The sequence below is a fragment of the Mesorhizobium sp. M1403 genome, assembly GCF_040317695.1.
Taxonomy (GTDB): Bacteria; Pseudomonadota; Alphaproteobacteria; order Rhizobiales; family Rhizobiaceae; genus Mesorhizobium.
In genome coordinates this window covers 110,247-158,645 of the sequence record NZ_JAMYKY010000015.1, presented here as the reverse complement: position 1 = coordinate 158,645, position 48,399 = coordinate 110,247, and the positions used below count along the sequence as shown (strand labels likewise).

Genomic DNA, 48,399 nt, shown 5'->3' with positions numbered 1-48,399 from the left:
GCTCCTTCGCTCAACTGCCTCTCCAAAGAATCCTTTCTCAGCCTAAACTCAACCCCAAAATCGCCATATGCGATTCCCCTGCCCTTGTGGGGGAGATGTCCGGCAGGACAGAGGGGCGCGAAGGATCGCAAGCCTGCGTTTTTTATGTTTTTCCGACCGGATTCGCCCAACCGGAATTCGCCTAACGTCGCGTTACAAATGATCCACAAGCCGGCGGGACAGCGCCCCCCTCTGCCCTGCCGGGCATCTCCCCCACGAGGGGGGAGATCGGCAGTTTCAGCTGATCATGCGCTGCCCTCGAGCGCCGGGCTCCGCCCAAAACGCTGCACCACGAAACGTCCCATCTTCTGGCCGGGCACTTCGATCAGCGTGTAGGTGATCCAGGACAGCAGGCACACCACCGGCAGAACGACGACAGTGACGACCGCAAAGCGCAGCGGCGCCGACAATTCGTGGCCGAACTGGGTGATGACCAGGGCCGCGACCGGCTGGAGAACCAGCAGATGGATCAAATAGATGCTGAAGGAAAGCTCACCCATCAGATGAAAGAACCTGTTGGCGAGCGTCATGGCGATCTTTCTGGCCACGATGCCCATCATTCCCGGCAGCATCCGGTAGAGAACCAGGGCAAAGAAACCCAATACGAGCGCTTCCCGCATCAAAAGCTTGCCAAGCCCATAGCCGCCGCCGAAGGGCAGCGCGGCCAGAGCCATGGCCAACGCCAGATATGCGAAGGGCCGCTTTTGCCTTTGATGGACGACGCCCGCCAGCAGCATCCCGCACAGGAAAATCTGCATCTTCAGCGGCAGGAACGACGGCATCGGAAAATGCACCGACAATTGCCCCATCAACAACACGATCGCGCTGCCGGTGGCCGCGACCAGAATGGCGCTCCATACCCAGCCAAGCCTGCGCACCAGCAGCATGATCGCCGGAAACACCGCATAGAACTGCATCTCCAGCCCGAGGCTCCAGTCCGGCAGCGGCGTGCGATAGGCGAAATTCGGCACCAGGCCGAACAGGAACAGCAGATGGGCGCCAATATTCTTCAGGCCGCTGTCGAGATAACGCTCGGGCGCCTGCGGCGACCTCAGCAGGAACTCGTCGATGACCATCCTCGACTGGTAGAGATAGGGGCCAAGCGCCAGGGCAGCGAACAGCATGATGTAGAACAGCGGCGCTATCCTGAAGTAGCGGCGGGTCCAGAATTTCAGCCAGGTTTCCGGCCTTTGCCAGGGCTCCTTGTCCTGGCGCAGCTGGTAATGGAACACCATCAGGAAGCCGGACAGCATGATGAACAGATCGACGCCGAGGTCCGGTTCGCCGAGGATAGGAACCTGCCAGCCGGTCAACAGCAGGCAGTGCCCGATAAGCACCCAGATCGCGGCGAGCGCCCGAAGCCCGTCCAGGCACTCGATGCGCGATGCTTCCGTCATGCCGAACTTCTCGATAGCCATGTTGCAATGCAGCATGGCGGCTGAGGGAAGAATGTCAACCGTGCGGAAGGAACACGATTTGCGCTCGGTTGTTACGGAAAACGCGGAAGCTGCGATCTCCCCCCTCGTGGGGGAGATGGCCGGCAGGCCAGAGGGGGGCGCGAAGGAACGCCAGCCTCTGTTTTCGTTTCCCGCCGGAATGAGCCGATGGCGGCAACTTACAAATTGATCACCAAGGCCGGCGGGACAGTGCCCCCCTCTGCCCTGCCGGGCATCTCCCCCACGAGGGGGGAGATCGGCAGCATCACCGCCTCTCTTCTTCACCAACCTTGCGTGCCGGCGCCAGTACCACCACGCCAGCACGCGGTTGCGGAACACTCTTCTCATCGCGCCCATGTCAAACCCCCAGCAGCACGCGGCGCTGGCCGGTGAGCTCACTGGGCGACAAATCGGTCTTCACCGTTCCCGCGGTCCCATCATTGGCCGCCAGCTGGGCCCGCAACGCGGCCTCGCGCGCCTGCACGTCCTTGTCGGCAATGGTCGGTGTCGGCGGCAACGGCTTCAGCGCCGGCGGCTTTTGAAAAAGGCACATGGTTTTCTCCAAAGTGAGAGATTCTCGTCCAGTCGTAGAGCAGAAAATCCTCGCCGTTCCGGCCGTAGCCCGGCAGGCGGCAGCGTTGCGTGGCACCAAGCCGGGCCAGCCAGCGCAGCGCCAATTCATTGGCGGCCAGCGCTCGCGCCTCGACCCGCCAGGCGCCGTGCGCCGCAACCTGCGGCCCGAGCACGGCGTGAAAGAATTCCGTAATCCCAGGCACGCAGCGCTTCATGCGGCGCGTGCCCCAGCTCCAGGCGATCCACAGCCCGCTGCGCTGTTCGGCGGCGCCGAAGCCGGCCTCCGGATTGCCGTCGAGCTCGGCAACATAGGCAAACCCCTGCAGCGCCGTCAGCGCCAGCAAAGCCGGCGACCACTCGTCGAACTGGCAGTCGATCTCGGCTCGGTCCTCCGGCCGCAGGTTGGCGGCGATATAGGAGAGATCGCGCAGTGTGGCGGGGATGATGCGGATGGTCACCGAAACGCCCCCAGCGGATCGGCCTGCCCCGCCTTCCGCCGCGCGGCTTTGAACACCGCCGGGTCGACCACCGCTTCCCTCAGCATCATCACGCCATAGCGGGTCGCCGCCATCAAATCGTCGCGCAACTTCACCACCTGGCCATCCCGGCGGTGATAGAGCCGGAACTCCTCGAACCACGGCAAAAGCGTCGAAAACACCTTGAAGCGGCCTGATTGCATGCGATCGAGCATGTCCATCAGCCCGGCCTCGACCGATACCGAACCGTCGGCGAACTGCGCATGGCTGGCGAGCATGTTCAGCCCATGTGCCGAATATTGCTTGGCAAGCGCGGTGCCGGCACCCTCCAGTGTCTCGCGGCGGCCGTCGCGCGGCCATGCCCATGGCAGCCATTCGCCCCACGGTTTCAGAGTCAGCGCCTGCATGGCGGGAGTCTGCTGCGAAGCGCGGCAGGCCTTTGTGACATAGACGACGTCGGCCTCCGTATCCCAGGCGAGCTCGACCGCCGCCGAGGGATGGTCCCAGCCGAAATCGAGTGCGCCGAGCCGCGGCCAATAGCGCGGCAGCAGGAACGGCTCACAGGCGATCAGCTCCTCGGCCACCGGAAATATGCGGCCGGAGCCGAGCACCGGAATGCCTTTGGCCCGCGCCTCACGCTCATGCGCCGGATAGGCGGCAATGATCTCGGCGCGCTGCTGCGGCGTATAATGCTCGGCATCGTCGATGGTCATGAAGGTGACGTGACGGGTCATTGTTTTCACCCTCGCGGCATTGAATCATGGTGGCAGGTGTTGGACGTATGCTGCTGTTCGGTAAGATGTTTTCATGATGGCGGGACAGCGCCCCCCTCTGTCCTGCCGGACATCTCCCCCTCAAAGGGGGAGATGGCAGCTTCAGCGTCTCGCTTATCCGCAAGCATTGGAGATTGGCGAAAGCCAATGCGACATCCAATCTCCCCACTAGAGGGGGAGATGTCCGGCAGGACAGAGGGGGGCGCGAAGGAACGCGAGTTGCGCGATTTCGCAGCCCTGTCATCCCCTCCCCATCCCTCCCACCTGCTCCGCGGACAAAAACAGCAGCACCACGTCCGACATGCCGAGCAGCGGCGTGAAGGTGACGATGGTGATGCCGCCGGTGGCGTTGGTGCGGGTCAGTCCCTCGGAATAGATGTCGAGCGGCGGCTCCTCGTCGAACCAGACGCCGTGCAGCGTTTCGCCCTGCCATTTCTCGCGGCCTTTCTCGTAGCTCTTGAACGACAGCACCGATTCGTCGGCCTGGACATCGCCACCGCCGCCCCAGCGCACCACGATGCCGTCGAGCGCGCCCGGCGCCCGTCCCGCCATCGTGCTGACGATCGCGTCGGCCGGGATCATCCCGGTGCCCCAGGCCGCCTGCTGCTGCGGCGGGCCGATCAGGATGCGCTGCGGGTTGTCGCGCGTGCTTTCACCGGTGACGCCGGCCGCCCACATCCGTACCGCACAATCGAAAACCTTGCCTTGCCACCAATCGGGATAGCGGCCGGTGAGGTGCATCGCCCACTCGGCGCCGCCCGCCCTGGTCTTGCCGAGCTGGTTGCCGGCCATGAACAGGCGCTCCCGATTGGTCGCGCCGGCTGCGTGAAATTCGGCCTGTCGGGGATAGGGCCGATAGGCGGCAAGCTGGTTAGTGCGGCGCCTCCGGTCCAGCTCCGCCAGCAGGCTGAGATATTCCTTCCTTGCCGCCCGGCTGGGCGAAGCCTTTTGCGAAGTCCGGCTTCTCGAGGAACGGCCTAAGGACGGCTTCGAGGCCGCGGATGCGCTGCCTGATTTCGTCATCGCTCAATGCATCCAGATTGTTGATGTTGACACTAAGATCCTTGGGCAGCACCGAGAGCACGAGCTTCAGATACTGATCGGGCTTTTCGGCGCGCACCTCGGCGATGACGCCGGCGCCATGGGCGCGGAAATCGGCGCGGATCGCTTCGAGGAAGCCGTCGGCCAGCGTCTTCTTCGCCCGCTTGGTTCGCTTGCCGGGTGCTTGATCGTGCGGCTGGGGATCGCCGGTGGAAGGAGTCTTGGCCATGCCCTACTCTGCCGTCCCGGCGGAGATCGCCGGCTTCTTGTTGGCTGGCCGCACAATGCGCTTGCGCGGCTTGGCCTTCTTGCCGGCGCGTGCCGACTTCGGCTTGTGCGGCTGGCTCGCCGGCTTCGCATCAGTCGGCGTGCCGGGCTTCATCGCACCGGCGTCAGGCAAGGCATTCAGCCGTGCCCTGAGAATTGCCACCGCCTTGCCGTCGAGTGCTTCCGACGGGAAGCCGAAGCCGCCGACCGCATCGACGGTACCGCCACGCAGCATACCGATCCGCACGCCGGCGGCGACCAGTTCGAAGCGGCCGATGCGTGCATAGGGTGCGGCGCCGGCGAACTCGCCAATGGCGCTGACGACCTCGTGGCCGTCATCGTCGGTGATGATGGTGGCGTAACGGTTGGACATGGTGCGTTTCCTAGGATGGGCGCACGCGGGCGCGTTAATCTGAGGATCGTCGAGGTCGCGTTCCTTCGCGCCCCCCTCTGTCCTGCCGGACATCTCCCCCACAAGGAGGGAGATTGGCTGTCATCACCGCTTTCGCCAATTTTGTAGGATGCAAAAAAGGTGCTGTCGCCAAAGCTGCCGATCTCCCCCTCGTGGGGGAGATGCCAAGTGGTGGGAAGAGGGCAGGACAGAGGGGGGCGCTGTCCCGCCGACTTACAGCCGGCAGCACGCACACCATTCGATCGAAAAGGAAGCCTGAAACAAAAAACCCGCCTCGGCGGGCGGGTCGTTGGAGCCAATTGGCACCATACCCAAATTAGTAGCATAGCTGCCGGCACAAAGCAAGAACAAAATGTGGCACCAGCGGAAAAAAATGCACTGACGACCTCGCACCCTTCATCGGTGGACGGCTGGAAAGAGGGGTTCTTTGGCGAGAAAGGCGGGGCATTGCGTGAGACTTGCGTTGATGGGATGGTGTTTGCGCTTGAGGGGAACGCGTCATGGGCAATGTCACCGGTCACTACGGCAGCGACGGCATCGTCGATCGCATATTGGCCGCGATCCCGGACGCCGACCCGGCCGGCAAACTCGCCGCCGCGCAACTCTATCCATTCGATCAGCTCCATGGCCGCGAACTGATCGCCACGCGGGAGCATGCTGCCCGTCTTGCGCCTTCGCCGACAGATCGGATCTTGGATATCGGCAGCGGCATTGGCGGGCCGGCAAAGATTTCTGGCCTCGACCTATGGCTGCCAGGTCGACGGCATCGACCTGACGCCGGCCTTTGTCGCCGCGTCGAGCCGACTGACCGCACTCAGCGGATTGTCCGACAAGGTTCGCTTCCATCAGGCCGACGCGACGAAATTGCCTTTTGGCGACAGCACGTTCAATGCGGCGATCTGCTTCTATGTCGGCATGAACATCGAGAATAAGGCCGCGGTCATCGACGAGGCCTGGCGCGTGCTGAAACCGCGAGGCAGGCTGATCTGGACCGAGGCCGTGCTCGCCGGCGGCGAGCCGTACTACCCCATGCCCTGGGCGGTTTCGCCGGCGACCAGTCACCTCGCCGATCGGGAAAAATTGAAAACCCTGTTTGCAGATGCCGGGTTTCGCATCGACGAGATCGTCGACGAAACCGGCGAACATGTTGAGCTGGCGCTGCAGAGAGCCAATTCCGGCATCGTGCCCTCGCCGGCGCAGCAGCAGGCAAATGAAATCGTCATGGGCGCGGAATTCCTGCAGCGCCGCCGCAACTACATCCGAAGCCTGAGCGACGGAAAGCTCGCCTCGCTCGCCGTGATCGTCTCCAAACCGGCCTGAAACAAAAAACCCGCCTCGGCGGGCGGGTCGTTGGAGCCAATTAGCACCATACCCAGATTAGTAGCATAGCTGCCGGCACAAAGCAAGAACAAAATACGTTGCGGCGGCAAAAAATGCGAGGTGGTGGACGAAGCACACCGGCCGGCGAGACGCCACCGTCCGGATCAGAACAGGCATTCGCGCGTTTGAAGCTTAGCCAATGGGAGCAAAAGCCATGAACGTCGCCAATCTGCAACTCGAAGGCCTGCTTATGGCCATCGCATCGATCAATCAGGTCCTGGTCCGCAAGGGCGTGCTCTCTGTCGAGGAGATAGACATCGCCTTGCGCAAGGCCGAAGCCAGCGAGACCAACGAGGAAAGGTCCGAAGGCATGTCGGCGTCGAGCCGCGACGCCGTCAACTTCCCGATCCGACTGCTGGAGTTGGCCAATCAGTGTCAGCCGGAGACGGACATGCCGTCCTTCTCGAAACTGGCGCGCATGGTCGGTCAGATCAAGGAACCTTACAACGACCAGATGTGACGCGGCGATCATAACTGGCGCCGCGATCGGAGTTGACACAGCGATAACGGCTGCCGTGCCGGGCTGGCGGCGACTGCTAGCGGCCCTGCATGATCCTGATGACCTTGCTGTTGTCGGCGGTTGGCGAATGCAGCTTCACATAGTCGGCGTAGGTCAGTCTGCCACTGGCAATGGCATTGCTGATACGGCTGCACAGGGCCGTCTCGTACTTCGCCACGCTCACATTCATGAACGCAGCGTAAGTCTTCTTTTCGCCGAGCGACGTGGATTTCTCTCTTGCAATGCAGTCCTTGATGACCAGGCGCTTCACGGCAGGGCTGCCTTCAAGCGTGGCATGCATCGTGTTGAATTCGCCTTCGGTCAACGTGGTGCAGCCGGCAAGCAGTGACGTGCCGATCATGGCGGCAGCAAAACGCGTGGCGATGTTCATGAATTCCCCCTCAAGACCCGTGTCTTGCTTAGCCCGTCGAAAGTTGGAAGTACAGAGGGAATGTAGGCGCCTCTACAAAAAGCATAAATCTAGAACGCCCGTTACTTTAGCTGTCGCTTTTATTGCACTCGACCTGCGATGGCCTGAATGACGGGACCCGGCCGTGCTCGATGTCACGACGATGCTGGTGCGGATCGAGACGCCGGATCCGAAATTCCGGCATCACCCCCTGCCAAGCTTCAGCGCCAGGACGCGGCCTGGCCCGTGCACGGCGGCAAACAGCAGCCCGGCCAGGAAGGTGAAATGGTCGACGAAGAAGCCGAACTCCGCCTGGTTGCCGGCCCAGTGCGATGGCCCGTGGAAGGCGAAGCCCAGGAACAGCACATAGGCGCCGGCGACGAGTGCTGCCCAGGAGAAGAAGGCGCCGGTCAGGAAGCATAGGACGAGGACGACCTCGAGCAGGGCTGCGCACCAGGCCAGGAACAGCGGGAACGGAAATCCGGCCGCCGCGATATAGCCGGCGGTGGCGCCGATATCGATGAATTTGAAGGTCACGGCCATCAGGAAGACGGCGGCAAAGATCAGGCGGGCGACAAGGATTGCCGCGGTCTGCCACGGCGACTGAACGGATGATTGAGTGGTTTCCAAGGTCATGATGTCCTCCCAAGAGTTGCGACGGTTTCGCCCCAAGGACGCACCACCAGCCGCAAGCCCGACATCATCCCCCGAAAAACCTGCAGGATACAAGCGCGTAGCGGGCCAGACATTGCAGAACCTGGTTCCTCGCCCAATGGAGGCAGGGCGCATATGGGCAAGTGCCCCCTCACCCGGATTGCCAACCGAATTGCGAAGGGCAATTCGGGGCAATCCGACCTCTTCCCGAGGGGAGAGGAGGTCGCCTGCGTTGATGCCAGCCTCTTCTCCCCAGCGGGGAGAAGGTGGCCGCCCACGGGTCTTGCCTCCGGCAAGCCCGAGGACAGGCTCCGCGGCCGGATGAGGGGGACTCCCTATCGATTGCCTGCCTTTACTAGGGCGAGGAACCAGGTTCAGGACTACCCCACCTTGGCCCCCGGCTTGCTGATCGGCTCCCGTATCGTTCCATACTGGCTGCCCCAGCGGTCGGTCATCGCCCAGCGTATGTCCCAGAGCTCCGGGAAGAAGCGGTGGCGGGCGCCGGCCTCCAGCAATTCGACCGGCCGGCCCTTCAGCGATTTCGCGCCGAGGCCGATCGTGCGGTGGATGAGGTAGAGGTGGTTGGCGCGGAATTTCTGGAACAGCTCGTCGAACTCGACCAGCGCTTCGGCAACGACATAGCTGTCGCCGTGATCGTAGCCGGCATCGTAGACGTCCTCGACCGAGAGCCCGCGGCCATCGAGGTAGGACGCCTTGAAGGCCCGCCACAGATCGGGCGGCAGCCGCAGCAGCTGCTTGAAGCCCGGCGATTCCTGGCCGCTGCCATTGCCGAGCTGCAACCGGATCTGCTGGTATTCCTTGGGCGACATGGTTTCGAGCAGGTCGAGCTGCGCCGTCATCATGCGCATCAGCCGGTGCACGCGCCCCATCAGCGTGACGATGCGATGCGTGTCCTGCTTTTCCAGGAAATCGACGACGTCGACCAGCGTATAGGCGATGAGCTTCATCCACAGTTCCTCGACCTGATGCACGATCTGGAACTGCAGCTCGTCGGCATTGACCATCTCGGCCAGCGGCTTCTGGCAGGCGAGCAGCCTGTCGCATTTGAGGTAGACGCCATAGTCGCGCATCTCAGGCGTTTCGATGCGGGCATAATAGTCCTGCTTGTCCATGGCCATGCTCCTTGCCCCGGCCGTCGGGCCGCAGGCGCTTGTTGGGTCCCGGTCCCCGAGTCTAATCGCTTTCTTGCCGAACATTGTCCCTTTCTGTTATTCGGCTGGCGGGAAACAAAGGACAAAAACTGCATCTGAAGCGGAAGGAAAGAACGAATGCTGCTGGATGCGGTCGACCGGAAGATCGTCGCGGCGCTCGAACGCGATGCCCGCATCTCCTTTGCCGCGCTCGCCGACGAGGTTGGCCTGAGCAAGACGCCGTGCTGGAAGCGGGTCAAGGCGCTGGAGGACGCCGGCGTCATCCGCGGCTACTCGACCCGCATCGACCCGGCCAAGCTCGGCTTCGGCATCGAAGCCTTTATCCAGGTGTCGATCGATTTCGAGCTGTCGGACGCCTTCGAGGCGGCGGTGCAGAAGCATCCGCTGATCCGCCGCTGCCACGCCACGACAGGCGAGGCCGACTATCTCCTGCAGATCGTCACCGTCGACATGATGGCGCTCGACAGGATGCTGCGCGAGGAGCTCAGCCGGTTACCCGGCGTGCGGCGCACGATCACCTCGATGGCGATGCGCGAGATCAAGGGCGGCATCTCGTTCGCCAATGCCGTCGGGCATACGCAGACAAAGCGATAGACGGGCGGCGGGGCGGCGCCCCGGTCAGGCCCTCGTCACCAATTCGCGCCCCAGCCGCTTCGGTGGCTCGGCGCGCAGAACCACATTTGTCGTCACCGTGCCGTAGTGGCCGATGCTGTCGACGATGCTTTCAAGGTCGGGCGGTGACGGGACCACGACCTTGACCAGAAAACAGTCCTCGCCGGTCACCCGCAGTACCTCGATCACCTCCGGCAACTGGGCGAACTTCTTCAGGCAGGCCTGGATATGCTCATGCGTGGTGCGCAAGCGGATGACCGCCATGGTGCCGAGCCCGAGCGCTGCCGAATTGATCACCGCCTTGTAACCGGTGATGACGCCGCGCTCCTCCAGCCGCTTCACCCGTTCCGAAGCGGCGGGCTGGGACAGGCCGACGCGGCGGCCAAGCTCGGAGATGCCGATGCGGCCATCCTCCTGCATGATCTCGATGATCGCCAGATCGGTGGGATCGAGCCTTGGCCGATAATCGCCGTTCCGCATGATCACCTTTAATCCATCGGATTTCTTCGCTGCTTTCCGATGATCTCTCATTCCGCCGCCTGGGAGAAGACCTAGAATTGCGCGCGTTGCATCAGGAGAGAAGGGCTTCGCATGACCGAATTCATCATTGTGCCGGGCATCGGCGGATCGGGCAAAGCCCACTGGCAGACACGTTGGCAACAGGCGGACCTGGCGATGCGGCGGTTCAGCCCGGCGAGTTGGGACGCGCCGGACTTCGACGACTGGGTGGCTGCGCTGGAAGCCGCTGTAGGCCTGGCAAGGACACCACCGGTGCTCGTCGCCCATAGCCTCGGCTGCCTGCTGGTCGCGCACTGGCAGCGGATCTCGCCCCGCGAGGTCGGCGGCGCGTTGCTGGTTGCGGTTCCGGACCCTGCGTCGCCGGCCTTCCCCTCCTCCGCCCGCGCCTTCGCCGAGACACCGCAACAACGGCTTCGCTTTCCCTCGCTGATTGTCGCCAGCACCAACGATCCCTACGGCTCGCTGGACTATGTCAGGGCAAAATCCGAGCGCTGGGGCAGCGATCTCCATATCGCCGGACCGCTTGGCCACATCAATGGCGACAGCGGGCTCGGCGACTGGCCGGCGGGAATGGAGCTGCTGACGGCTTTTCTCGGGCAAACGCAAGCAAGCGCCCGAGGCGCCGTGCTTCAGCCGTGACCGCATCAGGACGGCTACCGCGCCGCCGCCCTGACCTGGTTGCGCCGCGATGCCGCGCCTCAGTTCGATGCTGCGGCCGGCGAGCTGAGTTCGAGGAACGGTACGGTTGAGCCCGGGATCATCGACTTCGGCAATTCCCCGTTCCATCTCTCCGCCTTGGTCAGTTCGACCAGCAGCGGATTGTTGGCGATTGCGGCGGCGCGGGCCTTGATGGCTTCCGCGGTCGCCTCGCCTTCGATCCTGGTCTTGTAGGCGCTGGCTTCGGCTTCGGCCTTGACGCTGTCGGCGCGGCCCTTGGCCTGGGTGACGGCGATGTCGGCCTTGATCTTTTCCTGCTGCAGGTTTTGTTCCTGCTTCTGCACCTCGACCTGCGCCGTCATCCTGGCTTCGACCGCCTGCTCGTAGGCGTCGGAGAAGTCGATGTTCTCGACCTGCACGCTGTCGATCATCACCGGGCCATCGGTTACCGCCGCAATGGCCTCGGCGACGTCCTTGTTGAACTTCGCCCGGTTCTGGATCACCGACACCGCGTCGTACTGGCCGAACACCGTCTTGATTTCCTGCGGTGCTTTCCTGGCGATGACACGGTCGGCCAGTGCCTCGATCGACCCGTAATTGGTGTAGACGTTGCTGACTTCGGCGGCCGGCACGTGGAAATTGACGGTGACGCGCATGTCCGCCGGCTGCTGGTCGCGCGAATAGGCCTGCATGGCCGGCAGGCCGCTGCAATCGTTCTGGTTCTCGCAGCCCCATTTGAGCACCTGCTGGCGCAAGCTGATCTTCTCGACGCGCTGCAGCCATGGCAGCTTGAAATGCAGCCCGGGATCGACGACCGAGCTCAGCGCCCCGTTGGTCAAGAGCACGCCGCGGTCGCCCTGGTCGATCGTGTACCAGGATCCCAGGAGCGCAAAGACGCCGAGCGCCACGATGACGAGGGCGATCAGGCCGGAACCGATCGACGCCGTCCCCGGCTTGCCCTGCGGACGGCCCGAATTGCCTTGCGTATCGGTCATTGCCCCACCCCAACTTGATTGCCCGTGCTGGTTTTGCCCACAATAGTGGCGGCATTGCAATCCTCTGGACATGGAAGGATGTTCGCGCCGGCCGGTCGGACCGGCCGGGTGGTTCGGGCCGGCCAGGGCAATTCCCTACGCCGAAATTGCTTTACGGCACCTGCGTAATGCTGCCGCTGCCTCTGACCTCCGAACGCCGCATGGTCGGGTGCCCATAGACGTCGACGTCACCGCTGCCGGAAATCGTGACGTCCGCATACGCTTGTGCGGTAATCTCCGCATCGCCGCTGCCGCGGATCTCGATCCGCGCGGATTGGGCGATAAGGTTCCTGAGCCGGCCGGTGCCCGAACCGCGGATATCCAGATCGACCGTCTGGGCGGTTCCGGTTGCGGTAACGCTGCCGCTGCCGCGGATGTTCAGCTGCAGCCCGGGCTGATTGATCTGCGACAGGGCAAGGTCGCCGCTGCCGACCACTTTCCAGTCTGAAATTGCCGGCCCCGACACGCTGACATCGAACCGGGACGCGAACCAGCCCGGTTCGCAATCCAAGGTGAGCCTGCTGCCTTCCATCCGCACATGGTCGATCAGGGTCGACTCGCCGCTGACGACGGCCTCGGCCTTGTCACCCGGCTGATAACGGACTGAAGCCGGCAAAGCGATCGTGAAACTGCCGTCGTTGCGGAACGGCAGCGTGACCTCTTTTCTGGTCGATGTGGTTGCTCCGCAGGTGGATTGTCCGCCAATCCATGAACCCCCGGCGTTGATCCAGTCCGGCCCGGCCAGCCCGATGCCGACGGCCAGGAAGAGCGCGGCGCCGGCCAGTCCCGCCGCTGCGACGAATGCCAGTTTTCCAGTCATGGTCCGTTTCCTTCAACGTGATGACAAATTGCGATCTTGGCACCGCTCAAGCCTGGTTGCGGTCCGGGTGGGTCAGACGGGAATGCATCCGGGCATAGCGCCCGAAGACCTGTATGCCGGCGCTCGACCCCAGCAACAGCAGGGCGCCGCCGCCGAGGAACCCGCACACCAGTCCGGCGCCGATGAAGACGCGGCCAAGCATCGCCGTGAGCGTGCCGCCGGGCTCGAACAGCAGCGTGGTCAGAATGATCTTGATGCCCAGCGCACCGATGGCGACAAGCGTGATGCCAAGGCCGAGCGCAAGCACGACCGCGGTGATGAGCAGCGGCAGCAGGAAGACGATGTCGACGAAGGCAAGGCCGGCAAGCGCGAACGTCGCCGCCAACATGTTCGACACGCTCCAATGAGTTTCAAAACGGCGCAGCCCAGCTTCGGCGCGGAGTTCGCGGGCAAGCCTGGCCGGGTCACCCAGGGCCGCCGCGACCTCCGCTTCGCTGCGGCCCGAGGCATCGGCGAAATGGGCGGCGTAGTCGCCAATAATATCCTCGATCTCCTGAGTTGGCAGGCCGGCGAGCCCCAGTCTCAATTTTCGCAGGAAGGCATCCCTGGTCATGGCAAATCCTCAAGAAGTTTGTCGACTGCGCCCGCGAGCGAGCGCCAGTCGCGGCGATGAGCTTCGAAAGCCTGCTGGCCGAGCGGCGTGAGCCGGTAATATTTGCGCGGCGGCCCGCTGCTCGACTCGACGATGCGGGTGGCGACGAGGCCGTCATTCTGCATCCGCCGCATCAGCGGATAGATCGTGCCTTCTCCCATGTTCACAGCGGCGACCAGCGTGCTGGCGATCTCGTAGCCATAGCTTTCGCCCCGCGACAGCACGGCCAGGACGCACAACTCGAGAGCGCCTTTTCGCAACTGCACCTGGATCGAGTCGGTCATTGCGTAACTTCCAATTCAATGGCTGTATATAACACGCTACCTGTTTATGCAAGGTAGCGATTGGTAGCTCGCCATCAGGCTAGGCGGACAATGGAGATTGGCTTTGAAAACCGCTTGTCTGTTTGACGCAGTTCCGGACGGAAAACCGCCGACACTTTTCTGGAACCGCTTTAGCGGACTTCCACTCCAGCCGCAGCGCCGCGCTGGTAGGCGTTGCCTGACGCGTCCTTCTGCCGTTCGGCATCGCTTTTGCGCTTCGGGCAATCCTCGTAATTGTGGTCGCGCCCACCGCAGTAGGAGCAGCATTTTGCTGGCGCGTCGGAGCGAAGCATCGTTGGCATGCACAAGAATGCACGAAAACCCGACAGATTGCTAAGGCTGCGGCACCGGCAAGGTCGATTTCGCCACGGAACCGCTGCCGTCGCATGAAAGTTATCTGCTCATTGCAACCGGAGCACAGGACATGGCCGACGACCAGAACCGCTACGAGACCGGAGCGAGGAAATATCCGGCAAAGACGAGCCCCGACGCGGCCGACGAATTCTCGCAGGATGCGGCCGGCAACAAGCCACCTCCCGGCGGCATGGGATTGACCAGGCCGGCTGACGATTTGGACGACAAGACCCGGCATTCGGAGGGCCAGAACCCGCCGCGCGCAGCGATCCGTCCAGACGGCAAGGCTACCGTCAAGAAGCCCGGCAAGGACGCAAGACGATGAACGTCGCCAATCTCCAGCTCGAAGGACTGATGATGGCAATCGCGGCCGTCAACAACGCGCTGGTCCACAAGGGCCTGTTATCGGTCGACGAAGTCGACATGGCGTTGCGCCGGGCCGAGGCGGCGATGACCAGCGACGAGCGTCTCTATGAAGACATGTCGCCGTCCAACCGCGACGCCGTCTGCTTTCCGCTCAGGCTGCTGCAGGCGGCCAACAATGCCCAGGGCGAAACCGGCGTGCCGTCCTTTGCCGAACTGGCCAGGATGGTCGGCCGGACCAAGGAGCCCTATAACGACCAGATGTGATGGAGGACGCCATGGCCGACGACAAATCCAAGACCAAGCAGGATCGCAAACTGGTCTCCGGCGAAGAGCCATACGAGGTCGCTGCGTTTGCCCGCAAATACGGCATACCGCAAAGCGAGGCCGCGACCATTATCAAGCGCTACGGCCCCTCGAGGAGGAAGCTCGACGCGCATATGGCGAGCCGCAACGCCTGATCCACGTTGGCGGCCGGCGCCGCTCACGCCAGAAGCGTCCCTGCCCTGCCGCCTTGTCGAGATCCGCCCCGCCGGGCGGCCTGCTGTGTGTCAGGCTCGCCGCTGCGGGATTCAACGCCTGGTTTTGATAGCCGTGGAATACTCTCGCGGCGCAACAACTCATTTACCTCGACACTGTACCAGTCCGGTGAGCAAAGCCGGGGGGTCGGATGCAGGAACAACTATTGCGCTACGAATGTGTCTTGGAGCCGAACGGACGATGGATGGTGTGGGACATCGTTCACGATCTGCCGGCGCAATTTTCGCAGATCGCGCTGATCGGCCTGAGCCGTCGTGAAGCGGTTTCGCTCTGCCGGCTGCTCAACGAGACGAGCCGTTCCGAGACGCGGCAGAGCCGGGCCTCCTGAGAAGCGCGTGCGTCTCAGGCCTGCCCAAGCTCGGGGGATTTACATGCGATCGACAATATTCGGTCTGGTCCTGTTGCTGCCGGCCGCCGCCCTGGCGGAGCCGATCGAGACCCAGAAGATCATCACGGCGGCGATCGGCGACTGGAACGGCGATGGCGCCGCCGATCTGGCGATGATCGTCGAGACCGAGCCCGGCTATTCCATGGACCTGCATTTGTTCCTCAGGGACCGCGACGGCAATTTTCTCAGGCCTGCCGGGGTCGTGCATGAACAGATTTACGCGGAATGGAAGGACTACGACCGGCCAGGCCCCGCCACATCCGACGCCGAGCCCGAACTCACCGCGCTCCCCAACGGCTCGATCAAGCTCTATATTCCGGCGATGGAGATCGGCAGCGAGCGGACCAACAAGACGCTGACGCTCGCCTGGCGCAACGGCACGTTCGTCGTCGCCGGTTTCGCCTACGAATATTGGGATTACATGGACGACAATGTTGCCGGCGACTGCGACTACAATGTGCTGACCGGCAAGGGCAAAAGCAGCAAGAAGCTGGCGGACGGCACCACCAGGCACGCGACCGTATCGGTCGAAGGCAAGGTCATCCCGTTCGCGGAGTGGACCCCAGGCACTGGCTTCAGCGCTTGCGGAGCGTGAGAGGTTTCGGTTGCCTCACTGCAGCGGCGGCTTCCACAGCAGGCTGTTGCGATCGGCGGATTTGACGCGCAGCCAGGTTTCGCGGCCGTCGCGCAGCACGCGGATCGGGATCTCGGCGCCCGCCGGGCCGCTCTTCCACAGCTTGCGATAAAAATCGGCGAGCCCGTCGACCGCCGCGTCGCGGACATCCGAGATGACGTCGCCCTGGCGTAGGCCCGCCTGGGCGGCCGGGCCGCCCTCGGCGACGCTCATCACCACGACCTTGCCGTCGCTCTCGGCCGAGAAGGCGCCGAGCCACGGCCGCGGCGGCCTGGCGACCTGGCCGCGCGTCAGGAGATCGTCGAGGATAGGCGGCAGCAGATCGATCGGCACCACCATGTTGATGTCGGCGACCTCACCGTTGCGGCTCATCTGCAGGCGCAGCGAACCGATGCCGAGCAGCCTGCCATCAGCGCCGATGAGGCCGGCGCCGCCCCATGAGGGGTGGGCCGGCGCCGTGAAGATCGCTTCGTCGAGCAGATATTCCCAATAGCCGGCGAATTCCTGCTTGGTGACGATCTGCGCCCGCACCGAGCGGCCGACGCCGTCGGCGAGCACGACGGGATCGCCGATCTTCGCCCTGGACGCATCACCGAGCGCAATGGCGGGCAGTCCGAGCGGCGCCAGCGCCTGCACCAGGCCGAAGCCCGATTCCTGATCGTAGGCGAGCGCATGGGCGGGCACCACGCGGCCGTCCTGGTCGGCCAGCCAGACCTCCTCGGCCTCGGTGATGAGATAGCCGATGGTGAGCACCAACCCGTCGCCGCGGATGACGACGCCGCTGCCTTCGCGGCGGGTGCCCAGCGCGTCTGCCGTGAAGGCGTCTTCGGGGACGGTGGCGCGGACGGCCACGATGGATCGCAAAAGGGGCTCGATATTCATGCTTTGGTTCCTGGCAATGTTCGCAGGCTGATATGAGGTTCGCAGGCCGATATGGGCTATAGGTATGGCGCAGGTGACCAGGCGCAAGAGGCGGCGCCGGCTTTGGTGTGGACCGGCGCCTCGCCGTTGGCGCCGGGGTTTTGCAACAGCGCCGGCCGCCCTATCTGTACCTACGGCTATCCGAAGCTGTCCTATGCAAAGTTCCTCCTCCATCACCCAAGTTGATACCCTGAGATCCTCCCCAATCCTTCCAATCCCCAATCCTTCCAATCCAAAGGCCTCCCGACATGAACGACTACACAACGGACCAATATACGCCGCCAAAAGTCTGGACCTGGAACAAGCCAAATGGCGGCGCTTTCGCCAGCATCAACCGGCCGATCGCCGGCCCGACGCATGACAAGGAACTGCCGGTCGGCAAGCATCCGCTGCAGCTTTATTCGCTGGCGACGCCGAACGGCGTCAAGGTGACGATCATGCTGGAGGAGCTTCTGGCGCTCGGCCACAGCGGCGCCGAATACGACGCCTGGCCGATCAGGATCAATGACGGCGACCAGTTCGGCAGCGGCTTCGTCAAGGTCAACCCCAACTCCAAGATCCCGGCCATGATGGACCGCAGCGGCGAAAAGCCGATCCGCATCTTCGAATCCGGTTCGATCCTGCTCTATCTCGCCGAAAAATTCGGCGAATTCCTGCCGACAGAGCAGCCGGCTCGTGCCGAAACCCTGTCATGGCTGTTCTGGCAGATGGGGTCGGCGCCCTATCTCGGCGGCGGCTTCGGCCATTTCTATGCCTATGCGCCGATGAAGATCGAATATGCCATCGACCGCTTCGCCATGGAGACCAAGCGGCAGATGGACGTGCTTGACCGGCGCCTGGCCGAAAGCGAGTATTTAGGCGGCAGCGACTACACGATTGCCGACATCGCGGTGTGGCCCTGGTATGGCGGCCTGGCCAAGGGCCGCATGTATGATGATTCCGGCGAGTTCCTGCAGGTGGAAGAGTACAAGAACGTGCAGCGCTGGGCCGACGCCATCGACGCCCGGCCGGCGGTCAAGCGCGGCCGCATGGTCAATCGCACCTTCGGCGAGCCTTCGATGCAGCTGCACGAGCGCCATGACGCCAGCGACTTCGAGACGAAGACGCAAGACAAGCTCGAGGCGGCCAAAAGCTAAGCGGACGACGCGCCGATCTCCCCCCTCGTGGGGGAGATTGGCAGCTTCGGCTGGCTCGCCTCCACCGCCGCCATCCACAGCCGGTCGATATCGGCCAGGAATTTCTCGTCGAGCTTGTCGAGGTGCTTCCAGTACATGCCGTCCTCGAAGAAATAGCCGAGTTCCTTCTCGATCCTGTCGGCCTCCTCCGCCTGATCGAGTTGCAGGCCGGCAAGCATCTCCGCCTTCATTTCCGAAAGCTGCGAGGAAGACAGCGCGCCGAGCTCGTCGAGCGTCAGCCGCGGGAAGATCAGCCGGCTGCGCGGCAGGTCGGATAGGTTGACGCACAGGCACCCGCGCCGGAGCGCATGGATGAGCAGGCGGGCCGACTTCGCCTCGAGGTTGCGCAGCGTGACGTCGTTGCGCAAAGGGTCGGCGCGGCCGACGCCGTAAAAATGCGTGTTGCCGGGCTGGTCGTAGATCATGTCGCAGCCAAGGAATGCCAGCACGTCGGGCTTCTGGCTGTGGATCGTCCAGTAGGCCGCCGTCATCGACATGGTGCCGCCGGCATAGACGAAGCCGCCAAAGCTGTTTTGCGCCGGAACGTAATGCGAGGCGCTGAAGATCTGCGCCTGCTGCAGGGGATCGCCTTGCGGCATCCGCTCCGCCGGGAAATCGCCGGCATGGACGAGGAAATCCCAGTCGGGGCGCACGCGCCAGGCATTGTTGATGGCGACGATCTTGCCGAAGGCCTGCTTGGGCCAGGCCGCGCAGCGCACCACATCGGGGGCGCTGCCGATCAGCAGAATCACGTTTGGCGTTCCGTCGATCACCATACCCCCTCTCGACCGACCGAAATGCATCTCAAGGCCGCCCGGTTGAACGGCTTTATAGCCTCAACGCCGCATCGAAACACCAGCCGGATTTAGGCTGACATCAACAAAAGGGAGCTTTGCCAGCCGGTTATAAAGTGTGGCCTCAGGCACCGTCGTACAAGCAGGAGGCAGGTTTTCCCGCTAGCCCAAAACCGACGATATGAGTTGGGCGATATATATTAGTTGACTAAACTAGCGGAACGTCCAATGCACATTCCCAGAACCGAACATGTCCTGTCTAGACCATGATATCTATATGGGACATTACTACATAAGCTGAACGCGACCTCGACGGTTCGGTGGCTGCGCGTCCCCTACTCCCCAGCAACCTCCCTGTACGCCCTCACAACCCCATCAAGCCCACGTATCTGCCACGTCTCCCCGTCCCGCGCCTCGAGATAGGACCGGCCGAGCGGCACTTTCCCTCCGCCGTCCGGCAGGTCCAGCACATAGACGGGGTTGCAGATGCCCGACAGGCGCGCACGCAAGGCGCTGACCAGCGCCTGGCCCTCGGCGATCGTGGTGCGCCGGTGCGCCATGCCGCGCGCGAGATCGCCGTGGTGCAGGTAATAGGGTTTGACGCCAAGGCGGTACATCAGCTCGCGGCACAGCTCTTCCAGCACCTCGACCGTGTCGTTCACGCCTTTCAGCAGAACGCTCTGGTTCAGCAGCACGAAGCCGCCCTGCCTTAAAGTACGGCAGGCCCGCTCGGTCGCCTCGGTGATCTCGCGCGGATGGTTGAAATGGGTGACGACCGTGACCATCAGCCGGCCCTGCAAGGCTTGAACCAGCCCGCCGGTGACGCGCGAGGGCAGCGCCACGGGCACGCGGGTGTGGATGCGCAACAGCCGCACATGCTGGATCGCCTCGACGCGGGCGCGGATTTCCGTCAGCGCCTTGTCCGGCAGGGAGAGCGGATCGCCGCCGGTCAGAATCACCTCGCGGATTTCCGGATGGGACTCGATGTAGGCGAACGCCGGCTCCAGCGCCTCGCGCGAAAAACCCCGGCCGATCGAGGTCAGCGACTCCTTGCGAAAGCAGAACCGGCAATAGACCGCGCATTGATAGGTCGGGAACAGCAGAACCCGGTCGGCATGGCGATGCGTCAATCTCGGCACCGGACTGAAGGCGTGGTCGGCGATCGGATCGTCGAGCTCGCCCTCCTGCTCCGTCAGTTCATTGGGCGACGGGATGACCTGAAGCCGTATCGGATCGGCCGGGTCGCTCCAGTCGATCAGGTCGAGATAGGCCTTGGGAATGCGAACCTTGTGACGCATGGCCGCGGCTTCGGCCGCCGCGCGCTCGGCAGGCGACAGCGGCAGGGAATCCAGATCGCCTATGTGCCGCACGCCCTCGCGAACATCGTCCTGCCATGCGGCATCCGCCTCGTCGGCACGCTCGTCATCGGCTGTCATGCCGGCCGCATCGACGGCCATGCTGGCGTCGGGGATGTCGGGATGTGAGGTCATGGAGGCTCCTTGAATTCGGGCTGGGTACAGCATTGGAGCCACGACTTGAAGGCAATAAGCGGTGTTGGGCCGGTTGGAGTGCGCGGCCAGGAGGCGGCGGCCGTCCACTGATCAGAAACCAACGTCCCGCCCGCTGACGCATAACATTAGCTTGCTCTTATATTAGCTTGAGCGTATACACATAAACGGCCGGTAATCTACCCCCCACCGGTTAGGCTCGGCGCCAGTCCCTCCCTACCCCTCAGGTCAACGACGCCGGGCCGCTCGGCCGCCGCAATTGAGGCGACCGACCAGTTCTCTTCGATGTTGATCATGTCCCTCCTCGACCCGGCAGCTGGGTGAATGCATCGGCGATGTCCGCGTCTCTTCCCGTCGCCGGCCGCGGTCGCTAATTTCGGATCGCGAAAAAGCTGGAGAACAGGGAATGGCGAACGACTTGTCGCCAAGGCTTTTGGCGATCATCAACGCGCTGCCTTTGCGGCCGGGCATGCGCGTGCTGGAGATCGGCTGCGGACCAGGTGCTGCGGCGCGCGAGATCGCGCGCCGGATCGGCGGCGGGCATGTGCTGGCGATCGATCGCTCCGCCAAGGCCATCGCACAGGCCGGAGCCGCCTCGCGCGCCGAGATTGCGGCAGGCCGGTTGAGTCTTCGCCAGGTCGCGATCGAAGATTTCGAGTTGGAGGCCGACGAGAAGCGCTTCGACATTGCCGTTGCGGTGCGCGTCGGCGCGCTGGACGGTCGTCATCCCGAAGCGGGAAAAATCGCCCTGCAACGGCTCGGCGCTGTGTTGACCGCGCAAGGCCGGCTGTTCATCGACGGCGGCGATCCGCTGCGCGAAATTGCGATACACGGCTGAACAGCTCGTGCTTAGCCTCAGGAATCGAGCGGCAGAGCTGGGTCCGCGCCTCAGCTCCTCAACCCCGGCGCCTCCTGCCCGGTGCGCTCGACATACTCCGTATAGCCGCCGCCATAGGTATGAATCCCCTCGGGCGTCAGTTCCAGCACCCGGTTCGACAGCGCCGCCAGGAAATGCCGGTCATGCGAGACGAACAGCATGGTCCCCTCGTACTGCGACAGTGCCGTGATCAGCATCTCCTTGGTGGCGATGTCGAGGTGGTTGGTCGGCTCGTCCAGCACCAGCAAATTGGGCGGATCGAACAGCATCAGTGCCATCACCAGCCGCGCCTTCTCGCCGCCCGACAGCACGCGGCATTTCTTCTCGATCTCGTCGCCGGAAAAGCCGAAGCAGCCGGCCAGCGCCCTGAGCGGCGCCTGGCCGGCCTGCGGAAACGCGTCTTCCAGCGTCTGGAACACGGTGCGCTCGCCCTCCAGCACTTCCATGGCGTGCTGGGCGAAATAGCCCATCTTGACGCTCGGGCCGCGCGCCACCGTGCCATTATCCGGCTCGGAAGCGCCAGCCACCAGCTTCAGCAGCGTCGACTTGCCGGCGCCGTTGATGCCCATCACGCACCAGCGCTCGCGGCGACGCACCTGAAAATCCAGCCCCTCGTAGATCGAGCGGCTGCCATAGCTTTTGTGGATGTTCTTCAGCGTCACCACGTCCTCGCCGCAGCGCGGCGCCGGCTGGAAGTCGAACGACACTTTCTGGCGGCGCTTGGGCGGCTCGACACGGTCGATCTTGTCCAGCTTCTTCACCCGGCTCTGCACCTGGGCGGCATGTGACGCCCGCGCCTTGAAGCGCTCGATGAAGGCGATCTCCTTGGCCAGCATCGCCTGCTGGCGCTCGAACTGCGCCTGCTGCTGCCGGTCGGCAATCGCCCGCTGCTGCTGGTAGAATTCGTAGTTGCCGGAGTAAGCGGTCAGCGAGCCGCCGTCGATCTCGACCACCTTGTTGACGATGCGGTTCATGAACTCGCGGTCGTGCGAGGTCATCAGCAGCGCGCCGTCATAGTTCTTCAGGAACTGCTCCAGCCAGATCAGACTTTCGAGGTCGAGATGGTTGCTCGGCTCGTCGAGCAGCATGGCGTCGGGCCGCATCAAAAGGATCCTGGCCAGCGCCACGCGCATTTTCCAGCCGCCGGACAGCTTGCCGACATCGCCGTCCATCATCTCCTGGCTGAAGCCGAGCCCGTCCAGCACTTCGCGGGCGCGCCCATCCAGCGCATAGCCGTCGAGCTCCTCGAAACGATGCTGCGCCTCGCCGTAACGGGCGATGATCTCGTCCATTTGGTCGGCCTGGTCAGGGTCGCCCATGGCGTGCTCGAGCTCGCGCATCTCGGCCGCCACTTCGCTCACCGGCCCGGCGCCGTCCATCACTTCGGCGACAGCGCTGCGGCCTTCCATGTCGCCGACATCCTGGCTGAAATAGCCGATGGTGACGCCGCGATCGACCGAGACCTGGCCCTCGTCGGGCTGATCCTCGCCGTTGATCATGCGAAACAGCGTCGTCTTGCCGGCGCCGTTGGGGCCGACCAGCCCGACCTTCTCGCCTTTCTGCAAGGCAGCCGAGGCTTCGATGAAGACGATCTGCCGCCCGTTTTGTTTGCTGATGCTTTCGAGACGAATCATGGTTTTCCGGGAAAGGCCAAAGGAGAGGTCCCGCGCCAATACGCGATAGGCCGCGCCGGCGGAAGCCCGCAAGTGATGAGGCGCCCCGCGCCAAATTGTCTGAACCCGCCAGTTTCTTCCCGGCTGGATCAGGCTTTGACGGCGTAGGGATGAGCCGGGATCAGCTATCGGTCAGCGCCTTTGTCGTCGCCAGCTTGACCCCGGCGGCGGCAAATGCCGCATTGTGCCGGACGATGATCTCCGCGGCGGTCTCGCTGGTGGTGTCGAGCGTGCTATGGGCGTCGGAAACCACGGTGACGCCCAGGCCCGCCGCAAAGGCGCCCTTCACCGTGGCCGCCACGCAAAAATCGGTCTGCGCGCCGATCAGAACGACCTCGCCGGCGCCCTGCCCGACTACCCATTCTGCAAGCGCGGCATTGCTGAATGCGTCGCCGACACACTTGGCGAAAGTCGGCTCGTCCTCGGCCTGGCCGAGCGCCGGCCACACCGGCCAGCCCGGCTCACCCGGCGCCAGAGGATCGCCCTGCGGGCCGTCGTGCCTGATGAAAGCGACCTTGCGCCCGCTGCGCCGTGCCCATTCGATCAGCGCGCGGGTGCGGGCAACCATGCCGTCGGCATCATGGATCGGCGGTTCGGCGACGCCGTCGAACATGCCGGTCTGAAGATCGATCACGATGAGCGGCGAAGTGGCCGCGGGGCTGGTCCCTGACATGGTTTTTTATAGCACGAGGGCGGAGCTGATCAAGGATCAGGGCCGGGATGACGCGCAGCGCAATGGCAGGTGGCTGGAGTTCCGTGACAGTCCGCTTGCAGCAGCGCTAACATAGCGCGCTATTGGGATGTGGGTCAGTTCGAAATTCTGGCTATCGGCCGTGACCGGATTGCATTCGTGGCAAGCTCCTGCGAAGAAATTCCCATGACACATGCAGCCGTAGCTTTCCTTGCGATCGTGACTTCGGTGTTGGTTGCGATCCTACCCGCACAATCGCAAGAGTGGACGCCCTCGGAGGACGCGGTTCGAGATGCAACGGAAACGGTTGGTCGCTATTTCCTTTCGCTCGATAACCAAGAGTATGGGCGGGCATACGAAATGATGACTGATACCGCGAAAGCTTCGATCCCATCGAACGCCTTCGTGGAGCAAAGTAAAGATTTTCATTCTCAAGCCGGCGCTGTGCGCGAGCGCCGGCTACTCAAATTCACGTGGTTGAAGGACCCAGCGAACGCTGCCTTTCCTGGCGTTTATGCCGCGGTCGACATAGCGGCGAAGTTTGAAAACATCGATCGTTACTGCGGCTATATTGTCCTCTATCAGCGGCCGTCAGGTGGACATTTTCGAGTCATGCGGATCGAAAGCAACTTCATCGACAACGCTGCCGCGAAAAGCATTGAAAAGACCCAATCGAAACTCGAATTGGATCGAGCATGGGCCGAGTTGTCGGCTAACTGTCCGAATTTTCCATCGTGAACGTGAGGCGCGGTCCGTTTTTGTACGTTCCGCGACCATCGGCTTTCGGCTTCCCTCGCTTCGATCAGCGCAACGATGTCGGTGATCTCCTACAGTTTGCCGGCCCTTGGACGCGAACGCAGCGAGAGCGCAGCTTAGGTCCTCACCCAACCCCGCCCGTCACGGCATATCTCGTTCCGATCGCCCTTCGCAAAGTAGCCGGCGGCCCGGTGCACGATCACACCCGGCCGGATGTCCCATCCTCGCCAAAAATCCCGGTCACCCAGTCGATGAACACGCGTACCCGCGGCGCGAGCTGGCGGTTCTGCGGGTAGAGCGCCGACAGCGGTGTCGGCGACGGCGGGTAATCCTGCAGCACTTCGACAAGCGTGCCGCGTGCGAAATCCCCGGCAAAGCGGTAATGCGGCGCCTGCACCAGGCCGAAGCCGAGGCGCGCCAGCTCCGCCATCGTGTCGGAGCCGTTGACTGTCACCCGGTTGGGCAGGCTGATATAGCGCAACGCGCCGCCAACGGTGAATTCGAGCGGCATGACCTCGCCGGTCCGCGACGAGCGGAAGCCGACCATGAGATGGCCTTCGAGATCGTCGGGGGTTGCCGGCATGCCGTGCTTTTCGAGATAGGCGGGGCTGGCGCAAGTGACTTCGCGCAATGTTGCCACCCGCCGCACGATCATGCCGCTGTCGGCCTGTTCGCCGGAACGCAGCACGCAGTCGATGCCCTCGCGCACCAGATCGACCAGCCGGTCGCCGTCGCCGATATGCAGGTCGATCCCGGGGTAGCGGTCGAGGAATTCGGAGAGCCGCGGCAGGATGAAATGGCGGGCCATGAAGCCGTGCACGTCGATCCTCAAAAGGCCCTGCGGCTGCGCCGATTGAAAGCCGGCCTCGGCATCCTCGACATCGGCAAGGATGGCGAGGCAGCGCTGGTAATAGGCCTGGCCGTCCAACGTCGGCGTGACATGGCGCGTGGTGCGTTCGAGCAGCCTGACCCCCAGCCGCGCCTCCAGGTCCTTGATCGCTTCGGTGGCGGTCGATCGCGACATCGACAGATCGGCGGCCGCCGCGGTGAAGCTGCCGCGCTCGATCACACGGGAAAGGAGGCGCATCCGGTCGAGACTGTCCATGGCCATTGTTCGCCATATCCGAATGGTGTTGGCAAGTCCCGAGCGATTATCCCGCAGGATTTATCGCCTATTTTCAGCCGACAAGAATTGGAGAGCTGACATGACTACGCGGCACGGAAAGGCGGCACTGGTGACCGGCGCCTCGAAGGGTATCGGCGCCGAAATTGCCAGAAGGCTGGCACGCGACGGCTTTTCGGTCGTCGTCAACTATGCCAGGGGCGCTGAAGCCGCCGAAGGCGTGATGCGGGGGATCGAGGCGGCGGGCGGCACGGCGATCGCCGTTCAGGCCGATGTCGGCGATCCCAAGGGGGTGGCGCATCTGTTCGACGCAGCCGAGCAGGCCTTTGGCCGCCTCGACGTGCTGGTCAACAATGCCGGCATCATGAAGCTCGCGCCGATCGCGCAGACGGACGACGCCGGTTTCGAGCAGCAGATCGCGGTGAACCTCGGCGGCGTCTTCCGCGGCATGCGCGAGGCCGCAAGAAGGCTGCGCGAGGGCGGCCGCATCATCAGCTTCTCGTCCAGCGTGGTCGGGCTCTACCAGCCGACCTACGGTGTCTACGCTGCCACCAAGGCCGGCGTCGAGGCGATGACCCATGTGCTGGCCAAGGAACTCGGGCCGCGCGGCATCACCGTCAATGTCGTGGCGCCGGGGCCGGTGGCAACCGAGCTGTTCCTCGGCGGCAAGTCCGAGGCACTGGTCGAAACGATCACCAGGATGATCCCGCTCGGGCGGCTCGGCCAGCCCGCCGACATCGCCGGCGTGGTGTCGTTCCTCGCCGGACCGGACAGCGGCTGGGTCAACGGCCAGGTGCTGCGCGCCAATGGTGGCACGGTCTGACTTTACCTCCAACAGCCAACAGGAAATCGACATCATGCCGTTTGCAAATTTCAAGGTACCTGAGCGCGCGCTGTCCGCCGGACAGAAGGAGGACCTCGTCCACAAGACCACAGCCCTGTTCGTCGAGATGTTCGGCGAAGGCGTGCGTCCCTACACGATGGTGCTGATCGAGGAGGTCGCCGATGGCGGCTACGGCCGCGCCGACGTGGTGTTCACGATTCCTGGGGGAAGGACGTGAAGCTGCCGATCTCCTCCCTTCTGGGACCCTCAAGGGTGAGATTGCAGCTTGGCGGTCGCGCGCTAGATCGCTGGCAGAGGCTAAGGCGAGGCCAGCGATGGACGATTGGAAGCTACCTTGGGACGGCGGTTGCCTGTGCGGTGGAATACGCTTTCGCATCAGCGCGCCGCCCTTGCTGACGACGGCGTGTCACTGCACCGGCTGCCAGAAGCTGAGCGCCAGCGCGTATTCCCTGACCATCGCCGTGCCCAGCGACGGTTTCGCCATAACGCAAGGCGAGCCGGTGGTCGGCGGCCTGCACGGCCCGCACCGGCAGCTCTATTGCCCGCACTGCAAGAACTGGATGTTCACGCGTCCGCATGGCCTGGATTTCCTTGTCAACGTGCGCGCGACCATGCTGGACGAGCACCATTGGTACGTGCCCTTCGTCGAAGTCTTCACTTCGGAAAAGCTGCCCTGGGCTTCGACCGCCGCTACCTACAGTTTCGCTACTCAGCCCGACCTTGAGGGATACGCCCCTTTGATCGAGGCGTTCGCCCGCGAAGCGGCGCGGCCAACCTGACTGGTTGCCGCCCGGAAAGGCGGCGCCAGCTTTCGTGCCTCACTTCAACTCCAGCCAGACCGGCGCGTGGTCGCTGGCGCCGACCTCGCCGCGCACGTCGCGGTCGATGCCCGCCGCTACCAGCCGGCGCGACAGCTTCTTGCTGAGCAAGATATGGTCGAGCCGCAGGCCGGCATCGCGCGGCCAGCGATTGCGGCGATAGTCCCAGAATGTGTAGAGCGTCTCCGTCGGGTGCTTCTTGCGCAGCGCATCAAGCCAGCCTTGGTCGAGCAGCCGCTGGAACGATGCCCGGCTTTCCGGCTGCACCAGCGCGTTGTCGTCATAGGAGCGGGTCGGATAGATATCGCGCGGCTCGGGCACGATGTTGTAGTCGCCGGCCAGCACCACCGGCAGGCCGGTGTCGAGCAACTGCGCCGCATGCGCCTCCAGCCTTTCGTGCCAGGCCAGCTTGTACCGGAATTTCGGGCCGGGCTGCGGATTGCCGTTCGGCGCGTAGAGGCAGGCGACGACGATGCCGTTGACCGCCGCTTCGATGTAGCGCGCCTGCTGGTCGCCGTCGTCGCCGGGCAGCGCCTCGCGGGTCAGCACCGACTCCGAGCCACGCGAAAGGATGGCGACGCCGTTCCAGGTCGGCTGCCCGACCCACACCGCCCCGTAGCCGGCCGCCGCAAGCGCGGTGCGCGGAAACTGCGTCTGCCTGGCCTTGAGCTCCTGCAGGCAGGCGATGTCGGGTTTGGCGGCGGCCAGCCATGCGAGCAGGTTTGGCAGCCGGCCGTTGATGTTGTTGACGTTGAAGGTGGCGATCTTCATCGGCCTGCTTCAGCGCACGATCCGTTCGGTCCACGCCTTCACTGCATCAGCCAGCGTCTTCAGATGATCGGCGGTGGAGAAGCCGGAGATGTTTTTGCGCGGCTTCAGATCATGGTCGCCGTCTTCCAGCCAGAAGATCTCAATCGCGTCGGACAGAGCATAGGTCGCGACCTCGTCTTTGGTCCCGAACTCGTCGCGCGTGCCCTGGAAGACCAATGTCGGCGTCTTCAGATCGGCGAGATGCTTCGTCCGAAGCTGTGTCGGTTTGCCCGGCGGATGGAAGGGATAGCCAAGGCAAAGCAGGCCCGAGATCTCGCCCTTCGAAAACATCTCCTCGGCGATCATCGAAGCGACGCGCCCGCCCATCGACTTGCCGCCGATGATCAGCGGACCCTTCACGCCCTTCGCCCGGAGGTCGGCGATTGCCTTGACGTATTCGGGGTTCACCGTCTCGGCGCGCGGCGGCGGCTTGCGATGGCCGTAGCGGCGGGCCGCCATGTAGTGGAACTCGAAGCGCGCAACGCGGAAGCCGGCCTCGGCCAGCGCTTTTGCCGTCGCGGTCATCGAGGGCGAATCCATCGGCGCCCCGGCGCCATGGGCGAGCAGGATGGTGATTGGGGCGGTGTCGGGGCCGTCGAAGAGGAAGGTCGTCATGGGGTGGCCCGCAGATGAAGGCCGAGTTCCTTCGCACCCCCCTCTGTCCCGCCGGACATCTCCCCCTCAAGGGGGGAGATTGGATGACGTCTGCGTTTTCGCCAACCACCAAAGCTGAAAGGCACGCGGGGCGCCGAAGCTGCCGATCTCCACCCTTGAGGGGGAGATGTCCGGCAGGACAGAGGGGGGTGTTCAAGCGCAGGCATTGGATTACCTCACCCCGCCGACATCCGCGCCAGCTGCAAATCGACGAACTGGATACCCTTGGCCGCCATACGTGCCCATTCGGAATCCGCGTCGAGTTCGAGGTAGCGCGCCCAGTTCCGCCGCGCTTCGGCTAGATTGCCGGCGTCGAACTCCAGCCTCGCAAGGTTGAACACCGCATCGGCGTACTTCGCATCTAGCGAAATCGCCTTCAGCAGATGCCGCCGAGCCGACGCCACCCGCCCCTCTTCGCTCATCAGCCCGGCCAGATTGAACCATGCCTCGACGAACACCGGGTCGCACTTGATGGCGCGGGCATAGTCGTGCGCCGCCTCGGCCGCGTGGCCGGAGGCGCGCAGGCAGTTGGCGCGGTTGAAGGCGGCGATGGCATCGCTCGGGTCGATGGCTAGGCAGCGCTGGTAGAGTGCCGCGGCCTGCTCGTGGTCTTCAGCCTCTTCCGCCGCCTCGGCATCGGCGAACAGCTCTTCCATCGTGTCGTCATCCTGCGTTCCCAGATCGAACAGCAGCTGGCCGTTGACTTCGCTCTGGCCGCCCTCGAGATAGATCGCGTCGGCCCGCCCGTGCTGCGAGCCGACATTGAGCGATTTGGCGGTGAGCGAGGCGATCGGGCCGGAGCGATGCACCGACCGCACGATCGCCCCCCATGAGGCGCCGCCGGCGACCAGCCCGGCATATTTGCGGGCGAGGATCAGGTCGCGGAAGGAATACGGTTCGCAATCATGCTCGAAGGCGTCGAACAGCGACAAAAGGTCGAGATCGGCGCCGGTCAGCCGCGACTGATCGATCAGCGACTGCCGCGACAGCGTCGAGGCTTCCGGTGCCTTCATCAACCCGAGCAGCCGCAGGAAGCCGTTCTCGCTGACCAGCCTGCGCCCGGCTGCACGTTCCGCAGCGACGCGGCGCTCGATCTCGATGTCGCCGGCCCTGGCGAGCAACATGCGGCCCAACACGACATGCGTGGTGCGCCGAGTGACGCCGCGCCGCAACTGGCCGTGCTGGCGCGCGACCTCGCGCGCCGCCAGCCTGAGCGGAAAGGCCGCCAGCGCGCCGACGATGCCGAAGACCGTGCCGGCAAGAGCCGTCACGCCTTGCTCTTGCCGACGGCTTTGAGAAGGTTCGCCTTGAGCGGGTTTTCCTTGGCCGCGCCAGCGCCGGCCTTGGCGGATTTCGCCGCAGGCTTGGCTGTTTCATCGGCCTTGCTCTTCGACTTGGCCGGTGGCTTGGCCGACTGCGACAGGCTCGCCTTCAGCGCATCCATGAGATTGATGACGTTGCCGCGCTCAGGTGCCGCCGCGATGATAGGCTTGTGGCCCTTGAGCTTCTCGCGGATCATCGTCATCAACGCGATCTCGTAGCGGTCCTCGTAATTCTTCGGGTCGAAGGTGGTTTCCTTCTGCTTGATCAGCGCTTCGGCTAATTGCAGCATTTCCGGATCGGGGTTTCCGGCCGGGATATTGCCGAAATATTCAGCCGTGCCACGCACTTCGTTCGGATTCCTCAAGGTGCAGACGAACATGCCGTTCTCGCGCGCGCCGATCGTCACCACGCGCTCGCGGCTGGACAGCACGAGGCGGGCGATCGCCAGCTTGCCGGATTTGCGCATCGCTTCGCGCAACACGGCAAAGGTCTCCTCGGCCATTGCGCCATCCGGCGCCAGGTAATAGGGCGCGTCCTGGTAGATGACGTCGACCGAACGCTCGTCGACAAAGGCCTCGATGTTCATCGTATGGTTGGATTCGATGCGCACCGCGTCGAGATCGGTATCGTCGATGATGATGTATTGCTTGTCCTCGTATTCGTAGCCCTTGACCAGGTCCGAACGCTCGACCAACCCGAGTTCAGGGTCGACCGGCTTCATGTTGATGCGGTTGTGCGTCTTCTTGTGCAGCTGGTTGAAGCTGATGCGCTCGCTGGCACTGGTCGCCGGATAGAGCCGGACCGGACAGCTGACCAGACTGAGCTTGAGGTAACCTTTCCAACTTGCCCTGGGCGCCATGAAATACTCCTACGCGGCCTTGTGCTGTCGAACTGTTCGCAGCGCTGTTTCGTCCGGAGGACGAATGCGGCTGCCGAAATCCTACATTGCCCCTTACAATACCGGCAAATCCCTAGCGAAATCTTCCTCCGCTGGGAGCCGCCTGCAGGCAAGAGGTCCGTGGCGAAGAATAATTCAAATTTTCCGGAGCGTCGATGGAGTCTGGGCCGCGCTCGCAGAACTACCTCGCGGTGCCTATCGCCGGCAAATCCTTGGCGAAATCTTCCATGTCGGCCCAAGGGTCGCCTGACGTCGCCAGAAGGCCCGGCAGCGAGGAATAATTCAGATCCTGCGGAGCATCGATGGATTCCAGATCGCTCCAGCTGACCGGCGTCGAGGCCGGCAAATTGGTGCGGGCGCGCAGTGAATAGGGAGCCGCCGAGGTGTGGCCGCGCGCATTGCGGTGAAAATCGATGAAGATGCGCCGCTTGCGGTTGTCCTTGCCCATGGTGGTGGTGAAAGTGTCGGGCGCGGTGGCGGCAAGATGCGTGGAGATGGCGCTGGTCGCCTGGTGCAGTTTCTTCCAGTTCTGCTTTTGCGTCACCGGCACGGTGATGTGGATGCCGTGCCCCCCGGAGGTCTTGGCGAACGGCACCAGCCCTAGCGCTTCCAGCTCGCCCTTAATGTGCACCGCCGCCTCAACCACCTCGCGCCAGGCGATCCCTTCGCCCGGGTCGAGGTCGAAAACGATCAGGTCCGGCTTGTCGAGCCGCGTGCGATGGGTGCCCCAAGTGTGGAACTCGACGACGCCGAACTGCGCCAGAGCCAGATAGCCCTTGGCGTCTTCCACCGAGAGATAGGATTTGGTCTCGCCCTCCGAATTCGTCGCCTCGAAGGTCGCCACCGAGGACGGCATGCCGGTGAAGGCGTGGCGCTGGAAGAAACAGTCCTGCGGCTTGCCGGTCGGGCAGCGCACCAGCGAGACCGGCCGGCCGAGAATGTGCGGCAGCATGAAATCGCCGACCAGCGCGTAATAGACGGCGATGTCGAGCTTGGTCGGGCCGGTCTTGCCGAACAGCCGCCGCGTCGGGTTGGTCACCCAGATTGTGGCGAGGTCGGCCTCGGCGATCAGCCGCTTGCGCTTGGCCGAAACCGGTGTCGACAGGCCGACGTCACGCAGGCCGCGGAACACGGCATGGCGCAGCGCATTGTCGGTGGTCCGGTTGGCGTAATGGATATGCGCCGAAAGCAGCGGCCGCACCCAGTTCATCTCGCGCATGATCTCGCGCGGAACGCCCTCGGGCGCGGATGCACCGGCCCGCAACGGCTCCAGCCGCGCCAGCAATTCGCCTGCGGTCGCGGCATCGAAGCCGGTGCCGACCTTGCCGCGATAGTGCAGCTCGCCGTCTTCGAATTCGCCGAGGCCAAGTGCAGCGAGTCCCTCGGCCGCGTCGGAGACGGTGTAGCCAGCGATGACAAAGTCGCCGGTCTGGAGCGCCTTGGTCTTGGTCCAGGTTTTGGTGCGGCCGCTCTGGTAGATCGCCGTGGCGCGTTTCGACACCACACCCTCCAGCCCCATCTCGGATGCCTGGTCATAGAGCGCCTGGCCGTCGCCTTCGACATGATCGCTGAGCTGGATGGCGGAGTTGGCGCCGAGACCGGACAGAAGTTGCGAAAGCAGCGCCTTGCGCCGCCGAAGCGGCGCTTTTGTCAGGTCCCAGCCGTCGAGATAGACGAGGTCGAAAGCGTAGAAGTGGAGCTTGTTGCCGGCGCCTTCGGCCAGCGCGTCCTGCAGAAGGGCAAAGCGGCTGATGCCCTTGGCGTCGAGCGCGACGACCTCGCCGTCGATGATCGCCTCCCGGCACGGCAGCCTGGCGAAGGCAAGCGGCAGGTCGCCATAGCGCTTCGTCCAGTCGAGGCCGGCGCGGGTGATCAGCCTGACCGCACCGTCGGCCAGGTGCGCCATGGTGCGGTAGCCGTCGAACTTGATCTCGTGCAGCCATTCCTCCCCAGTATCCTCACCGTCCGGCGGCTTGGCCACGGAGGTCGCCAGCTGCGGCTCGATCCGGGAAGGCGGGGGCGCCTTGACGGCGCCCGGCAAAGCGCCGGGTTTCAGCACCACCGGCTTGGCAGGTTTGGCGGCAGGCTTCGGCGGTGCCACCAGTTCCTCAATACGACGGCCGGATTTGACGCTTTCCGGCCGGGCTTCCAGTATGTCGAGCGTGGCATCGGCGGCGAGATCGCGCTCCTTGAACAGCAGCCAGTTCTTCTTGCCCTCATCCTCGCCGGGCTTCGGTTTCAGCCGCGTCAGCATCCAGCCGCCATTGAGCTTCTCGCCGGCGAGCCGGAACTTGAAGGAGCCGGTGCGCAGGCTCTTTTCGACATCGTCCATCGGCGCCCAGACGCCGGTGTCCCAGACGATCATCGGTCCGCCGCCATATTCGCCTTCGGGAATGACGCCCTCGAAATCGATATATTCGAGCGGATGGTCCTCGGTCTCGACCGCCAGCCTTTTGTCGGCCGGGTTCAGCGACGGGCCGCGCGGCACCGCCCAGCTCTTCAGCACGTCGCCGACCTGCAGGCGCAAATCATAGTGATCGGCGGTGGCGTGGTGCTTGTGGACGACGAAGCGGTTGCCTTCACCGGCAGCCAGGCCACCGGCCGGTTCCGGCGTCCTCGTGAACTCGCGCTTGGCGCGATAGGCCTTGAGCTTCGAAGGAGCTGGCATGGACTAGGCGTAGGTGGTGGGCAAAAGCAACGAGCGCAGCATCAAAATCCCATCGCAGCGGCGCTCCAATGTCACGGCATGGATCCCAGGGTCTCCGCGACGTCGCTTCGCTCCTGCTCCGCCCTGGGATGACGAAGGATGGGAGGTCACGCCGCTCAATCGTCGGTGGCCGGCGTCAATTCGAGCTCGGCCGGCGACAGGCCCTGCTGCAGCTGGCTGAGCCGGAATTCGTCGACCCAATAGGCCTCGCCGTCGACCAGCACCCGCGCACTGTAGCCGCCGGCGGAAAAACGCTGCGCGGTGATGTAGACCTTGTGGCGGTCGAGCGCCTTGCGCACCGCGGCGCGCTTGGATTTCTGGCTGGTGACGGAACTGGCCATGCTGGTTACTCACGCACAAGCCGCCAAGCGGCATGCCTTAAGGATGGCCGAGAGCGGGTCGGCTGTCAATTTGGCGACCGCTGCGAACCTCGCGCGGTGGCGTCGCCCGCTCTGTGGAAACCGAGCCGGCGCGCTATATTGAACGTGGCGGCTTGGAACGCGATGCTGACCTGGAGAACTTCACATGACATTGACGACACGCAAACTCGGCGGCCAGGGGCTGCAGGTTTCCATGATCGGCCTCGGCTGCATGGGCATGAGCCAGTCCTACGGCCCGCCCGACGAGGCGGAATCGACCGCCACGCTGCACCGCGCCATCGAACTCGGCTGCACCTTCCTCGACACTGCGGAAGTCTATGGGCCGCACGCTAACGAGGAACTGCTCGGCCGCGCGCTGAAGGGCCGGCGCGATGAGGTGACGATCGCGACGAAATTCGGCTTTCGCATCGAAAACGGCAAGCAAGTCGGCACCGAGCGCGACAGCCGGCCGGAGCATATCCGCGAGGCTGTCGAAGGTTCGCTGAGGAGGCTAGCCAGCGACCACGTCGACCTCCTCTATCAGCACCGCGTCGATCCGGCGGTACCGATCGAGGAGGTGGCGGGTGCTGTCGGCGAGCTGATTGCTCAGGGCAAGGTCCGCTTCTTCGGCCTCTCGGAGGCCGGCGCCGCCAATATCCGCCGGGCGCATGCCGTGCATCCGGTGTCGGCAGTGCAGAGCGAATACTCGCTGTGGGAGCGCAATCTCGAGCCGGAAATCATTCCGCTGCTGAAGGAGCTCGGCATCGGCCTGGTGCCGTTCTCGCCGCTCGGCCGCGGTTTTCTCACCGGCGATGTCAGGCGCGCCGAAGACTATCCAGAGGGCGATTACCGGCGCGGCGATCCGCGCTACCAGGGCGCCAACTATGACGCCAACATGCAGGCGGCAGCCATGGTACTCGACATCGCCGCGGCCAAGCGCGTCAAGCCTGGCCAGATCGCGCTGGCCTGGCTGCTCCACAAGGGGAGCGACTTCGGCATCGACATCGTGCCGATCCCCGGCACCAAGCGCAGAAAATACCTCGAGGAGAACGTCGCCGCGGCTTCGATCAAGCTGGACGCCGCCGAGATGCAGGTGCTCGACGACGCGCTGGCGCCGGGCAAGGTCGCCGGTCCGCGCTACGGCGAGCGCACCATGGTGATGATCGATCGGTAAGCGAAAGATCTTCCCTTCACCCCTTGTGGGAAAGAGCAAGTCCCACCCGTTCTTGCGCAAAGCTCCGGCCTTGGCTAGCATCCGCCGGCAGGCACCGAGCGGAGGAGAACGTCGCGGTGGACCGGCTGGAGCGCCGTTGCGTCCCTTCAAAGCGAGTTGGGCGCTCAAAGGACACTCCATTTTTGAATCGACGCAAGGAACCTTCCGGAAAACTTATTCCGGTTTCGGGGTCGTGCGCTCATCTGGGAGGAGACTAAATTGATCAACAGACGTGAATTTCTGCTGTCGTCCGTGGCGATGGGCACATTGGCGCTGGCCGCTCCGCAACTGGCCTTCGCCCAGGACAAGTTGACCATCCTGGGTTCGGTGCCGAACCTCGGCTTTCCGTTCTTCGTGCACATGCTGAACCAGATCAAGGCGGAAGCTGCGGCGCAAGGCGTCAACCTGGTCGAGAGCGACGGCCAGAACTCGGCGCCCAAGCAGACCGCCGACATCGAGGCGGCGCTCGTGCAGAAGGTCAACGCCATCGTCATCTCGCCGCTTGACGTCAACGCGCTGGCCCCGGCCATCGAAGAAGCGGTGAAGGCCGGCGTTCCCGTCGTCACCATTGATCGCCGCGTTGACGGCGTCGAGGGCATCCTCGCCCATGTCGGCGCCGATAACGTCAAGGGCGGCGAGGCCGAAGCGCAGGCCATGGTGGCGGCGTTCCCGAACGGCGCCAAGGTCTTCCATTTGCAGGGCCAGCCCGGCGCCGGGCCGGCGATCGACCGTAACAAGGGCGTGCACAATGTCCTCGATCCCCTGAAGGACAAGTACCAGATCATCTTCGAGCAGACCGCCAACTTCGGCCGCGCCGAGGCGCTCTCCGTCACCGAGGCCGGCCTTGCCGCCAACGGCAAGCCCGACGCGATCATCTGCGCCAATGACGACATGGCGCTCGGCGCGGTTGAAGCCTGCGCGGCGCGCAACTTCACCGACGTCAAGATCTACGGCTTCGACGCGCTTCCCGAAGCACTGGTCGCCGTGCGCGACGGCAAGCTGGCCGGCACGGTCGAGCAGTTCCCCGGTGAGCAGTCGCGCACCGCCGTGCAGATCGCGGTCGCCTACGCCAGGGACAAGACCGAGCCGAAGGAAAAGCTGGTGCTTTTGACGCCGATCGTCATCGGCAAGGACAATCTCGACAAGGCGGAGAGGCTGGGCGAGACGAAGTAGGGCCAATTGGCGAGGCCGGCGGGACAGCACCCCCCTCTGGCCTGCCGGCCATCTCCCCCTCAAGGGGGGAGATTGGATGTCACGCCGGCTTTCGCTAATTTTCGACCTTGCAGAAGAAGCGAGGCCAACGAGGCTGCCAATCTCCCCACTTGAGGGGGAGATGGCCGGCAGGCCAGAGGGGGGTGCTGTCCCGCCAGCCTTGCGTGACAACCGAATGATCGAGGAGCAAACTTTGCCCAAGGCAGCCGCTATTGTGCCCTCTCCCGCCCTGCTCACCGTCGAGGGCGTGACCAAGCACTTCGCCGGCGTCACCGCGCTGAGTGACGTTTCGCTCGAAGTCCGCCCCGGCGAGATCCTCGGCCTGCTCGGCGAGAACGGTGCCGGCAAGTCGACGCTGCTCAAGATTCTCTCCGGCGTGATGCCGCCGACCAGCGGCCGCATCGTCTTCGACGGGATCGAATTCAGCCCGCACAATCCGCAGGACGCCAAACGGCTCGGCATCGTCACCATCTACCAGGAACTGAGCCTGATCCCGACGCTGACCGTGGCGGAAAACATCTTCATCGGCTGTGCGCCGCTCGGCCGGTTCGGGCTGGTCAGCTGGCGAAAGATGGTGGAAGACTCACGCGCGATCATCGCCCGCGTCGGCCTCGACCTCGACCCGGCGACGCCGGTTTCCGCATTGTCCGTGGCCGAGCAGCAGCTGGTCGAGATCGCCCGCGCGCTGTCGCTGAAGAGCCGTCTCATCATCATGGACGAGCCGACCTCGGCGCTGACCGAAACCGAAGTGCAGAAGCTGATGGCGATCATGGGCCGGCTGCGCCGGGACGGCGTCGCCATCATGTTCGTCACCCACCGGCTGGAGGAGGCATCGGCAATCTGCGACCGTATGACGGTGCTGCGCGACGGCAGGCTGGCCGGCCATCTCGACCGCGAAGGTGGGCCGATCAAACTGCCGAAGATCATCGAGAAGATGGTCGGCCGCGCCGCTTCCGAGCTCTATGCGAGGCCGACGCAGCGCGATGTCGCCGGCGACGTCCGGCTCTCGGTGCGCGGCCTGCGCACGGTGCGCGATCCGCAGGCGCCGCACGCCATCGTGCTCGAAGGCGTCGATCTCGACCTCAAGGCGGGCGAAATCCTCGGCGTCGCCGGGCTCGTCGGTTCCGGCCGCACCGAGCTCGCCCGCGCCATCTTCGGCGCCGACCGCATTGCCGCCGGCACCATCAGGCTCGATGGCAGGCCGATCGCGCCGGCCTCACCCGCCGATGCCATCGAGCTCGGCATCGGCCTGGTGCCGGAAGACCGCAAGCACCAGGCGATCTTCGCCGCACTCGGCATTCTCACCAATTTCTCGATCGCCGCGCTCGACCGCTACTCCAATGTCGGTTTCATGGCCGAGCGGCGCGAGCGAGAAGCGCTGGCGAACTACAGGAAGATGCTGTCGATCCGCATGGCCTCGCCCGAGCAGGCGATCGAGGGACTGTCCGGTGGCAATCAGCAGAAGGTCATCCTTGCCCGCTGGCTGGCACGCGATCCCAAGGTGCTGATCGTCGATGAACCGACGCGCGGCGTCGACGTCGGCGCCAAGGCGGAGGTTCATCAGATCCTGGTAGAGCTCGCCGCGCGCGGCATCGCCATCATGATGATCTCGTCCGAGCTGCCCGAAGTGCTTGCCGTGTCGGACAGGATCGTCACCATGCGGCGCGGGCGCATCACCGGCGAGATGCCTGGCATCGAGGCGACCGAGGAGAAACTGATGGAACTGATGGCGCTCGACCAGAAGCAGGAAGCCCAGAATCAGGAAGCAACGCAATGACCAGCACGACCGAACGGAGCCAGCGCGGCGGCGTCAATCTTGCGCGCCTGCTGATGAGCTTCGGCCCGCTGATGTTCCTGGCGGTGCTGATCGTCGTCTTCACCGTGCTGAAGCCGAGCTTCATCGACCCGATCAACCTGTTCAACATCATGCGCCAGATCTCGATCACCGGCCTGATCGCGCTAGGCATGACCTTCGTTATCCTCACCGCCGGCATCGACCTGTCGGTCGGCTCGCTGCTCGCCTTCTGCGGCATGGTCGCGGCGGTGGTGGCCAAGGGCGGCACCGCCAACACGCTGTCGCTGTCGACAACGGGCACGCTGGGCTATGGCTGGTTCGCCGCCCTTCTCGCCGCCGTCGTCGTCGGCGCCGTGGCCGGCGGTGTCCAGGGCTTTGCCATCACCAGGCTGAAAGTACCGCCCTTCGTCGTCACGCTCGGCGGCCTCACCGTGTTTCGCGGCCTAACGCTGACGATCTCCAATGGCGGCCCGATCTCCGGCTTCGACGCCTCGATGCGCTGGTTCGGTACCGGCCTGATCGGCCCGGTGCCGGTGCCGGCGATCATCTTCGCGATTGCCGCAATCCTGTGCCACATCGTGCTGCGCTACACGCGCTACGGTCGCGCCGTCTACGCCGTCGGCGGCAATGCCGAGGCCGCGCGGCTCTCCGGCCTGCGGGTCGACCGCATCCTGATCTCGGTCTACATCATCGTCGGCTTCTTCGCCGGCCTTGCCGCCTTCGTCTTGTCGGCGCGGCTCAACTCCTCCGAAGCCGTCGCCGGCATCGGCTACGAGCTGACGGTGATCTCGGCGGTCGTCATCGGCGGCACCTCGCTGTTCGGCGGCATCGGCAGCGTCGGCGGCACGGTGGTCGGTGCAGGGCTGATCGGCGTCCTGCAGAACGGGCTGCAATTCAACAACGTCTCGTCATACACGCAAAGCATCGTCATCGGCCTGATCCTCATCCTCGCCGTCGCCTTCGACCGCTGGCTGAAATCGCGGGTAAGGCGGTGATGGCGGGGGCGACGATTTTCGCTGCAAGGCAGCAAGAGGTTGGCGAAAGCGCTGGCAACAGCCAATCTCCCCCCTTGCGGGGGAGATGTCCGGCAGGACAGAGGGGGGTGGGAAGGATCGCCAACGTCTCAATGTAAGCCGCTTCCAAGCCCATTCCAGCAGGAGGATTAGACTGCAAATGGCTGACAAGCTGGCGGGACAGCACCCCCCTCTGCCCTGCCGGGCATCTCCCCCGCAAGGGGGGAGATCGGCCGTCACCCATGACTTCGCCAATCACGAAGACAGGAGCGCCTAGTGGGGCACGATCTCGTTCCGTCACGCCAGCGCAAGAATGCAAAATCCATGCGTCGCGCGATGACCGACGCCGAGCTGAAACTGTGGAATGAGCTTCGCGCGCATCGGCTCATGGATTTGAGCTTTCGCCGGCAGGTGCCGATTGGACCCTACATTGTGGATTTTGCCTGCCCGACGCACGGCCTCATCGTCGAGGTCGATGGCAGCCAGCACGCCGACGTTGAGCACACCGAGCGGGATAGGATACGCAGCGCCTATTTGGAGAGCAGCGGCTGGACTATCCTGCGCTTCTGGAACGACGACGTCATTCGCGATATCGACAATGTCTGCCAGCACATAGTCATGACGGCCGGCGCGGATGTGCGCTGAACTCGGCCGTGCAGGATCGGCGGGACAGCACCTCTCTGTCCTGCCGAACATCTCCGCTCAAAAGGGGCAGGTTTCTGAGGCGAGGTGCCAATGACCCAAATAAGAACCATGACCGAACAGGACGTGCCCTCGGTATCGCGGCTGCTGGGCCAATCCTGGCGCCACACCTATTCGCCAATCCTGGGTGCCGAGACCACGGCACGGCTGTCGGATGAGAAGCACGCGCCGGAGCGGCTAGTGACCGAGCTCGGGGACGACAGCAAGATGTGGTTCGTGGCCGAGCGGGCGGACGGCTCGCTCGCCGGCTACGCGATGGCCGCGATGGGCAACAAGGGCGATGTCATGCTCGAGCGGCTCCATATCGACAAAAGCGAGTACGGCACCGGGCTGGCGGCCGATCTTTTGCACGCGGTTCTTGCAGCGCATGCGGGGATTCCCAGCATCGCGCTGGAGGTGATCGAGGGCAACGACCGGGCAATCGCCTTTTATCGCAAGCACGGTTTCGAAGTGGTCGAGCGCCGGCCGGCTGCACACGGGGTGGGCGGCCACGCCTCGCTGATTATGCGCCGGTTGCTACCGATGGCTTAGAGCGCTGTCGGCGAAGCTGCCAATTTCCCCACTAAAGCAGGCAATCGCGCATCCGCGCCGCGATCATTTACGCTCCTTCCTTGCCGGCTCCCACGCGTTGAGCCGACAGAAACATCAGCGTGTAGGCAGCCTTGCGGCGGTCCCAGCCGGCCGACTCGGCCATATCCAGCAGGCCGTCGACCAAAGGCGCCAGCGCCGCCCTGCAATCGGTTTCATAGTTGAAATCGTTCTTCGGGCGGGTCGGCGCCGCGATCTTCCCAAAACTGTCCGTCATATCCATGGCAACACCTGCTCAGCATTCGACCCGAACCGGCAAGCCCGTGCCCGCGTTGGCGGACACGGCCCATCTGCCGTTTCGAAATCTCGCTTTGAAAGCCTGATCTTAGAAGTCCATGCCGCCACCGCCGGGCATCGGAGGCATGGGCGTTTCCTTCTTCGGCTTCTCGGCCACCATCGCCTCGGTCGTCACCAGCAGGCCGGCAACAGAGGCGGCACCCTGCAGCGCAGTGCGAACGACCTTGGCCGGATCGATGACGCCCTGCCCGTACAGGTCGCCGAACTCGTTGGTCTGGGCGTTCCAGCCATAGCCGAAGTCGGTCGTCTCGCGCAGCTTGCCGACGATGATCGAACCTTCCGCACCGGCGTTCTCGGCGATCTGGCGCACCGGCGCTTCGATGGCGCGACGCACGATGTCGACACCGGTCTTCTGATCGGGATTGTCGACGACAACGTTATCGAGCGCCTTCGCCGCCCTCAGCAGCGCCACGCCGCCGCCGGGCAGGATACCCTCCTCGACCGCCGCGCGTGTGGCATGCATGGCGTCGTCGACGCGATCCTTGCGCTCCTTGACCTCGATCTCGGTCGAGCCTCCGACGCGGATGACGGCGACACCGCCAGCGAGCTTGGCCAACCGCTCCTGCAGCTTCTCGCGGTCGTAGTCGGAGGTGGTTTCCTCGATCTGCGCCTTGATTTGGCTGATGCGCGCCTGGATTTCATCCTTGCGGCCGGCACCGTCGACGATGGTGGTGTTCTCCTTCTCGATCAGCACCTTCTTGGCGCGGCCGAGCATCTCCAGCGTGACGTTCTCGAGCTTGATGCCGAGGTCTTCCGAGATCGCCGTGCCGCCGGTCAGGATGGCGATGTCTTCGAGCATGGCCTTACGGCGGTCACCGAAGCCCGGCGCCTTGACGGCCGCAACCTTCAGGCCGCCGCGCAATTTGTTGACGACCAGCGTCGCCAGCGCCTCGCCTTCGACGTCCTCGGCGATGATCAACAGCGGCTTGCCGGATTGCACGGCGGCTTCGAGCACAGGAAGCATGGCCTGCAGGTTGGACAGCTTCTTCTCGTGGATCAGCACATAGGGTTCTTCGAGTTCGACGCGCATCTTATCCTGGTTGGTGATGAAATAGGGCGAGAGGTAGCCACGGTCGAACTGCATGCCTTCGACCACTTCCAACTCAGTCTCAGCGGTCTTGGCTTCCTCGACAGTGATGACACCCTCATTGCCAACCCTTTCCATCGCCTCTGCGAGGAAGCGGCCGATCTCGGCATCGCCATTGGCAGAGATGGCGGCGACCTGGGCGATCTCGTCGTTCCTGGTCACCTTGCGGGCATTGGATTTCAGGTCGGCGACGACGGCGTCGACCGCCTTGTCGATGCCGCGCTTCAAATCCATCGGGTTCATGCCGGCAGCGACCGCCTTGGCCCCTTCCCTGACGATGGCCTGAGCAAGAATCGTCGCGGTCGTGGTGCCATCGCCTGCGGTGTCGCTGGTCTTCGAGGCGACCTCGCGCACCATCTGCGCGCCCATGTTCTCGAACTTGTCCTCGAGCTCGATTTCTTTGGCGACAGTCACGCCGTCCTTGGTGATGCGCGGCGCGCCGAACGACTTATCGAAGACGACATTGCGGCCCTTTGGACCGAGCGTTACCTTCACCGCATTGGCGAGAATATCGACGCCGCGCAGCATTTTCTCGCGGGCTTCGGTATGAAATTTCACATCTTTGGCAGCCATTGGATCACTCCTTCGAATAGGCAGCTTTTCGTTGACTGGAATGCTTGTTCAGGCCCCGCTCAGGCAGCCCTCTTCATCTCGCCGGCGCCCTCGATAACGCCCAGCACGTCGCTCTCTTTCATGATGAGCAGATCCTCGCCATTGAGCTTGATCTCGGTGCCGGACCATTTGCCAAACAGGATGCGGTCGCCGACCTTGACATCGAGCGGCTGCAATTGGCCGCTGTCGTCGCGCGCACCGGGGCCGGCGGCAATGACCTCGCCCTCCTGCGGCTTCTCCTTGGCGGTGTCGGGGATGATGATGCCGCCGGCGGTCTTCTCGTCGACCTCGATACGGCGGACCAGGATACGGTCGTGCAATGGACGGAACGTCATGTCGTTCTCCTCTCGGGACAAACAGATTTTCGAAGATCCTCCTCACCGGACCGGCAATATCGGCCCGGCACGGGGTGCGCGACCCCTTCATCAGGCATCGCGTGCATACGAACTAGTCGCGCTTTTTTCTGCTTTCAAGAGGGTCACGCAAAAATTTTAGCACTCGACCAATGAGAGTGCCAATGTACTGTAATTGCTTGCACATTCGTCGCTCTCCCGACGCGACTGGAACCTATGTGGAACAAGAGGCGTTTTCGCGGACGGAGATTTCAACGGAAGGAAGATTGCATGACCAGCAGGGACTTTCAGCTCCAGATGCAAGGGTTTGGCCTCACCACGGCGGAGATCCATTACCGCCTACCCGATCATCGAAGCCTGCTGCAGCTCTATATCTGGCAGGAATACGATATCGCCCCTGATTTCCCGACGCTGAAGCATTTCCTTGATTTCTGGGAGCGCGAGATCGAAGGCCCGTTGCATTCGGTGCGCGTCGCCCATCATCACCTGATCCAGCCCTCCGAATGGCGGGCCGTAAACGGCATCATCACCGTCCACTGAAGAGCAAGCCGATCAGCCGCTAGTGGTCAGAATCTGACACTTGGTATCCGGTTGGGCGGTCGGTTCAGGGGTTCAAGGCGGTTAGCAAATCCTGTGTGGAGCGCGGAGCAACGCGACTTCGCGACGGAGTGGCGGAGCTAACCGAAGCGGATCGTGTCCGGAACGGGTCTTCGGCTTACGCGTTGCAACATGGAGGCGACGGCGGGCGTGCCTCACGACGCGCGGTTGCGTCCCATCCACTTGTTGCCGCGATTGGACATGCGAAGCGCGCCGAAGTCATCGCAGAAACGCCCATACATTCGTCATGTCCGCGGCGATGGCAGTGCTGGCACGACGTCGATCCAAAGGAAAGTAGATGAGTGCGTTCTCTCTTTCATCGGACGGGAAACTTGCGATAACGGCGAGCCAGACGTCGTCCAAAAATGACTTCGACTATTTGGTGGGCAACTGGAACATCAGGAACCGTACGTTGAAGGAACCGCTGGCCGGCAGCGACGAGTGGGAGGAATTCGACGCGACCCAAGAGTTCCGCCAAATCCCGGTGGGTTTGGGCAACTTCGACATTTTTCGTACGGAGTTGGGAGGAAAGCCGTTCGAGGGCCTCACCGTGCGATTGTTCGATCCAAAGACGCGTCTCTGGACGATCTACTGGGCCGACAGCAACGCGGGCAAACTCGACGACGGAAAGGTGGGCTCGTTCAATGGCGACGAAGGCGAATTCTTCGGCCGTGAGGTTGTGGCCGGCAAGGACGTTATCGTGAAATTCCACTGGGATAAGCGCAACCCGCAAACCCCGATTTACAGCCGTGCGTTCTCCGCTGATGCAGGCAGAACGTGGGAATGGAATTGGTACTCGAACTTTTCACGACGGTGACTGACTGAGTTGGCCCAAGCAAAATCCCGCTCCTTCGCGTGTAGCCAAGGGAAATCCCGAGCCGGACTCTTATGTCAGTGGGTACAAGTCAGGTGGGTACCACTAGACAGCGGACAAAGTCTCCGGAGTGGGGGAAAGGCAGCTGCCTCTCCCCACTTGTTTTGGATCTCACAATATCGGAGGGGTCCGGACTAGCCGGCGTGGTCGACAGGCTTGCGGGCCGATGCGAGCAACCCGGCCTTGCGCGCCGCCCTGGCGAAGGCCTTGCGCGCATCACGCGCGGTGTGCCAACCGTCGAGCGCGTCCCGGCAGGTCCGATAGGCAGCGCGCCAACTCCGGCCGCGTGCACGGTCCGGCCACTGCTGGCGCATGCATTCGATGGCTTCCCAACTGCTGGCGACCTTGCGCTCGCTGGATTGGAATTTCAACGTGATCGGCTCGGCAAAGCGGACGTCGTCCATCACTTCCTCCGTGTCTTGTGATCGTCTTCTTGTTTGAGCAGCAACGTCATGCTGGCGGGCACCGGCGGCCGGCCGGCGCCGCTGAAGGACATGGTTCGTCTCTCTGCGCGGTTCAAGAGCATCGCGGAAATGGCCGGTTATTCCTCCTCGTCCGGCCCTTGCAGCAGTTCGATCAGCATCGCTACTCTTGCCGTCGGCAGCGGTCGGCCCTCGTTCACCAGCGCCTCGTCGGCGGCGATCCAGGCCAGGGCCTCACGCAATTCTTGGACCGTCCCGTCTGTCGCCGCAATGTCGGCGATAACGGCGTCGTCGACCGGGCCCACCACAGAAATGATCTCGTCGCGTGTCATGGTCAGCTCCATCTGCGATTGCCGGGAACGGAGCCCCGGCAACAGAGGAATCTGGGTCTTGACCTGCGGCAGACAATAACCCGCCAGGGAACTCGGCGTTGGCGATTGAAGCCAGCTGGCAAACAGGCAATCTCCTGCCGGACATCTCGCCGCAAATAGGGAGATTGGCAGCCTCGCCGAACCGACCGAAAAACCGGCAACGCGAAAGCCGCCGGGTCTTGACTTGCGGCGGACAATAACCAGATCGATGGCACCGGTCGCCGAAATGGGGCCGGCGAAACCAGGGAGCGCCAGCTCTTTGGCGCTCCTCGTATCTATGTTGCTCGATGGAGGATGTAGCTATGAGAACCGCATTCGACTTTTCCCCGCTCTATCGGTCGAGCATCGGCTTCGACCGCGTCTTCAACCTGCTGGAAAATGCCCCGCAGGCTTTCGACGCGTGGCCGCCCTATGACATCGCGCGCAGCGGCGAGAACAACTACCGCGTCACCATCGCCGTCGCTGGCTTTTCCGAGGACGACCTCGAAATCACCCATGAACCCAACCTCCTGATTGTCTCCGGCCAGCACAAGGAGCCGGATAACGCGGAGTATCTGCATCATGGCCTCGCCGCACGGCCCTTTACCCGCCGTTTCGAGCTTGCTGATCACGTCAAGGTCGCGGGCGCCACGCTCGACAACGGCCTGCTCAGCATCGATCTGGTACGTGAGGTGCCCGAGGAGATGAAGCCTCGGCGCATCGCCATCGCGACCGATGTCGCCTCGCCGAAGACCGGGCCGAAGGTCGCGCAAGACGAAGCAAACAAGCAGGCTGCCTGAATGCACCAGTCGAGAAAGGAGACTATGCAATGGCTATTCGTGATCTCATTCCTTGGGGCCGGGAGAACAATCAGGCCCCCAGCCTGTTCCGCGACGGCGATCGCGATCCCTTCCTGACGCTGCATCGCGAGATGAACCGCTTGTTCGACGAGGCGTTCCGCGGCTTCGACACGCGGCTGCCGTCGCTCGGTGGCTTCTCCGCTGCCCGCGCCAGCTGGCCCAGTGTCGAAATCTCCGATGGCGAAAAGGAGATCCGCGTCACCGCCGAGATCCCCGGCATGGACGAGAAGGACATCGAGCTGCTGCTCGATGACGGCGTACTGACGCTGCGCGGCGAGAAGCGTGAAGAGACCGAGGACAAGGACAGGCAGTTCTCCGAACGCTTCTATGGCCGTTTCGAGCGGCGTATCCCGCTCGGCTACGAAGTCGACGAAGGCAAGGTGAACGCCGCGTTCCGGAACGGAGTGCTCAGCGTCACGCTGCCGATCACGGCGCGCGCCCAGGCCAAGGCCAAGCGTATCGCCATCAACGACGGCAACGGCAAGTCCTGATGGCTCGCATCAGGACGACGACCCTCCCTTCTGCCCTGCCGGTTCCGGCGGGCAGAGGGGGCAACTGTCGATGACCCGTTCTCCCGACGCTCCGGTTCCGCCTGACCAGGCGCAGCAAGCCCTGCAGTGCCTGACGACCGAGCATTTCGTGCTGCAAAATGCTCGCGCCGCGACCATTCAGGAAGCGAACCAGCGAGCCGATCTGTTCCTGACCTCGGTCTCGAGCGCAACCATTGCCTTGTCCTTCGTCGCGCAGGTCACGGAGATGGGCAGGCCGTTCGTGCTGTTCAGCCTGATCTTGCTGCCTTGCCTTTTCTTCATCGGCCTGGTCACCTTCGTGCGCGCGGTGCAGGTTGCCATCGAGGACATGGTGCATGCCCGCGGCATGGCCAGGATCCGCCACTATTTCGTCGAGCTGACGCCCGTCCTGCAAAGATACCTTGTCAATTCCACCCATGACGATCCCTCGGCGGTGCTGGTCGACAAGGGCCTCAGGCCCTCACCGCTGCAATATTTCATGACCACCGCGGGGATGGTGGGCACGATCAATGGCGCCATCGCCGGCGTCTTCACCGGCATCGTTGTAAAGTCCGCGTTTGGCGGGGGCATGACGCTCGGCGTGATTTGCGGGCTGCTGGTCTTCGCCGCATGCATTCTCATCCTGCGGCGTTACCACAGTCGCGCCTGGGCGGCGGCCGAACAAAGCTTGCCCGCACTGTTCCCGGGCGACAATGTCAACAGCGAAAGCTAGCGCCGACACATCCGGATGTCGAAAAGTGGCAGGGCGACGCCCTTGCGTCTTGCGCGCCAATTGACCATCCTCGCCAACATTATTTGCACCGCGGCCGGGGGGTTCGCATATGCCGACGCTTTATGCGCTGAAACCGGCCTTTCAGGCCAGGTTGCGGCCGCTTGCCGACGGACTGGCCAGGGCCGGCGTCACCGCCAACCAGATCACGCTGCTGGCCGCTGCCCTCTCGCTCTTCACCGGCCTTGTGGTGGCAGCCCTTGCCGGCCACCGCATGGTCTTTCTGCTGATGCCGCTCGTGCTGTTTACGCGAATGGCGCTGAATGCCATCGACGGCATGCTGGCAAGGGAACATGGCCAGGCCTCGAAGCTCGGCATGTATCTCAACGAGCTCTGCGATGTTGTCTCCGATCTCGCTTTGATCCTGGCCTTTGCCGTCATTTTTCCTGCCTGGGGCGTCGTTGCATTCGCTATCGCGGCGGTGATTGCGGAATTCGCCGGCGTGCTCGGCATCGCGGCCGGAGCGGGGCGCAACTATGCCGGCCCCTTCGGCAAAAGCGATCGGGCGCTGGCGCTTGGCATCCTCGCGGTGCTTATCGCGTCCGGCCTGTGGGTCCCGGCGCTCACGCCGCTCGTGTTTCCGGCCATGGCTACACTCTCGCTGGTGACCGCCATCAACCGGATACGCGGCGGCCTTAACGGGAACGGCAGCTGAATTCCGGTCTCGCCAGGGAGAACAACATGCTTCACCAACAGACGGTTGCCGCCGTGGCTCCAGCCAACGTCGAGCGGGTGGCGCAGGAGCGCAGCTTCAAGAGCCATGACGGCACCGAGATCTTTTATCGCTATTGGCCGGCGCTGTCGGAACATCGCAAGGGTGCCATCCTGCTGTTCCATCGCGGCCACGAGCATGGCGGCCGCATGGCGCATCTGGTCGACGAGCTCCAGATGCCCGACCACGCCTTCTATGCCTGGGACGCGCGTGGCAATGGCCGCTCCGCCGGCGAGCGCGGCTATGCGCCGTCGTTTGCCGCGCTGGTGCGCGACATCGATTGCTTCGTGCGCGAGATCGGCAGTGACGGCTTTGCCCGGCGCGATATAGCGTTGATCGCGCAATCCTTCGGCGCCGTGCTTGCCGCCGCCTGGGTGCACGACTATGCGCCTGACATTCGCGCCCTGGTGCTGGCCTCGCCGGCCTTCTCGGTCAAGCTCTACGTGCCCTTCGCC

61 protein-coding genes (1 of these 61 cut by a window edge) are annotated in these 48,399 nt (G+C 63.7%); 29 read left to right on the top strand and 32 right to left on the bottom strand.

Annotated features, from left to right (window positions below; translation table 11 throughout):
* On the top strand, window positions 1–185 hold a 185-nt coding region (locus tag NKH01_RS22860), incomplete at its 5' end, for a hypothetical protein (RefSeq protein WP_353022531.1).
* 99 nt (window positions 186–284) lie between these two features.
* Here the strand turns inward: NKH01_RS22860 and NKH01_RS22855 are convergent.
* From NKH01_RS22855 to NKH01_RS22830, 6 genes are all read right to left on the bottom strand, one after another.
* Window positions 285–1,436, bottom strand: coding sequence for an acyltransferase family protein (locus NKH01_RS22855; RefSeq protein ID WP_353022529.1), 1,152 nt, complete (start codon window positions 1,434–1,436; stop codon window positions 285–287).
* A gap of 476 nt (window positions 1,437–1,912) precedes the next feature.
* A complete protein-coding gene (locus tag NKH01_RS22850) occupies window positions 1,913–2,506 on the bottom strand; it encodes a hypothetical protein (RefSeq protein ID WP_353022527.1) in 594 nt (197 codons plus the stop codon).
* Window positions 2,503–3,258 carry a phage terminase large subunit family protein gene (locus NKH01_RS22845; protein WP_353022525.1) on the bottom strand — a complete coding sequence of 252 codons (756 nt, stop codon included), beginning with the start codon at window positions 3,256–3,258 and terminating at the stop codon, window positions 2,503–2,505. The genes NKH01_RS22850 and NKH01_RS22845 overlap by 4 nt, the downstream gene beginning before the upstream one ends.
* Before the next feature lie 279 nt (window positions 3,259–3,537).
* The gene (locus tag NKH01_RS22840; RefSeq protein ID WP_353022523.1) at window positions 3,538–4,089 is read right to left on the bottom strand and encodes a terminase large subunit domain-containing protein; all 552 of its coding nucleotides are present in this window, start codon (window positions 4,087–4,089) and stop codon (window positions 3,538–3,540) included.
* A 79-nt stretch (window positions 4,090–4,168) separates the two neighbouring features.
* Window positions 4,169–4,567 carry a hypothetical protein gene (locus tag NKH01_RS22835; RefSeq protein WP_353022521.1) on the bottom strand — a complete coding sequence of 133 codons (399 nt, stop codon included), beginning with the start codon at window positions 4,565–4,567 and terminating at the stop codon, window positions 4,169–4,171.
* A 3-nt stretch (window positions 4,568–4,570) separates the two neighbouring features.
* Window positions 4,571–4,978, bottom strand: coding sequence for a hypothetical protein (locus NKH01_RS22830; protein WP_352481621.1), 408 nt, complete (start codon window positions 4,976–4,978; stop codon window positions 4,571–4,573).
* A 750-nt stretch (window positions 4,979–5,728) separates the two neighbouring features.
* Here NKH01_RS22830 and NKH01_RS22825 point away from each other — a divergent pair.
* Together NKH01_RS22825 and NKH01_RS22820 are read left to right on the top strand one after the other, a co-directional pair.
* Window positions 5,729–6,337 carry a class I SAM-dependent methyltransferase gene (locus NKH01_RS22825; RefSeq protein ID WP_353022519.1) on the top strand — a complete coding sequence of 203 codons (609 nt, stop codon included), beginning with the start codon at window positions 5,729–5,731 and terminating at the stop codon, window positions 6,335–6,337.
* Between the two features lie 214 nt (window positions 6,338–6,551).
* A complete protein-coding gene (locus tag NKH01_RS22820) occupies window positions 6,552–6,857 on the top strand; it encodes a hypothetical protein (protein ID WP_023675713.1) in 306 nt (101 codons plus the stop codon).
* Between the two features lie 76 nt (window positions 6,858–6,933).
* Here the strand turns inward: NKH01_RS22820 and NKH01_RS22815 are convergent, their stop codons facing one another.
* The 3 genes from NKH01_RS22815 to NKH01_RS22805 all read right to left on the bottom strand — a co-directional run bounded on the left by NKH01_RS22815 (window position 6,934) and on the right by NKH01_RS22805 (window position 9,092).
* The gene (locus NKH01_RS22815) at window positions 6,934–7,287 is read right to left on the bottom strand and encodes a hypothetical protein (protein WP_353022517.1); all 354 of its coding nucleotides are present in this window, start codon (window positions 7,285–7,287) and stop codon (window positions 6,934–6,936) included.
* Window positions 7,288–7,509: 222 nt separating this feature from the next.
* The gene (locus NKH01_RS22810) at window positions 7,510–7,941 is read right to left on the bottom strand and encodes a DoxX family protein (protein ID WP_352481623.1); all 432 of its coding nucleotides are present in this window, start codon (window positions 7,939–7,941) and stop codon (window positions 7,510–7,512) included.
* 398 nt (window positions 7,942–8,339) lie between these two features.
* A complete protein-coding gene (locus NKH01_RS22805) occupies window positions 8,340–9,092 on the bottom strand; it encodes a tryptophan 2,3-dioxygenase family protein (RefSeq protein ID WP_352481624.1) in 753 nt (250 codons plus the stop codon).
* A 156-nt stretch (window positions 9,093–9,248) separates the two neighbouring features.
* Here NKH01_RS22805 and NKH01_RS22800 point away from each other — a divergent pair, with 156 nt between their 5' ends.
* Window positions 9,249–9,725, top strand: a complete 477-nt coding sequence (locus NKH01_RS22800; RefSeq protein ID WP_031193729.1) for an Lrp/AsnC family transcriptional regulator — start codon at window positions 9,249–9,251, stop codon at window positions 9,723–9,725.
* Between the two features lie 24 nt (window positions 9,726–9,749).
* Here the strand turns inward: NKH01_RS22800 and NKH01_RS22795 are convergent, their stop codons facing one another.
* Window positions 9,750–10,223: an Lrp/AsnC family transcriptional regulator gene (locus NKH01_RS22795; protein WP_023718137.1), complete on the bottom strand. Its 474-nt coding sequence runs from the start codon at window positions 10,221–10,223 to the stop codon at window positions 9,750–9,752.
* A gap of 111 nt (window positions 10,224–10,334) precedes the next feature.
* Here NKH01_RS22795 and NKH01_RS22790 point away from each other — a divergent pair, with 111 nt between their 5' ends.
* Window positions 10,335–10,901: an RBBP9/YdeN family alpha/beta hydrolase gene (locus tag NKH01_RS22790; RefSeq protein WP_352481625.1), complete on the top strand. Its 567-nt coding sequence runs from the start codon at window positions 10,335–10,337 to the stop codon at window positions 10,899–10,901.
* A 59-nt stretch (window positions 10,902–10,960) separates the two neighbouring features.
* On the opposite strand, the gene NKH01_RS22785 is transcribed toward NKH01_RS22790, so the two are convergent.
* From NKH01_RS22785 to NKH01_RS22765, 5 genes are all read right to left on the bottom strand, one after another.
* Window positions 10,961–11,914, bottom strand: a complete 954-nt coding sequence (locus NKH01_RS22785; RefSeq protein ID WP_023718135.1) for a prohibitin family protein — start codon at window positions 11,912–11,914, stop codon at window positions 10,961–10,963.
* 151 nt (window positions 11,915–12,065) lie between these two features.
* Entirely contained in the window at window positions 12,066–12,773 is a 708-nt protein-coding gene (locus NKH01_RS22780) for a GIN domain-containing protein (RefSeq protein ID WP_352481626.1), read from the bottom strand.
* 46 nt (window positions 12,774–12,819) lie between these two features.
* Complete coding sequence (locus NKH01_RS22775) at window positions 12,820–13,386, bottom strand: DUF1700 domain-containing protein (protein WP_023718133.1); 567 nt, start codon at window positions 13,384–13,386, stop codon at window positions 12,820–12,822.
* Window positions 13,383–13,709, bottom strand: coding sequence for a PadR family transcriptional regulator (locus tag NKH01_RS22770; RefSeq protein WP_023718132.1), 327 nt, complete (start codon window positions 13,707–13,709; stop codon window positions 13,383–13,385). Before NKH01_RS22770 ends, NKH01_RS22775 begins: the two co-directional genes overlap by 4 nt.
* 170 nt (window positions 13,710–13,879) lie before the next feature.
* Window positions 13,880–14,050 carry a hypothetical protein gene (locus tag NKH01_RS22765; protein WP_352642923.1) on the bottom strand — a complete coding sequence of 57 codons (171 nt, stop codon included), beginning with the start codon at window positions 14,048–14,050 and terminating at the stop codon, window positions 13,880–13,882.
* Between the two features lie 122 nt (window positions 14,051–14,172).
* On the opposite strand from NKH01_RS22765, the gene NKH01_RS22760 reads away from it, so the two are divergent.
* From NKH01_RS22760 to NKH01_RS22740, 5 genes are all read left to right on the top strand, one after another.
* Complete coding sequence (locus NKH01_RS22760) at window positions 14,173–14,427, top strand: hypothetical protein (RefSeq protein WP_353022513.1); 255 nt, start codon at window positions 14,173–14,175, stop codon at window positions 14,425–14,427.
* A complete protein-coding gene (locus NKH01_RS22755) occupies window positions 14,424–14,732 on the top strand; it encodes a hypothetical protein (protein ID WP_023675703.1) in 309 nt (102 codons plus the stop codon). Before NKH01_RS22760 ends, NKH01_RS22755 begins: the two co-directional genes overlap by 4 nt.
* Window positions 14,733–14,743: 11 nt before the next feature.
* On the top strand, window positions 14,744–14,926 hold the full coding sequence (locus NKH01_RS22750) for a DUF3606 domain-containing protein (protein WP_023675702.1): 183 nt from the start codon (window positions 14,744–14,746) through the stop codon (window positions 14,924–14,926).
* A 209-nt stretch (window positions 14,927–15,135) separates the two neighbouring features.
* Complete coding sequence (locus NKH01_RS22745; protein ID WP_031193725.1) at window positions 15,136–15,333, top strand: hypothetical protein; 198 nt, start codon at window positions 15,136–15,138, stop codon at window positions 15,331–15,333.
* Window positions 15,334–15,376: 43 nt separating this feature from the next.
* A complete protein-coding gene (locus NKH01_RS22740) occupies window positions 15,377–15,988 on the top strand; it encodes a hypothetical protein (protein ID WP_353022511.1) in 612 nt (203 codons plus the stop codon).
* Between the two features lie 15 nt (window positions 15,989–16,003).
* Here NKH01_RS22740 and NKH01_RS22735 read toward each other — a convergent pair whose 3' ends face one another.
* On the bottom strand, window positions 16,004–16,909 hold the full coding sequence (locus NKH01_RS22735; protein WP_023718127.1) for a S1C family serine protease: 906 nt from the start codon (window positions 16,907–16,909) through the stop codon (window positions 16,004–16,006).
* A gap of 287 nt (window positions 16,910–17,196) precedes the next feature.
* Between NKH01_RS22735 and yghU the strand changes: the two genes are divergently transcribed.
* On the top strand, window positions 17,197–18,084 hold the full coding sequence (gene yghU, locus NKH01_RS22730) for a glutathione-dependent disulfide-bond oxidoreductase (RefSeq protein WP_352816564.1): 888 nt from the start codon (window positions 17,197–17,199) through the stop codon (window positions 18,082–18,084).
* Here the strand turns inward: yghU and NKH01_RS22725 are convergent.
* Window positions 18,081–18,899, bottom strand: coding sequence for a hypothetical protein (locus tag NKH01_RS22725; RefSeq protein ID WP_353022508.1), 819 nt, complete (start codon window positions 18,897–18,899; stop codon window positions 18,081–18,083). The genes yghU and NKH01_RS22725 overlap by 4 nt on opposite strands.
* A gap of 353 nt (window positions 18,900–19,252) precedes the next feature.
* Window positions 19,253–20,374: a KamA family radical SAM protein gene (locus NKH01_RS22720; RefSeq protein ID WP_502912673.1), complete on the bottom strand. Its 1,122-nt coding sequence runs from the start codon at window positions 20,372–20,374 to the stop codon at window positions 19,253–19,255.
* A 457-nt stretch (window positions 20,375–20,831) separates the two neighbouring features.
* On the opposite strand from NKH01_RS22720, the gene NKH01_RS22715 reads away from it, so the two are divergent.
* Window positions 20,832–21,263 carry an SAM-dependent methyltransferase gene (locus NKH01_RS22715; protein ID WP_352496066.1) on the top strand — a complete coding sequence of 144 codons (432 nt, stop codon included), beginning with the start codon at window positions 20,832–20,834 and terminating at the stop codon, window positions 21,261–21,263.
* A gap of 50 nt (window positions 21,264–21,313) precedes the next feature.
* Here the strand turns inward: NKH01_RS22715 and NKH01_RS22710 are convergent, their stop codons facing one another.
* Together NKH01_RS22710 and NKH01_RS22705 are read right to left on the bottom strand one after the other, a co-directional pair.
* Window positions 21,314–22,936: an ABC-F family ATP-binding cassette domain-containing protein gene (locus NKH01_RS22710; RefSeq protein WP_353022506.1), complete on the bottom strand. Its 1,623-nt coding sequence runs from the start codon at window positions 22,934–22,936 to the stop codon at window positions 21,314–21,316.
* A gap of 160 nt (window positions 22,937–23,096) precedes the next feature.
* Window positions 23,097–23,648 (bottom strand): isochorismatase family protein, encoded by a 552-nt coding sequence (locus NKH01_RS22705; RefSeq protein WP_353022504.1) that lies wholly within the window; start codon window positions 23,646–23,648, stop codon window positions 23,097–23,099.
* A gap of 204 nt (window positions 23,649–23,852) precedes the next feature.
* Here NKH01_RS22705 and NKH01_RS22700 point away from each other — a divergent pair, with 204 nt between their 5' ends.
* A complete protein-coding gene (locus NKH01_RS22700) occupies window positions 23,853–24,404 on the top strand; it encodes a DUF4019 domain-containing protein (RefSeq protein ID WP_352496063.1) in 552 nt (183 codons plus the stop codon).
* Window positions 24,405–24,621: 217 nt separating this feature from the next.
* On the opposite strand, the gene NKH01_RS22695 is transcribed toward NKH01_RS22700, so the two are convergent.
* On the bottom strand, window positions 24,622–25,527 hold the full coding sequence (locus tag NKH01_RS22695) for a LysR family transcriptional regulator (RefSeq protein WP_353022547.1): 906 nt from the start codon (window positions 25,525–25,527) through the stop codon (window positions 24,622–24,624).
* Window positions 25,528–25,627: 100 nt separating this feature from the next.
* Here NKH01_RS22695 and NKH01_RS22690 point away from each other — a divergent pair, with 100 nt between their 5' ends.
* The 3 genes from NKH01_RS22690 (at window position 25,628) to NKH01_RS22680 (ending at window position 27,168) form a co-directional block, all read left to right on the top strand.
* On the top strand, window positions 25,628–26,368 hold the full coding sequence (locus tag NKH01_RS22690) for an SDR family oxidoreductase (RefSeq protein WP_353022502.1): 741 nt from the start codon (window positions 25,628–25,630) through the stop codon (window positions 26,366–26,368).
* A gap of 34 nt (window positions 26,369–26,402) precedes the next feature.
* Window positions 26,403–26,606 carry a tautomerase family protein gene (locus NKH01_RS22685; protein ID WP_292656388.1) on the top strand — a complete coding sequence of 68 codons (204 nt, stop codon included), beginning with the start codon at window positions 26,403–26,405 and terminating at the stop codon, window positions 26,604–26,606.
* Window positions 26,607–26,703: 97 nt separating this feature from the next.
* Window positions 26,704–27,168 carry a GFA family protein gene (locus NKH01_RS22680; protein WP_352481634.1) on the top strand — a complete coding sequence of 155 codons (465 nt, stop codon included), beginning with the start codon at window positions 26,704–26,706 and terminating at the stop codon, window positions 27,166–27,168.
* Between the two features lie 39 nt (window positions 27,169–27,207).
* Here NKH01_RS22680 and NKH01_RS22675 read toward each other — a convergent pair whose 3' ends face one another.
* The 6 genes from NKH01_RS22675 to NKH01_RS22650 all read right to left on the bottom strand — a co-directional run bounded on the left by NKH01_RS22675 (window position 27,208) and on the right by NKH01_RS22650 (window position 33,940).
* Window positions 27,208–27,978 (bottom strand): exodeoxyribonuclease III, encoded by a 771-nt coding sequence (locus tag NKH01_RS22675; RefSeq protein ID WP_353022500.1) that lies wholly within the window; start codon window positions 27,976–27,978, stop codon window positions 27,208–27,210.
* A gap of 9 nt (window positions 27,979–27,987) precedes the next feature.
* Window positions 27,988–28,632 (bottom strand): alpha/beta hydrolase family protein, encoded by a 645-nt coding sequence (locus NKH01_RS22670; protein WP_352496061.1) that lies wholly within the window; start codon window positions 28,630–28,632, stop codon window positions 27,988–27,990.
* Window positions 28,633–28,847: 215 nt separating this feature from the next.
* Entirely contained in the window at window positions 28,848–29,942 is a 1,095-nt protein-coding gene (locus NKH01_RS22665; protein WP_353022498.1) for a tetratricopeptide repeat protein, read from the bottom strand.
* Window positions 29,939–30,853 carry a non-homologous end joining protein Ku gene (ku, locus tag NKH01_RS22660; protein WP_023718114.1) on the bottom strand — a complete coding sequence of 305 codons (915 nt, stop codon included), beginning with the start codon at window positions 30,851–30,853 and terminating at the stop codon, window positions 29,939–29,941. Before ku ends, NKH01_RS22665 begins: the two co-directional genes overlap by 4 nt.
* Before the next feature lie 220 nt (window positions 30,854–31,073).
* The gene (gene ligD / locus NKH01_RS22655) at window positions 31,074–33,560 is read right to left on the bottom strand and encodes a DNA ligase D (RefSeq protein ID WP_353022495.1); all 2,487 of its coding nucleotides are present in this window, start codon (window positions 33,558–33,560) and stop codon (window positions 31,074–31,076) included.
* 155 nt (window positions 33,561–33,715) lie between these two features.
* Window positions 33,716–33,940: a hypothetical protein gene (locus NKH01_RS22650; protein WP_023718112.1), complete on the bottom strand. Its 225-nt coding sequence runs from the start codon at window positions 33,938–33,940 to the stop codon at window positions 33,716–33,718.
* 184 nt (window positions 33,941–34,124) lie between these two features.
* Here NKH01_RS22650 and NKH01_RS22645 point away from each other — a divergent pair, with 184 nt between their 5' ends.
* The 6 genes from NKH01_RS22645 to NKH01_RS22620 all read left to right on the top strand — a co-directional run bounded on the left by NKH01_RS22645 (window position 34,125) and on the right by NKH01_RS22620 (window position 40,424).
* On the top strand, window positions 34,125–35,132 hold the full coding sequence (locus NKH01_RS22645; protein WP_353022493.1) for an aldo/keto reductase: 1,008 nt from the start codon (window positions 34,125–34,127) through the stop codon (window positions 35,130–35,132).
* 261 nt (window positions 35,133–35,393) lie between these two features.
* Window positions 35,394–36,344 (top strand): substrate-binding domain-containing protein, encoded by a 951-nt coding sequence (locus tag NKH01_RS22640; protein ID WP_353022545.1) that lies wholly within the window; start codon window positions 35,394–35,396, stop codon window positions 36,342–36,344.
* Between the two features lie 232 nt (window positions 36,345–36,576).
* Window positions 36,577–38,160 (top strand): sugar ABC transporter ATP-binding protein, encoded by a 1,584-nt coding sequence (locus NKH01_RS22635; RefSeq protein ID WP_353022491.1) that lies wholly within the window; start codon window positions 36,577–36,579, stop codon window positions 38,158–38,160.
* On the top strand, window positions 38,157–39,173 hold the full coding sequence (locus tag NKH01_RS22630; RefSeq protein WP_023718108.1) for an ABC transporter permease: 1,017 nt from the start codon (window positions 38,157–38,159) through the stop codon (window positions 39,171–39,173). The genes NKH01_RS22635 and NKH01_RS22630 overlap by 4 nt, the downstream gene beginning before the upstream one ends.
* A 294-nt stretch (window positions 39,174–39,467) precedes the next feature.
* Window positions 39,468–39,836 (top strand): endonuclease domain-containing protein, encoded by a 369-nt coding sequence (locus NKH01_RS22625; protein WP_023718107.1) that lies wholly within the window; start codon window positions 39,468–39,470, stop codon window positions 39,834–39,836.
* Between the two features lie 108 nt (window positions 39,837–39,944).
* Window positions 39,945–40,424 (top strand): GNAT family N-acetyltransferase, encoded by a 480-nt coding sequence (locus tag NKH01_RS22620; protein ID WP_023718106.1) that lies wholly within the window; start codon window positions 39,945–39,947, stop codon window positions 40,422–40,424.
* 67 nt (window positions 40,425–40,491) lie between these two features.
* Here the strand turns inward: NKH01_RS22620 and NKH01_RS22615 are convergent, their stop codons facing one another.
* The 3 genes from NKH01_RS22615 to NKH01_RS22605 form a co-directional block, all read right to left on the bottom strand.
* Complete coding sequence (locus NKH01_RS22615) at window positions 40,492–40,704, bottom strand: hypothetical protein (RefSeq protein ID WP_023718105.1); 213 nt, start codon at window positions 40,702–40,704, stop codon at window positions 40,492–40,494.
* A 102-nt stretch (window positions 40,705–40,806) separates the two neighbouring features.
* Window positions 40,807–42,438 (bottom strand): chaperonin GroEL, encoded by a 1,632-nt coding sequence (gene groL, locus NKH01_RS22610; protein ID WP_023718104.1) that lies wholly within the window; start codon window positions 42,436–42,438, stop codon window positions 40,807–40,809.
* Between the two features lie 59 nt (window positions 42,439–42,497).
* A complete protein-coding gene (locus NKH01_RS22605) occupies window positions 42,498–42,812 on the bottom strand; it encodes a co-chaperone GroES (protein WP_023718103.1) in 315 nt (104 codons plus the stop codon).
* A 288-nt stretch (window positions 42,813–43,100) separates the two neighbouring features.
* Here NKH01_RS22605 and NKH01_RS22600 point away from each other — a divergent pair, with 288 nt between their 5' ends.
* Window positions 43,101–43,370: an usg protein gene (locus NKH01_RS22600; RefSeq protein WP_023718102.1), complete on the top strand. Its 270-nt coding sequence runs from the start codon at window positions 43,101–43,103 to the stop codon at window positions 43,368–43,370.
* Window positions 43,371–43,725: 355 nt separating this feature from the next.
* A complete protein-coding gene (locus tag NKH01_RS22595) occupies window positions 43,726–44,244 on the top strand; it encodes a hypothetical protein (RefSeq protein ID WP_353022487.1) in 519 nt (172 codons plus the stop codon).
* 191 nt (window positions 44,245–44,435) lie between these two features.
* Here the strand turns inward: NKH01_RS22595 and NKH01_RS22590 are convergent, their stop codons facing one another.
* A complete protein-coding gene (locus NKH01_RS22590) occupies window positions 44,436–44,705 on the bottom strand; it encodes a DUF982 domain-containing protein (protein WP_023718100.1) in 270 nt (89 codons plus the stop codon).
* Window positions 44,706–44,842: 137 nt separating this feature from the next.
* Complete coding sequence (locus NKH01_RS22585; RefSeq protein ID WP_245278542.1) at window positions 44,843–45,055, bottom strand: hypothetical protein; 213 nt, start codon at window positions 45,053–45,055, stop codon at window positions 44,843–44,845.
* A gap of 341 nt (window positions 45,056–45,396) precedes the next feature.
* Here NKH01_RS22585 and NKH01_RS22580 point away from each other — a divergent pair, with 341 nt between their 5' ends.
* From NKH01_RS22580 to NKH01_RS22560, 5 genes are all read left to right on the top strand, one after another.
* Window positions 45,397–45,873, top strand: a complete 477-nt coding sequence (locus NKH01_RS22580; protein WP_023718098.1) for an Hsp20 family protein — start codon at window positions 45,397–45,399, stop codon at window positions 45,871–45,873.
* Window positions 45,874–45,902: 29 nt separating this feature from the next.
* Window positions 45,903–46,424, top strand: a complete 522-nt coding sequence (locus tag NKH01_RS22575; protein WP_353022484.1) for an Hsp20/alpha crystallin family protein — start codon at window positions 45,903–45,905, stop codon at window positions 46,422–46,424.
* 70 nt (window positions 46,425–46,494) lie between these two features.
* On the top strand, window positions 46,495–47,175 hold the full coding sequence (locus NKH01_RS22570) for a hypothetical protein (RefSeq protein ID WP_036244507.1): 681 nt from the start codon (window positions 46,495–46,497) through the stop codon (window positions 47,173–47,175).
* 109 nt (window positions 47,176–47,284) lie between these two features.
* On the top strand, window positions 47,285–47,887 hold the full coding sequence (locus tag NKH01_RS22565; RefSeq protein WP_023718096.1) for a CDP-alcohol phosphatidyltransferase family protein: 603 nt from the start codon (window positions 47,285–47,287) through the stop codon (window positions 47,885–47,887).
* A gap of 26 nt (window positions 47,888–47,913) precedes the next feature.
* Window positions 47,914–48,399, top strand: the beginning of a protein-coding gene (locus NKH01_RS22560; protein WP_353022481.1) for a bifunctional alpha/beta hydrolase/class I SAM-dependent methyltransferase. The gene runs 1,302 nt beyond the window's last position; 486 of the gene's 1,788 nt are visible here — the first part of the coding sequence; its start codon is at window positions 47,914–47,916; its stop codon lies beyond the right edge, outside the window.

Bases quoted from the DNA above. Each gene is read 5' to 3' on its own strand.
- NKH01_RS22855 (WP_353022529.1), bottom strand. From the start codon at position 1,436: ATGACGGAAGCATCGCGCATCGAGTGCCTGGACGGGCTTCGGGCGCTC.
- NKH01_RS22845 (WP_353022525.1), bottom strand. From the start codon at position 3,258: ATGACCCGTCACGTCACCTTCATGACCATCGACGATGCCGAGCATTAT.
- NKH01_RS22840 (WP_353022523.1), bottom strand. From the start codon at position 4,089: ATGGCCGGCAACCAGCTCGGCAAGACCAGGGCGGGCGGCGCCGAGTGG.
- NKH01_RS22835 (WP_353022521.1), bottom strand. From the start codon at position 4,567: ATGGCCAAGACTCCTTCCACCGGCGATCCCCAGCCGCACGATCAAGCA.
- NKH01_RS22830 (WP_352481621.1), bottom strand. From the start codon at position 4,978: ATGTCCAACCGTTACGCCACCATCATCACCGACGATGACGGCCACGAG.
- NKH01_RS22820 (WP_023675713.1), top strand. From the start codon at position 6,552: ATGAACGTCGCCAATCTGCAACTCGAAGGCCTGCTTATGGCCATCGCA.
- NKH01_RS22815 (WP_353022517.1), bottom strand. From the start codon at position 7,287: ATGAACATCGCCACGCGTTTTGCTGCCGCCATGATCGGCACGTCACTG.
- NKH01_RS22810 (WP_352481623.1), bottom strand. From the start codon at position 7,941: ATGACCTTGGAAACCACTCAATCATCCGTTCAGTCGCCGTGGCAGACC.
- NKH01_RS22805 (WP_352481624.1), bottom strand. From the start codon at position 9,092: ATGGACAAGCAGGACTATTATGCCCGCATCGAAACGCCTGAGATGCGC.
- NKH01_RS22800 (WP_031193729.1), top strand. From the start codon at position 9,249: ATGCTGCTGGATGCGGTCGACCGGAAGATCGTCGCGGCGCTCGAACGC.
- NKH01_RS22795 (WP_023718137.1), bottom strand. From the start codon at position 10,223: ATGCGGAACGGCGATTATCGGCCAAGGCTCGATCCCACCGATCTGGCG.
- NKH01_RS22790 (WP_352481625.1), top strand. From the start codon at position 10,335: ATGACCGAATTCATCATTGTGCCGGGCATCGGCGGATCGGGCAAAGCC.
- NKH01_RS22785 (WP_023718135.1), bottom strand. From the start codon at position 11,914: ATGACCGATACGCAAGGCAATTCGGGCCGTCCGCAGGGCAAGCCGGGG.
- NKH01_RS22780 (WP_352481626.1), bottom strand. From the start codon at position 12,773: ATGACTGGAAAACTGGCATTCGTCGCAGCGGCGGGACTGGCCGGCGCC.
- NKH01_RS22775 (WP_023718133.1), bottom strand. From the start codon at position 13,386: ATGACCAGGGATGCCTTCCTGCGAAAATTGAGACTGGGGCTCGCCGGC.
- NKH01_RS22770 (WP_023718132.1), bottom strand. From the start codon at position 13,709: ATGACCGACTCGATCCAGGTGCAGTTGCGAAAAGGCGCTCTCGAGTTG.
- NKH01_RS22765 (WP_352642923.1), bottom strand. From the start codon at position 14,050: ATGCCAACGATGCTTCGCTCCGACGCGCCAGCAAAATGCTGCTCCTAC.
- NKH01_RS22760 (WP_353022513.1), top strand. From the start codon at position 14,173: ATGGCCGACGACCAGAACCGCTACGAGACCGGAGCGAGGAAATATCCG.
- NKH01_RS22755 (WP_023675703.1), top strand. From the start codon at position 14,424: ATGAACGTCGCCAATCTCCAGCTCGAAGGACTGATGATGGCAATCGCG.
- NKH01_RS22750 (WP_023675702.1), top strand. From the start codon at position 14,744: ATGGCCGACGACAAATCCAAGACCAAGCAGGATCGCAAACTGGTCTCC.
- NKH01_RS22745 (WP_031193725.1), top strand. From the start codon at position 15,136: ATGCAGGAACAACTATTGCGCTACGAATGTGTCTTGGAGCCGAACGGA.
- NKH01_RS22740 (WP_353022511.1), top strand. From the start codon at position 15,377: ATGCGATCGACAATATTCGGTCTGGTCCTGTTGCTGCCGGCCGCCGCC.
- NKH01_RS22735 (WP_023718127.1), bottom strand. From the start codon at position 16,909: ATGAATATCGAGCCCCTTTTGCGATCCATCGTGGCCGTCCGCGCCACC.
- yghU (WP_352816564.1), top strand. From the start codon at position 17,197: ATGAACGACTACACAACGGACCAATATACGCCGCCAAAAGTCTGGACC.
- NKH01_RS22725 (WP_353022508.1), bottom strand. From the start codon at position 18,899: ATGGTGATCGACGGAACGCCAAACGTGATTCTGCTGATCGGCAGCGCC.
- NKH01_RS22720 (WP_502912673.1), bottom strand. From the start codon at position 20,374: ATGGCCGTCGATGCGGCCGGCATGACAGCCGATGACGAGCGTGCCGAC.
- NKH01_RS22715 (WP_352496066.1), top strand. From the start codon at position 20,832: ATGGCGAACGACTTGTCGCCAAGGCTTTTGGCGATCATCAACGCGCTG.
- NKH01_RS22710 (WP_353022506.1), bottom strand. From the start codon at position 22,936: ATGATTCGTCTCGAAAGCATCAGCAAACAAAACGGGCGGCAGATCGTC.
- NKH01_RS22705 (WP_353022504.1), bottom strand. From the start codon at position 23,648: ATGTCAGGGACCAGCCCCGCGGCCACTTCGCCGCTCATCGTGATCGAT.
- NKH01_RS22700 (WP_352496063.1), top strand. From the start codon at position 23,853: ATGACACATGCAGCCGTAGCTTTCCTTGCGATCGTGACTTCGGTGTTG.
- NKH01_RS22695 (WP_353022547.1), bottom strand. From the start codon at position 25,527: ATGGACAGTCTCGACCGGATGCGCCTCCTTTCCCGTGTGATCGAGCGC.
- NKH01_RS22690 (WP_353022502.1), top strand. From the start codon at position 25,628: ATGACTACGCGGCACGGAAAGGCGGCACTGGTGACCGGCGCCTCGAAG.
- NKH01_RS22685 (WP_292656388.1), top strand. From the start codon at position 26,403: ATGCCGTTTGCAAATTTCAAGGTACCTGAGCGCGCGCTGTCCGCCGGA.
- NKH01_RS22680 (WP_352481634.1), top strand. From the start codon at position 26,704: ATGGACGATTGGAAGCTACCTTGGGACGGCGGTTGCCTGTGCGGTGGA.
- NKH01_RS22675 (WP_353022500.1), bottom strand. From the start codon at position 27,978: ATGAAGATCGCCACCTTCAACGTCAACAACATCAACGGCCGGCTGCCA.
- NKH01_RS22670 (WP_352496061.1), bottom strand. From the start codon at position 28,632: ATGACGACCTTCCTCTTCGACGGCCCCGACACCGCCCCAATCACCATC.
- ku (WP_023718114.1), bottom strand. From the start codon at position 30,853: ATGGCGCCCAGGGCAAGTTGGAAAGGTTACCTCAAGCTCAGTCTGGTC.
- ligD (WP_353022495.1), bottom strand. From the start codon at position 33,560: ATGCCAGCTCCTTCGAAGCTCAAGGCCTATCGCGCCAAGCGCGAGTTC.
- NKH01_RS22650 (WP_023718112.1), bottom strand. From the start codon at position 33,940: ATGGCCAGTTCCGTCACCAGCCAGAAATCCAAGCGCGCCGCGGTGCGC.
- NKH01_RS22645 (WP_353022493.1), top strand. From the start codon at position 34,125: ATGACATTGACGACACGCAAACTCGGCGGCCAGGGGCTGCAGGTTTCC.
- NKH01_RS22630 (WP_023718108.1), top strand. From the start codon at position 38,157: ATGACCAGCACGACCGAACGGAGCCAGCGCGGCGGCGTCAATCTTGCG.
- NKH01_RS22620 (WP_023718106.1), top strand. From the start codon at position 39,945: ATGACCGAACAGGACGTGCCCTCGGTATCGCGGCTGCTGGGCCAATCC.
- NKH01_RS22615 (WP_023718105.1), bottom strand. From the start codon at position 40,704: ATGGATATGACGGACAGTTTTGGGAAGATCGCGGCGCCGACCCGCCCG.
- groL (WP_023718104.1), bottom strand. From the start codon at position 42,438: ATGGCTGCCAAAGATGTGAAATTTCATACCGAAGCCCGCGAGAAAATG.
- NKH01_RS22605 (WP_023718103.1), bottom strand. From the start codon at position 42,812: ATGACGTTCCGTCCATTGCACGACCGTATCCTGGTCCGCCGTATCGAG.
- NKH01_RS22600 (WP_023718102.1), top strand. From the start codon at position 43,101: ATGACCAGCAGGGACTTTCAGCTCCAGATGCAAGGGTTTGGCCTCACC.
- NKH01_RS22595 (WP_353022487.1), top strand. From the start codon at position 43,726: ATGAGTGCGTTCTCTCTTTCATCGGACGGGAAACTTGCGATAACGGCG.
- NKH01_RS22590 (WP_023718100.1), bottom strand. From the start codon at position 44,705: ATGGACGACGTCCGCTTTGCCGAGCCGATCACGTTGAAATTCCAATCC.
- NKH01_RS22585 (WP_245278542.1), bottom strand. From the start codon at position 45,055: ATGACACGCGACGAGATCATTTCTGTGGTGGGCCCGGTCGACGACGCC.
- NKH01_RS22580 (WP_023718098.1), top strand. From the start codon at position 45,397: ATGAGAACCGCATTCGACTTTTCCCCGCTCTATCGGTCGAGCATCGGC.
- NKH01_RS22575 (WP_353022484.1), top strand. From the start codon at position 45,903: ATGGCTATTCGTGATCTCATTCCTTGGGGCCGGGAGAACAATCAGGCC.
- NKH01_RS22570 (WP_036244507.1), top strand. From the start codon at position 46,495: ATGACCCGTTCTCCCGACGCTCCGGTTCCGCCTGACCAGGCGCAGCAA.
- NKH01_RS22565 (WP_023718096.1), top strand. From the start codon at position 47,285: ATGCCGACGCTTTATGCGCTGAAACCGGCCTTTCAGGCCAGGTTGCGG.